56 protein-coding genes, 2 tRNA genes and 1 pseudogene (2 of these 59 running past the window's edge) are annotated in these 55,392 nt (G+C 58.5%); 33 read left to right on the top strand and 26 right to left on the bottom strand.

Annotation, left to right across the window (positions count from 1 at the left end; all coding sequences use genetic code 11):
* A protein-coding gene (locus ACTG1K_RS07525; RefSeq protein ID WP_101531219.1) for a protein-glutamate methylesterase/protein-glutamine glutaminase crosses the window boundary here: on the top strand, positions 1–926 show its 3' portion. Its footprint begins 142 nt before the window's first position; 926 of the gene's 1,068 nt are visible here — the last part of the coding sequence; the start codon falls outside the window, past its left edge; it ends in the stop codon at positions 924–926.
* A gap of 2 nt (positions 927–928) precedes the next feature.
* Here the strand turns inward: ACTG1K_RS07525 and ACTG1K_RS07520 are convergent.
* The 4 genes and pseudogenes from ACTG1K_RS07520 to ACTG1K_RS07505 form a co-directional block, all read right to left on the bottom strand.
* Positions 929–1,058: pseudogene (locus ACTG1K_RS07520) on the bottom strand (IS3 family transposase); the annotation flags it as partial.
* Positions 1,045–1,176: a hypothetical protein gene (locus ACTG1K_RS07515; RefSeq protein WP_259583982.1), complete on the bottom strand. Its 132-nt coding sequence runs from the start codon at positions 1,174–1,176 to the stop codon at positions 1,045–1,047. The gene ACTG1K_RS07515 and the pseudogene ACTG1K_RS07520, both read right to left, overlap by 14 nt.
* A gap of 157 nt (positions 1,177–1,333) precedes the next feature.
* A complete protein-coding gene (locus ACTG1K_RS07510) occupies positions 1,334–2,488 on the bottom strand; it encodes a 3-phenylpropionate MFS transporter (protein WP_376890146.1) in 1,155 nt (384 codons plus the stop codon).
* A gap of 289 nt (positions 2,489–2,777) precedes the next feature.
* Entirely contained in the window at positions 2,778–4,847 is a 2,070-nt protein-coding gene (locus ACTG1K_RS07505) for a TonB-dependent hemoglobin/transferrin/lactoferrin family receptor (RefSeq protein WP_376890145.1), read from the bottom strand.
* A gap of 192 nt (positions 4,848–5,039) precedes the next feature.
* On the opposite strand from ACTG1K_RS07505, the gene ACTG1K_RS07500 reads away from it, so the two are divergent.
* The 3 genes from ACTG1K_RS07500 to ACTG1K_RS07490 are packed head-to-tail and all read left to right on the top strand — an operon-like array spanning position 5,040 to position 7,012.
* A complete protein-coding gene (locus tag ACTG1K_RS07500; protein WP_440005031.1) occupies positions 5,040–6,011 on the top strand; it encodes a ChaN family lipoprotein in 972 nt (323 codons plus the stop codon).
* A 25-nt stretch (positions 6,012–6,036) separates the two neighbouring features.
* A complete protein-coding gene (locus tag ACTG1K_RS07495; protein ID WP_106842875.1) occupies positions 6,037–6,591 on the top strand; it encodes a cysteine hydrolase family protein in 555 nt (184 codons plus the stop codon).
* Between the two features lie 37 nt (positions 6,592–6,628).
* The gene (locus ACTG1K_RS07490; protein ID WP_005335256.1) at positions 6,629–7,012 is read left to right on the top strand and encodes a hypothetical protein; all 384 of its coding nucleotides are present in this window, start codon (positions 6,629–6,631) and stop codon (positions 7,010–7,012) included.
* Positions 7,013–7,099: 87 nt separating this feature from the next.
* Here the strand turns inward: ACTG1K_RS07490 and hutZ are convergent, their stop codons facing one another.
* Together hutZ and hutX are read right to left on the bottom strand one after the other, a co-directional pair.
* Positions 7,100–7,657 carry a heme utilization protein HutZ gene (gene hutZ, locus ACTG1K_RS07485; RefSeq protein WP_005335257.1) on the bottom strand — a complete coding sequence of 186 codons (558 nt, stop codon included), beginning with the start codon at positions 7,655–7,657 and terminating at the stop codon, positions 7,100–7,102.
* Positions 7,654–8,166: a heme utilization cystosolic carrier protein HutX gene (gene hutX / locus ACTG1K_RS07480; RefSeq protein WP_368152730.1), complete on the bottom strand. Its 513-nt coding sequence runs from the start codon at positions 8,164–8,166 to the stop codon at positions 7,654–7,656. Before hutX ends, hutZ begins: the two co-directional genes overlap by 4 nt.
* Positions 8,167–8,336: 170 nt before the next feature.
* Here hutX and ACTG1K_RS07475 point away from each other — a divergent pair, with 170 nt between their 5' ends.
* From ACTG1K_RS07475 to pepE, 8 genes are all read left to right on the top strand, one after another.
* Positions 8,337–9,188 (top strand): heme/hemin ABC transporter substrate-binding protein, encoded by an 852-nt coding sequence (locus tag ACTG1K_RS07475; protein ID WP_440005030.1) that lies wholly within the window; start codon positions 8,337–8,339, stop codon positions 9,186–9,188.
* Positions 9,185–10,216, top strand: coding sequence for a FecCD family ABC transporter permease (locus ACTG1K_RS07470; RefSeq protein ID WP_440005029.1), 1,032 nt, complete (start codon positions 9,185–9,187; stop codon positions 10,214–10,216). Before ACTG1K_RS07475 ends, ACTG1K_RS07470 begins: the two co-directional genes overlap by 4 nt.
* Before the next feature lie 11 nt (positions 10,217–10,227).
* On the top strand, positions 10,228–11,040 hold the full coding sequence (locus tag ACTG1K_RS07465; RefSeq protein ID WP_440005028.1) for a heme ABC transporter ATP-binding protein: 813 nt from the start codon (positions 10,228–10,230) through the stop codon (positions 11,038–11,040).
* 80 nt (positions 11,041–11,120) lie between these two features.
* On the top strand, positions 11,121–12,386 hold the full coding sequence (locus ACTG1K_RS07460; protein ID WP_440005027.1) for an endonuclease/exonuclease/phosphatase family protein: 1,266 nt from the start codon (positions 11,121–11,123) through the stop codon (positions 12,384–12,386).
* Between the two features lie 246 nt (positions 12,387–12,632).
* Entirely contained in the window at positions 12,633–14,327 is a 1,695-nt protein-coding gene (locus ACTG1K_RS07455) for a LytS/YhcK type 5TM receptor domain-containing protein (RefSeq protein ID WP_421299202.1), read from the top strand.
* Positions 14,321–15,058 (top strand): two-component system response regulator BtsR, encoded by a 738-nt coding sequence (gene btsR / locus ACTG1K_RS07450; protein WP_425857379.1) that lies wholly within the window; start codon positions 14,321–14,323, stop codon positions 15,056–15,058. The genes ACTG1K_RS07455 and btsR overlap by 7 nt, the downstream gene beginning before the upstream one ends.
* A 215-nt stretch (positions 15,059–15,273) precedes the next feature.
* The gene (locus tag ACTG1K_RS07445) at positions 15,274–17,082 is read left to right on the top strand and encodes a carbon starvation CstA family protein (protein WP_139411038.1); all 1,809 of its coding nucleotides are present in this window, start codon (positions 15,274–15,276) and stop codon (positions 17,080–17,082) included.
* Positions 17,083–17,342: 260 nt separating this feature from the next.
* Complete coding sequence (gene pepE, locus ACTG1K_RS07440) at positions 17,343–18,068, top strand: dipeptidase PepE (protein ID WP_440005026.1); 726 nt, start codon at positions 17,343–17,345, stop codon at positions 18,066–18,068.
* A 123-nt stretch (positions 18,069–18,191) separates the two neighbouring features.
* Here pepE and ACTG1K_RS07435 read toward each other — a convergent pair whose 3' ends face one another.
* The 3 genes from ACTG1K_RS07435 to dnaB all read right to left on the bottom strand — a co-directional run bounded on the left by ACTG1K_RS07435 (position 18,192) and on the right by dnaB (position 21,278).
* Positions 18,192–18,611 carry a secondary thiamine-phosphate synthase enzyme YjbQ gene (locus tag ACTG1K_RS07435; RefSeq protein WP_216950245.1) on the bottom strand — a complete coding sequence of 140 codons (420 nt, stop codon included), beginning with the start codon at positions 18,609–18,611 and terminating at the stop codon, positions 18,192–18,194.
* Positions 18,611–19,684, bottom strand: a complete 1,074-nt coding sequence (gene alr, locus ACTG1K_RS07430; RefSeq protein ID WP_136501453.1) for an alanine racemase — start codon at positions 19,682–19,684, stop codon at positions 18,611–18,613. Before alr ends, ACTG1K_RS07435 begins: the two co-directional genes overlap by 1 nt.
* A gap of 199 nt (positions 19,685–19,883) precedes the next feature.
* Complete coding sequence (gene dnaB / locus ACTG1K_RS07425) at positions 19,884–21,278, bottom strand: replicative DNA helicase (RefSeq protein WP_026035132.1); 1,395 nt, start codon at positions 21,276–21,278, stop codon at positions 19,884–19,886.
* Positions 21,279–21,641: 363 nt separating this feature from the next.
* On the opposite strand from dnaB, the gene ACTG1K_RS07420 reads away from it, so the two are divergent.
* The gene (locus ACTG1K_RS07420) at positions 21,642–22,502 is read left to right on the top strand and encodes a Tim44 domain-containing protein (RefSeq protein ID WP_088868600.1); all 861 of its coding nucleotides are present in this window, start codon (positions 21,642–21,644) and stop codon (positions 22,500–22,502) included.
* Positions 22,503–22,699: 197 nt separating this feature from the next.
* Here the strand turns inward: ACTG1K_RS07420 and ushA are convergent, their stop codons facing one another.
* Positions 22,700–24,436 carry a bifunctional UDP-sugar hydrolase/5'-nucleotidase UshA gene (gene ushA / locus ACTG1K_RS07415; RefSeq protein ID WP_440005025.1) on the bottom strand — a complete coding sequence of 579 codons (1,737 nt, stop codon included), beginning with the start codon at positions 24,434–24,436 and terminating at the stop codon, positions 22,700–22,702.
* A 259-nt stretch (positions 24,437–24,695) separates the two neighbouring features.
* On the opposite strand from ushA, the gene ACTG1K_RS07410 reads away from it, so the two are divergent.
* From ACTG1K_RS07410 to ACTG1K_RS07400, 3 genes are all read left to right on the top strand, one after another.
* Complete coding sequence (locus ACTG1K_RS07410) at positions 24,696–25,040, top strand: DUF2956 domain-containing protein (protein WP_202000135.1); 345 nt, start codon at positions 24,696–24,698, stop codon at positions 25,038–25,040.
* 143 nt (positions 25,041–25,183) lie between these two features.
* On the top strand, positions 25,184–25,519 hold the full coding sequence (locus tag ACTG1K_RS07405) for a hypothetical protein (RefSeq protein ID WP_005335280.1): 336 nt from the start codon (positions 25,184–25,186) through the stop codon (positions 25,517–25,519).
* Between the two features lie 113 nt (positions 25,520–25,632).
* A complete protein-coding gene (locus ACTG1K_RS07400) occupies positions 25,633–26,502 on the top strand; it encodes a hypothetical protein (protein ID WP_440005024.1) in 870 nt (289 codons plus the stop codon).
* Positions 26,503–26,556: 54 nt separating this feature from the next.
* Here the strand turns inward: ACTG1K_RS07400 and ACTG1K_RS07395 are convergent, their stop codons facing one another.
* Positions 26,557–27,963: a sigma-54-dependent transcriptional regulator gene (locus ACTG1K_RS07395; protein ID WP_111899894.1), complete on the bottom strand. Its 1,407-nt coding sequence runs from the start codon at positions 27,961–27,963 to the stop codon at positions 26,557–26,559.
* Positions 27,964–28,114: 151 nt separating this feature from the next.
* Positions 28,115–28,918, bottom strand: a complete 804-nt coding sequence (gene fkpA / locus ACTG1K_RS07390) for an FKBP-type peptidyl-prolyl cis-trans isomerase (RefSeq protein WP_005335283.1) — start codon at positions 28,916–28,918, stop codon at positions 28,115–28,117.
* A 118-nt stretch (positions 28,919–29,036) separates the two neighbouring features.
* On the opposite strand from fkpA, the gene ACTG1K_RS07385 reads away from it, so the two are divergent.
* Both ACTG1K_RS07385 and ACTG1K_RS07380 read left to right on the top strand, forming a co-directional pair.
* Complete coding sequence (locus ACTG1K_RS07385; RefSeq protein ID WP_005349516.1) at positions 29,037–30,005, top strand: hypothetical protein; 969 nt, start codon at positions 29,037–29,039, stop codon at positions 30,003–30,005.
* 14 nt (positions 30,006–30,019) lie between these two features.
* A complete protein-coding gene (locus ACTG1K_RS07380; RefSeq protein ID WP_005335285.1) occupies positions 30,020–30,235 on the top strand; it encodes a SlyX family protein in 216 nt (71 codons plus the stop codon).
* A gap of 100 nt (positions 30,236–30,335) precedes the next feature.
* Here the strand turns inward: ACTG1K_RS07380 and slyD are convergent, their stop codons facing one another.
* Together slyD and ACTG1K_RS07370 are read right to left on the bottom strand one after the other, a co-directional pair.
* Positions 30,336–31,007, bottom strand: a complete 672-nt coding sequence (gene slyD, locus ACTG1K_RS07375; RefSeq protein WP_440005023.1) for a peptidylprolyl isomerase — start codon at positions 31,005–31,007, stop codon at positions 30,336–30,338.
* Between the two features lie 143 nt (positions 31,008–31,150).
* Entirely contained in the window at positions 31,151–31,354 is a 204-nt protein-coding gene (locus ACTG1K_RS07370) for a YheV family putative zinc ribbon protein (RefSeq protein ID WP_005335287.1), read from the bottom strand.
* Positions 31,355–31,393: 39 nt separating this feature from the next.
* On the opposite strand from ACTG1K_RS07370, the gene ACTG1K_RS07365 reads away from it, so the two are divergent.
* The 3 genes from ACTG1K_RS07365 to ACTG1K_RS07355 all read left to right on the top strand — a co-directional run bounded on the left by ACTG1K_RS07365 (position 31,394) and on the right by ACTG1K_RS07355 (position 34,159).
* Positions 31,394–32,053 (top strand): hypothetical protein, encoded by a 660-nt coding sequence (locus ACTG1K_RS07365; RefSeq protein WP_204382141.1) that lies wholly within the window; start codon positions 31,394–31,396, stop codon positions 32,051–32,053.
* Positions 32,054–32,206: 153 nt separating this feature from the next.
* Entirely contained in the window at positions 32,207–33,106 is a 900-nt protein-coding gene (locus ACTG1K_RS07360) for a chemotaxis protein (RefSeq protein WP_005335289.1), read from the top strand.
* A 66-nt stretch (positions 33,107–33,172) separates the two neighbouring features.
* Positions 33,173–34,159, top strand: a complete 987-nt coding sequence (locus ACTG1K_RS07355) for a hydrolase (RefSeq protein WP_440005022.1) — start codon at positions 33,173–33,175, stop codon at positions 34,157–34,159.
* Here ACTG1K_RS07355 and ACTG1K_RS07350 read toward each other — a convergent pair.
* Positions 34,138–35,241 carry a GGDEF domain-containing protein gene (locus ACTG1K_RS07350; protein WP_440006807.1) on the bottom strand — a complete coding sequence of 368 codons (1,104 nt, stop codon included), beginning with the start codon at positions 35,239–35,241 and terminating at the stop codon, positions 34,138–34,140. The two genes, ACTG1K_RS07355 and ACTG1K_RS07350, sit on opposite strands and share 22 nt — an antisense overlap.
* 148 nt (positions 35,242–35,389) lie before the next feature.
* On the opposite strand from ACTG1K_RS07350, the gene ACTG1K_RS07345 reads away from it, so the two are divergent.
* Genes ACTG1K_RS07345 through ACTG1K_RS07335 form a run of 3 tightly spaced genes read left to right on the top strand, consistent with a single transcriptional unit; the run spans position 35,390 to position 37,086 of the window.
* On the top strand, positions 35,390–35,614 hold the full coding sequence (locus ACTG1K_RS07345) for a YheU family protein (protein WP_005335298.1): 225 nt from the start codon (positions 35,390–35,392) through the stop codon (positions 35,612–35,614).
* Positions 35,615–35,666: 52 nt separating this feature from the next.
* Positions 35,667–36,536: a phosphoribulokinase gene (locus ACTG1K_RS07340; protein ID WP_005335299.1), complete on the top strand. Its 870-nt coding sequence runs from the start codon at positions 35,667–35,669 to the stop codon at positions 36,534–36,536.
* Positions 36,537–36,552: 16 nt separating this feature from the next.
* A complete protein-coding gene (locus ACTG1K_RS07335; RefSeq protein ID WP_439964400.1) occupies positions 36,553–37,086 on the top strand; it encodes a DUF4136 domain-containing protein in 534 nt (177 codons plus the stop codon).
* A 141-nt stretch (positions 37,087–37,227) separates the two neighbouring features.
* On the opposite strand, the gene ACTG1K_RS07330 is transcribed toward ACTG1K_RS07335, so the two are convergent.
* Together ACTG1K_RS07330 and ACTG1K_RS07325 are read right to left on the bottom strand one after the other, a co-directional pair.
* Entirely contained in the window at positions 37,228–37,524 is a 297-nt protein-coding gene (locus tag ACTG1K_RS07330) for an MliC family protein (protein WP_040067985.1), read from the bottom strand.
* Between the two features lie 93 nt (positions 37,525–37,617).
* Positions 37,618–38,022 (bottom strand): OsmC family protein, encoded by a 405-nt coding sequence (locus tag ACTG1K_RS07325; RefSeq protein WP_005362569.1) that lies wholly within the window; start codon positions 38,020–38,022, stop codon positions 37,618–37,620.
* 300 nt (positions 38,023–38,322) lie between these two features.
* Between ACTG1K_RS07325 and crp the strand changes: the two genes are divergently transcribed.
* The 4 genes from crp (at position 38,323) to ACTG1K_RS07305 (ending at position 42,148) form a co-directional block, all read left to right on the top strand.
* Positions 38,323–38,961, top strand: a complete 639-nt coding sequence (gene crp, locus ACTG1K_RS07320; protein WP_005335304.1) for a cAMP-activated global transcriptional regulator CRP — start codon at positions 38,323–38,325, stop codon at positions 38,959–38,961.
* 125 nt (positions 38,962–39,086) lie between these two features.
* Positions 39,087–39,887: a putative RNA methyltransferase gene (locus ACTG1K_RS07315; protein ID WP_120415518.1), complete on the top strand. Its 801-nt coding sequence runs from the start codon at positions 39,087–39,089 to the stop codon at positions 39,885–39,887.
* A gap of 347 nt (positions 39,888–40,234) precedes the next feature.
* Positions 40,235–41,338 (top strand): porin, encoded by a 1,104-nt coding sequence (locus ACTG1K_RS07310; protein ID WP_440005021.1) that lies wholly within the window; start codon positions 40,235–40,237, stop codon positions 41,336–41,338.
* Between the two features lie 174 nt (positions 41,339–41,512).
* On the top strand, positions 41,513–42,148 hold the full coding sequence (locus tag ACTG1K_RS07305; protein ID WP_440005020.1) for a murein L,D-transpeptidase catalytic domain family protein: 636 nt from the start codon (positions 41,513–41,515) through the stop codon (positions 42,146–42,148).
* Between the two features lie 77 nt (positions 42,149–42,225).
* Here the strand turns inward: ACTG1K_RS07305 and ACTG1K_RS07300 are convergent, their stop codons facing one another.
* Positions 42,226–42,657 carry a universal stress protein gene (locus tag ACTG1K_RS07300; protein WP_042060878.1) on the bottom strand — a complete coding sequence of 144 codons (432 nt, stop codon included), beginning with the start codon at positions 42,655–42,657 and terminating at the stop codon, positions 42,226–42,228.
* Positions 42,658–42,847: 190 nt separating this feature from the next.
* Here ACTG1K_RS07300 and ACTG1K_RS07295 point away from each other — a divergent pair, with 190 nt between their 5' ends.
* A complete protein-coding gene (locus tag ACTG1K_RS07295) occupies positions 42,848–43,597 on the top strand; it encodes a substrate-binding periplasmic protein (RefSeq protein ID WP_440005019.1) in 750 nt (249 codons plus the stop codon).
* A gap of 14 nt (positions 43,598–43,611) precedes the next feature.
* Here the strand turns inward: ACTG1K_RS07295 and ACTG1K_RS07290 are convergent, their stop codons facing one another.
* Entirely contained in the window at positions 43,612–44,064 is a 453-nt protein-coding gene (locus ACTG1K_RS07290) for an RNA methyltransferase (RefSeq protein WP_440005018.1), read from the bottom strand.
* Between the two features lie 203 nt (positions 44,065–44,267).
* Here ACTG1K_RS07290 and ACTG1K_RS07285 point away from each other — a divergent pair, with 203 nt between their 5' ends.
* The gene (locus ACTG1K_RS07285; protein WP_440005017.1) at positions 44,268–45,359 is read left to right on the top strand and encodes a PfkB family carbohydrate kinase; all 1,092 of its coding nucleotides are present in this window, start codon (positions 44,268–44,270) and stop codon (positions 45,357–45,359) included.
* Positions 45,353–46,261, top strand: a complete 909-nt coding sequence (locus tag ACTG1K_RS07280) for a pseudouridine-5'-phosphate glycosidase (RefSeq protein ID WP_440005016.1) — start codon at positions 45,353–45,355, stop codon at positions 46,259–46,261. Before ACTG1K_RS07285 ends, ACTG1K_RS07280 begins: the two co-directional genes overlap by 7 nt.
* Before the next feature lie 86 nt (positions 46,262–46,347).
* Here ACTG1K_RS07280 and ACTG1K_RS07275 read toward each other — a convergent pair whose 3' ends face one another.
* The 4 genes from ACTG1K_RS07275 to ACTG1K_RS07260 all read right to left on the bottom strand — a co-directional run bounded on the left by ACTG1K_RS07275 (position 46,348) and on the right by ACTG1K_RS07260 (position 49,280).
* A complete protein-coding gene (locus tag ACTG1K_RS07275; protein ID WP_440005015.1) occupies positions 46,348–47,073 on the bottom strand; it encodes a carbonic anhydrase in 726 nt (241 codons plus the stop codon).
* Between the two features lie 350 nt (positions 47,074–47,423).
* The gene (locus tag ACTG1K_RS07270) at positions 47,424–48,698 is read right to left on the bottom strand and encodes an alpha/beta fold hydrolase (protein ID WP_440005014.1); all 1,275 of its coding nucleotides are present in this window, start codon (positions 48,696–48,698) and stop codon (positions 47,424–47,426) included.
* A 426-nt stretch (positions 48,699–49,124) separates the two neighbouring features.
* Positions 49,125–49,200 (bottom strand) — tRNA-Asn (locus tag ACTG1K_RS07265).
* A gap of 4 nt (positions 49,201–49,204) precedes the next feature.
* Positions 49,205–49,280 (bottom strand) — tRNA-Phe (locus tag ACTG1K_RS07260).
* Between the two features lie 264 nt (positions 49,281–49,544).
* On the opposite strand from ACTG1K_RS07260, the gene rraB reads away from it, so the two are divergent.
* The gene (gene rraB, locus ACTG1K_RS07255; RefSeq protein WP_026034893.1) at positions 49,545–49,880 is read left to right on the top strand and encodes a ribonuclease E inhibitor RraB; all 336 of its coding nucleotides are present in this window, start codon (positions 49,545–49,547) and stop codon (positions 49,878–49,880) included.
* Between the two features lie 63 nt (positions 49,881–49,943).
* Here rraB and ACTG1K_RS07250 read toward each other — a convergent pair whose 3' ends face one another.
* Complete coding sequence (locus tag ACTG1K_RS07250) at positions 49,944–51,899, bottom strand: sensor domain-containing protein (protein WP_440006805.1); 1,956 nt, start codon at positions 51,897–51,899, stop codon at positions 49,944–49,946.
* A gap of 185 nt (positions 51,900–52,084) precedes the next feature.
* On the opposite strand from ACTG1K_RS07250, the gene ACTG1K_RS07245 reads away from it, so the two are divergent.
* Positions 52,085–52,579: a hypothetical protein gene (locus tag ACTG1K_RS07245; protein WP_005335330.1), complete on the top strand. Its 495-nt coding sequence runs from the start codon at positions 52,085–52,087 to the stop codon at positions 52,577–52,579.
* A 73-nt stretch (positions 52,580–52,652) separates the two neighbouring features.
* Here ACTG1K_RS07245 and ACTG1K_RS07240 read toward each other — a convergent pair whose 3' ends face one another.
* Together ACTG1K_RS07240 and ACTG1K_RS07235 are read right to left on the bottom strand one after the other, a co-directional pair.
* The gene (locus ACTG1K_RS07240) at positions 52,653–53,330 is read right to left on the bottom strand and encodes a type I secretion C-terminal target domain-containing protein (protein WP_440005013.1); all 678 of its coding nucleotides are present in this window, start codon (positions 53,328–53,330) and stop codon (positions 52,653–52,655) included.
* Positions 53,263–55,392 carry the 3' portion of a retention module-containing protein gene (locus tag ACTG1K_RS07235; protein WP_440005012.1) on the bottom strand. Its footprint extends 2,394 nt past the window's final position, so only the last 2,130 of its 4,524 coding nucleotides appear in the window; its start codon lies beyond the right edge, outside the window; the stop codon is at positions 53,263–53,265. The genes ACTG1K_RS07240 and ACTG1K_RS07235 overlap by 68 nt, the downstream gene beginning before the upstream one ends.

Raw genomic sequence — 55,392 nt, 5'->3', positions numbered from 1 at the left:
AGTGGCCTGACGTCATCGTGCTCGATGTGGAGATGCCCCGTATGGATGGCATCACCTTTCTCACCAAGATCATGGCAGAGCATCCAACCCCGGTGGTGATCTGCTCCTCCCTCACCGAAAAGGGGGCCGAGACAACCTTGCAGGCAATGGCTGCCGGCGCGGTGGACATCATCACCAAGCCGACCATGGGGATAAAAAGCTTTCTGCAAGAATCTGCCCACGACCTGGCCATGGCGGTACGTGCCGCGGCCCAGGCCAACCTCAAGCGCGTGGGCAAGCCCTCCTCTGTACCAGTCAGCACCAAACTCAACGCGGATGCTATGCTGGCGCCCAACCAGCACGCCATGGCACAAACCACAGAGCGGCTCATCGCCATCGGCACCTCAACCGGCGGCACCCAGGCACTGGAAGCCGTGCTGACTGCCTTGCCCCGGGTCAGCCCCGGCATTGTCATCGTGCAGCACATGCCAGAGAAATTTACCGCTATGTTTGCCGAGCGGTTGAACGGGGTCTGCCAGATAGAAGTGCGGGAGGCGAGAAACAATGACCGGGTGATCCCTGGGCTGGCGCTGATTGCCCCCGGAGGCAAGCATATGCTGCTCAAACGCAGCGGTGCCTACTATCATGTCGAGGTGGTCGACGGGCCGCTTATCAACCGCCATCGCCCCTCGGTGGATGTGCTGTTTCGCTCTGTCGCCAAATATGCCGGCAAGAATGCCACCGGCATCATCATGACCGGCATGGGGGATGATGGTGCCCGGGGATTGCGCGAGATGCTGGATGCGGGTGCCAACACCTATGCCCAGGATGAGGCCTCCTGCGTGGTCTTCGGCATGCCCAAGGAGGCGATCAAGCTGGGAGCCGCCCGCCATGTGCTCCCCTTGCAAGAGATGCAGTACGCCATCCTCGGCAAGTTAGTATCATGACGCACCGCTGTCAGGTAATGCCAACGACCACCTGCACAGACATAGCTGATATCGCTACACCTGATTGGGTTGCGGAACATCAAATTCGCGGGCCAGCAGCTTGGGAATGTCCAGTCGTTCAGACTGTACCACCTAAAATGGTGTCCGGGATGATTAGACCACTACACTCGCCTTTTTCAATCTGCTCGACCAGCGCCAGTTTAAAAGTCAGCGAGTAATTGCGCTGCGTCCGTTTCACACCTTGTCCCATCGGGTTCTCCATTTATTGGGAGGAAAGGTGTAAACCATATTCAGGACGGGACAAATCAATCCAAAAAAGCGAACAACAATGTCATTAAGGCTTAACTGACTTACATTTGAGTCGAGAAGCTTCTTTTTGGCTGTGTTACGATTCGGACTGGTAAGTATCAGGCCGGAGCACTCTCCTGCGCAGACGGCGCAAAGGGGCGCAGCCGAAGGAAGAACACCGGCAAGACCACCAGCACCATCAGTAAGAAGATGCCGCCGCCGAGAGGCTCGAACAGCACGCCGCAAAGTGCCATCAGGGCCGCCACCGTCATGCCGAGGCCAAGGGCCGCATAGAGCGCCTGAGTCGGGATCAACTGCTCGGCCGGTAGCTGACGGGTCATAAAGCGCACCGCCCCCAGATGGCTCATACCGAACGTCACCGAGTGGAGCAATTGCCCCAGCACCAGCACCCACAACTCGGTCGAGGCACCCAGCAATACCCAGCGCACCACACAACCGATGGCACCGGCGATAAAGAGACTCTGCGCGCCAAAGCGCTGCAAGAAACGCTTGTCGGCGGCGAACATGCAGATCTCGGCCACCACCCCGATCGCCCATAGGTAACCGATGATGGTGCCGCTATACCCTTGCGCCTTCCAGTAGATGGCACTGAAACCGTAATAGGCGGCGTGGCTCCCCTGCAGCAGAGCGGTCAGCAGCAGGAAGCGACGCACCGGCGCGCTGCGCAGGGTTGCCAGCAAGGACGCCTTGGCGCGCTCGCCCTGACTATCCTGTGGCGCCGGATAGAGCGGCAGCCAGCTGAGCAGCAGCATCAGCGCCAGCCCCGCCACCATGGTGTGCAAAATCCAGTCACTACCGAAGTTGCCCACCAGCGCCCCCACCAGGGTAGAGGCAACGATAAAGGCAAAGGAGCCGCACAGCCGCACCTTGCCGTAATCGAGGTGCGCCTGCACCACCATGCGGGTCGCCAGCGCCTCTCCCACCGGCATCAGGGTCGGATAGATAAAGTTCGCCAGCAGGGTCAAGCCCACCAGCCACCAGAGGTTATGACTGAGATAGAAGCCGAGAAACGCCAGCAAACTGAGCAGGGAGAGCAACCGGGTAACCGACAACAGATGGCCCGCCCCCTTGATCTGCCCCATCACCATCAGGTTGCCGGCAAAGCGGATCGCCATCCCCGCCCCCAGCAGGAGACCAATCATCTCGGCGCTGACGCCCACCCCCTCCAGCCAGAGCGACCAGAACGGCAAGTAAGCACCGTAGACAAAATAGAAGGCGCCGAAAAAGAGCGCTAACCAGGAAAACGCGGGCATAGATCCTCTGCAACCGGATGACGGGAGCGGAATGATAACCCATCCACCCCGCAGATCCCGATGGAAACCCTGCGCAGAAAACGAAAAAACTTCAATAAAATTGAACTATTACCGAAGAGGTGGGGTCTACCTGGTAACACCTCCTCCTGGTTAGTGTTGCAATCCTTCCACCCGCCCATGGCGGGTTTTCTTTTTTAGGCAAACATTTGCTGTGCTCCATCGTCACAACATGGCGGCGACAAAAAAGGGGCCGAAGCCCCTTTGATCATCTGCGTCTGTTGTTTGCTCTTTAGAATACGTATTTGACCCGTGCACTCAGGTTGCGGCCCGGTTCAGTAAAGGTACTAATATCAGTTCTGACTTCTTTCCCTGCGAGACGATTATATGTGGCGTATTCCCGATCAAACAGATTGAAGACCCCAACGTTGAGTTGCAACTCAGGCAAAAGATTAAACTGAGCGTACATATCCACCGCCCCCCAACCCGCAGACTTAATAAGCTCCTTACCGTCCTTATCCTTACCGTCCTTACCGACCTTATCCATATCATCAGCAAAGCGAAGGGCGGTATTGAAATTCCAGAGTGCTTGTTCAAAACGTACACCGACATTCCCACTAAGAGGGTTCAGTGATTCAACATAGCTCCCATTTTGATCTTTTCCATTGATGTATGACAGAGCACCCCAAGTATATATATTATCATCGAACCAGTAACCAAGTTTCAACTCAGCCCCATTTGTATTGACTTTCTTCACGTTGACATACTTAGTCACCATTGTCATACCTGTGTGACCAAAGGATGATGTGTTTTCTTTATCAATAAAATCTTTATATTTTGTCCTGAACACAGAAATATCATAGTCAAAGGTATCTGACTGACCGCGAGCTCCGAGATCAATACCATCACTACTTTCTGGACGTAAATCAGGGTTAGGGATAAAGATATGAGTAAAACCTGGTGCACTATAACTACCAGATGCTAAAGACTCACTATATGTTGGAGCCCGGAAACCATGGCTATATTGAGAATATATATTCACCAGTTCATGGGCCTTATATACAAGGCCAAGCTTTGGAGATAGTTCACCTTCCTTGATCTCTCCAAATGATGATTTATCGTTACTGGAAGTAGCTTGCAGTTCATAATGATCATACCGCATGCCCGGAGTTAGCAGCCATTTATCATTAATCTGGATATTATCAAAGAACCACACCGCAGCACGCAGCGTATCGCTATCCGGAAAGAGACTTCGGTTCGCGATTGCACCACTCGGGTAACTGGTTTTTGTCTTTTCACGTTCTGTGGTTAATTTTTCATACTCAAGACCCCAAACAATATTGTTTGCCCCAAAATGCTTGTCAAACTGCAGCTGTGCGCCCAAGGCATTCTGTAAAAACGTACTATTCTCTGAACTTCCATTTGCTGTATTGCCAGTATTTTTATTATTGCCCTGGTCAAATTTACTGATGTAAACCTTCGAAGAAACTCGATCTGTTAGCATTGAGCTAATTTTAAGCTGGTGATCCAACATGATGCGATAGTTTTCACTTTTCTCATCTTTAAGTCTCAAATCTTTAGCGTTATCAAACGGATCAGATTCTTTATCCTGATCGTAATAATCAAATGTCAGCTGCGCCTGCTGTACTGCTGATATATGCCATTTGCTTTTGAGCAGAACGGAACGGTCAACAATATCAAAGTCATACAAACTTGATTTATAGTTCTGTTTGACGCCGCCATTACGCTCTGTATAGCGTAATAGATGCTCAAAATCACCGGTACGCAATGCGGTTGTAAAACCGCCCATCCATTGCCCATTTTCGGAGGCATAACCACTGGTCACATCAACATAGCTGTTTTTATTACGCAAAAAATCCGATGCATCTTTGGTCGTAATCGCAATAACCCCACCGATAGCATCTGAGCCATACGCAGTTGAAGCAGGTCCTTTAACAATTTCAACCTGCTTGATCATGTCAGTATCGAAGTAGTTCTGTCCTACACCACCTTCGCCATAAGCATCGTTTTGACGAACACCATCGCTCACCACTTTGACGCGATTTCCACCCATACCACGCAATGAGAAGGTCTGACCATCAGTCGCACTATGGCTACCGCCATTCACGGTCACACCGGGTTCGTAGCGGAACAAGTCGGCCACATTGGTGACGACCTGCTCTTCAATCTGCTTGGCGGTGATCACCGAGATGGGGCCGGAGACATCTTCCAGTTTTTGCTCCATCCGTGAGCCGCTGACGACCACGACTTCATCCGCCTTCTGGGTGGCAGCAAAGACCTGGGAAGAGAGACCGGCTGCCACGGCGAGGGCAACCAGAGAAAGTGCGTTATGATGGGTCACAGCGAATCCTTATTGAGAACTGTTATCAAACAGGCCGCATATTACCCGGCTCCCGACAAAGATCAACAAGAAACGAAATCATTCTCATTTGTTTTGAACCAAATTGGTTTTACACTGTCGCCCTGTGTTGCCCTTATTCTCTATTAGCCCCCGAGATGCACCGGCATCCGGGCATATCAGCCGTGAGATCCCATGATTAGACGACTTCCCCTGCTCGCCCTGCCGCTGCTGCTGGCAGCCTGTGCCACCCCCACCCAACCGACCCAGTCATCACAGTTGCAGACGCTCTATGACTACCGGCTAAGCAGCGAGGGAGACGCAGACCTGACGCTGGAGCAGGCAATCGCGCGCATTGCCGACGCAGACATCATTCTGGTGGGTGAGCTGCACAGCCATCCCGCCGTGCATCTGTTGCAATCGCGCCTGCTGAGCGGACTCTACACCGCAGGTCTGCAGCACGGTCGGCCATTGACCCTCTCCATGGAGCAGTTCAGCCGTGCCGATCAGAAGACGCTGGATGCCTATCTGACGAACCAGATTGGTGAAGCGGCCTTGATCCGCGAAGGCAACGCCTGGCCCAACTATCCAAGCGACTACCGCCCGCTGGTAGAGTTTGCTAAAGCGCACCAGATGCCGGTGATCGCCGCCAACGCCCCCAAGCCGCTGGTGAGCTGTGTCGGTCAGGAGGGGGCTGAGTGGCTAGACAAACTGCCCGCGTCGCGCCGCAGCCAGCTGGCCCGCCAACTGACGCTGGGGGATGATCCCTATCGCCAGAAATTTATGGCTTCCATGCACCACGGCGATGCCGACAGCAACGCCCTCCGCTTCGCCGCCCAGACCAGCTGGGATGACACCATGGCCGAGAGCATGGTGGATTATCTCGCCAAGCACCCGGGCCAGCAGATCATGCATATCGCCGGCAATTTCCACGTCGAGGGGGGGCTTGGACTCGCCAGTCGCATCGCCAGCCGCAATCCTGCCCTCAAGGTAGCGCTGGTCGTGCCCCGCACAGATGAGACCTCTGTTGCAGATCCCGCAGCCGATGTGCAGGTAACCATCATGCCGCTGCCTAAACGCTGGCAAAACAGTGACGAGATGAAGCAAGATATGGGCGCGCTGCATCAATCCCGCAGTCGTGACTGCAGCCAGTGGCTGCAACCCTAATCTTCCAGGAAACGGCGGGTAAAATATGGATGTGTTACTGATCATCGATGTGCAGCAAGGCTTGTTCAACGAGCCCCGTTACCGCCAGGAGCAGGTGCTGGCCAATATCAACCGGGCTGCGGCCCATGTCAGGCAGCAACAGGGACGGGTCATCTATATCCAGCATGACTCGCCCCCCGGTACTGAACTGGAACCGGGCACACCGGGTTGGCAGTTGCACAGTGCGCTGCAACCGGCCAAGGGAGAGAGCCGGGTGCGCAAAACGGCCTGTGACAGCTTTCTCGACACCGAGCTCGCCTTCCTGCTGGCCGAGCAGCCGGTCGATCGACTCATTCTCTGTGGCTGCGCCACCGATTTTTGCGTCGACACCACAGTGCGCAGTGCTGCCTCCCATGGGTACGAGGTGCTGGTGTTGAGCGATGGTCACACCACCGCCGATCGCCCCCACCTTAGCGCGGCCCACATCACCGAGCACCATCACTGGATGTGGCGCCACCTCAGCCTGCCGGAGGGGCGCAGTGTCACCCTGCTCACCACCGACGAGCTGCTGGCAGTAACACCCGCCCTGCAGCCGTGCTAATCTGCGAGCCTCGCCTCGTTTCTCACTGGAGTCTGTCGTGCGCCTGTTGTCTGCCACCCTGTTGTTGATTGTTCCCCTGCTGTCGGCCTGCTCCAGCTTGCCCGGCCAGAAGTATGACGGGCCGGAACCCCTGTTTCTGACCCACATCAACGAGGAGGGGAGTAAACGCTTCACCTTTGAAGCCGCGCCCAACGACACCTTGCCGCGCGGCCTCTCGGCGGCCCAGAGCCAGCGGCTGCTGGAACAGCGGGAGGCGTTACAGGAGAACCTGCTGACCGAGACCCTGGCGACCAAGCAGTATTGCCGCCAGGGCTACATAGTGCTGAGCCAGACCTCCTGGAAGGTGCGGGGAGAGTGCAACGAAACGGCCACCGACGCCGATCGTCGCGCTTTTCCCAACAAGGCCAGCTGGCAGGATTGATCAGGCCGGATGAGATAACGCAATAAAAACGGGCAGCCAATTGGCTGCCCGTTTTGTTATGACGGCTGTCGTGGTTGACAGAGATTATCAGACAGGCGCATCGGCCGGGCTGGTGAGCTCGGCACCGTTGTCGATGCGCTTGTGCCCTTCCACCAGATGGACGAAATCCACCAGCTCGTCACCGGAAACCGCGAACGCCTGTCCGAAGCCCTTGACGAACAGCCCCTGTTCCGGCTTGAGGCGGAACAGTTTGAAATCCTTGAGGTTGGAGAGACCCTTGATGATCTCGCCAAAACGCCCCTCCAGCGCAGCGACCGCCTTGCTCCAGCGGGCGTCGTCACGGGCCACCACTTCAGCCACCGCATCGAAGGTCAAGCGCTTGCGGGCAAACAGCTCGCGGGCACCGCTCTCATCCTCGATCAGCATCAAGGATACCCGGGGCACCTGTTGCAGGTTGCGGGCGTGGCGGGCGATCTCGGAGATCAGCACATAGTAGCCATCTTCCTGCAGCACAAACGGGGCATAGCTGGCGTTGGGATTGCCTTCGCCATCGACGGTGGCGAGCTGCAGGGTGCGGCAGCTGTCGCGAAATTCGCGGATCTCCGGTTGCAAGCGGTTCTGCAGACGCTCCTGACGTTCACTCATGCTTTGACTTCCTCTTGAGAGTTGTGGCGCAGCGCCATAAAACGGGTGACCTGATCGTCCAGCAACTGGCGTTTCTCGTCGCGACCCAGATAGACCTTGAAAATGCAGCGGCCGGAGTGACCGAAGAACTGGAAGGAGTGCCCCTCCTTGCCCATGAACAGCTTGCTGACCAGCGCAATCCCCGCCACGTTGTCGAGCTTGAGATGACCATGCAGCTCACCGTCGCGGCCCATCAGGTTGTAGTAGCCGCGTGCGTCCTTGCCTTTCGGGAAGGGGGCTTTTACCTCGAAGATGGAACCTTCTGATTCGACGATGGTGGTCACCGGGCCCCAGTCGGCCAGATCTTCCAGCAGACCTTGTGCGCGATCGGCGGGCAGCAGGGTCACCAGCTCGGCGGGCAGATGGCGAACCACCTCCCATTCGCTGATGGCAAGCTGGGCCGCCAGGGTGGACGGATGAACGCCGGGATCCTGCTCCAGCAGCGCGTGAATGCGTTGTGCAATGCTCATGTTTTCTCCCTCTGCGGGACCATACTGTCCCGCTGTTTATCATGGCGGCTACTCTAATAAAGCACCGAAACCAATGCAATTGATAATTGCTATCATTATCAGTGCATTTTTTCCAAAGCCTTGATATTCTCGGCGGCACACCCGTTTCATTCACCCCTTCGGAGGTTAGCATGGGCCGTCGTCTTGCCCTCGCCATCACCCTGCTCTGCAGTTCACTCTCTTCCTTCTCTGCCGTTGCCGCCGACGGACAGAAAGAGCGTATCGTCAGTATCGGCCCGGCCACTACAGAACTCATTCTGGCCCTTGGCGGTGAATCGAGCCTGATCGCCACCGATGTCAGCAGCCCCTTGCCAAAAGGGTTGCCCAAGGTGGGTTATCACCGGGCACTGGCCGCCGAAGGGATCCTGAGCCTATCCCCCACCCGACTGGTGGGCAGCGACGAGATGGGCCCGGCCCCGACCCTGGATCAGCTGCGTCGTGCCGGGGTCAAGGTGGAGGTGCTGGATACCGCGCCGACCCTCGCCAACCTCAATCAGCGTATCGACACCCTCTCCAGCCTGCTGGGCGATAAAGCCGCTGGCGATCGCCTGAAGGCAGAGATCCAGGCTCAGACCGATCAGCTGGCGGCGCAAGCCAAACAGAACAAACCGCTCAAGGTCGCCTTCCTGCTGCTGCACAAGGGGCAACCCACCAGCATCGCCGGGGGGGACACCACAGCCAGCGCGCTGATCTCGCTGGCAGGCGGCATCAATCCGGTCGCCGAGTTGCGCAACTACAAGCCGGTATCCGCCGAATCCCTCATCGAGATGCAGCCCGATCTGGTACTGGTCAGCGGTCGTGACTGGCAGCAATATGCCGATCCGGCCAAGGTGCTGGCAGAAGTGCCCGCCCTGGCCACCACCCCGGCTGGCAAGCGCAACGCCATTCACGCCATCGACGGCCACGCCCTGCAAGGGGGCCTGAGCCTCAACTCCTTGCAACAGGCGAACCAGATCGCCCAGTGGATCAAGCAGGGGTCATGATGCGGTTACCCCTCTCCTGGCTGCTGGCCTTTACCACGGCCGCACTGGCACTGTTGCTGCTCGGTTCGCTGGCAACCGGCCCCATGACCCTCACCCTGGGCGAGAGTCTGCGGGCGCTGTTTGCCGGGCAGGAGAGCGGGATTGAGTCGCACAAACTGCTGATCGTGCAGGAAATTCGCCTGCCGAGAACCCTGCTCTGCATCGCAGTGGGGGGGATTCTCGGGCTCTGTGGCGCCGTGATGCAGGGGCTGTTTCGCAACCCCCTGGCTGACCCCGGCATCATAGGTGTCTCCGGCGGTGCGGCGCTCGGCGCGGCGCTCGCCATCGTGCTGCTGGCCCCCCTCGGCCAGCAGCTGCAAGCCTCCATAGGGGTTGGTCTGCTGCCACTGCTCGCCTTTCTCGGCGGCGCGCTCACCACCACTCTGGTCTATCTGCTCGGCACCCGTGAGGGGGGTACCTCGGTCACCGTCATGCTACTGGCCGGGGTCGCCATCACTGCGCTCTCCGGTGCAGTGATCGGCCTGCTCACCTATCTGGCGGACGATCAGATGCTGCGCAACCTGAGCCTGTGGCAGATGGGAACGCTGGCGGCAGGCAAACCGGCCGATGTGGCACTGGCACTGCTCACCCTGGCGGCCCTGCTGTGGCTCTTTATGCGCGATGCCAATCCCCTCAATGCCCTGCTGCTGGGTGAAGGGGAGGCTCGTCATCTGGGGGTCAATGTGCAATCCCTCAAGCGCCGCCTGATTCTGCTCACCGCAGCGGGCGTCGGGGTGGCGGTGGCGGTATCGGGGATGATCGGCTTCGTCGGGCTGGTGGTGCCCCATCTGGTGCGCCTGCTGGCAGGCCCCAACCACGTCAGGTTGCTGCCGCTCTCGGCCCTGCTTGGCGCCGCCCTGCTGCTGGCAGCCGATATGCTGGCACGCACCCTGCTGGCCCCTGCCGAGCTGCCGGTGGGCATCATCACCGCCCTGCTCGGCGCCCCCTTCTTCATCTGGCTGCTGGTAAAAGGCCGCCGCGCCCTGTGATACGGACTGTTATGCAACCACTCTCATCCTCACTCTCCGCTCCCCTGTTAAGCTGCACCCGACTCAGCCTGCGCCGTGGCCAGCGCCAGATCCTGGATGGGCTCGATCTTAGTCTCGAGAGCGGCACCCTCACCGCGCTGCTCGGCCCCAACGGGGCGGGCAAGAGCTCGCTGCTCAAGTGCCTGACCGGCGAGCTGGAATATGAGGGCTCCATCACCCTGTTTGGCGCGGATCGCCAGCAGTGGGACAGCAGCCAGCTTGCCCACCGGCTCGGGGTATTGCCGCAAAGCTCCTCACTCAACTTCCCCTTTCTCTGCGAAGAAGTGGTCGCCATGGGGCGCTTGCCCCACAGTGAACCGGCGGCGCGGCGTGACGAGATTGTGGCGGCGGCCATGACCCATGCCGGGGTCGATCATCTGGCCAAACGGCTCTATCCCGGGCTCTCCGGCGGCGAGCGGCAGCGGGTGCAGTTTGCCCGGGTGCTGGCGCAGATCTGGCAGGCCCCCTCTCCGACCGAGCAAGCCGAGCAACCCCGCCTGCTGCTGCTCGACGAGCCTACCTCGGCACTGGATCTGAAATACCAGCATCAACTGCTCACCATGGCGCGCGCCCTAGCCAGCCGCAATACAGCTGTGCTGGTGGTGCTGCACGACCTCAATCTGGCGGCGCGCTATGCCGACCGGCTGGTGATGCTGGAGCGGGGCAAGCTGATGGCCGATGGCACGCCTGCCGAGGTGCTGACCCCCGAGCTGATCGCCCGGCTCTATGACTATCCGGCACAGGTGATCCACCACCCCGAGAGCGGCCTGCCGATGGTGGTGTAGTCATTCTTTCTGATGCGAGATGCTCGATCGAACCACTGCAACCCTATAATGGCAGCCTGTTAACCGACGCAGGTGTCACCATGATTCGCTTTGCCACGTTTAATGTCGCTTTTGATCGCTCTGCTGCCGGTATGCTGACCGGTGAGCTGGCGCTGACCCGCACCGAGCAGGATGCCCTGCTGGCCCGCCTCGCCGAAGGGAGCCTGAGCGGCGCCACGGAAACCAAAGCCAAGAACGTGCAGCAGATCCGCAACGTGGCGGAGATCATCCAGCGCACCCGTCCGGATGTGTTCCTGCTCAACGAGTTCGACAACGACGGCAAAGGCGAGAGCACCGCCGATCTGAAAGCCTTCAACGACAACTATCTGGCTCACGCCCAGCACGCAGAGGTGACGGCCATCAGCTATCCGGTGATGCAGAACTTCGCCACCAACACCGGCCTGATGAGCGGTTATGACCTCAATCTGGATGGCAAGGTCAACAGCGGCCCCGACGATGCCTGGGGCTTTGGCAACTACCACGGCCAGTACGCCTTTGCGGTGATGTCCAAATACCCCATCGACACCAAGCAGATCCGCACCTTCCAGCACTTCAAGTGGAAGGATATGCCGGGCGAGCAGAACCCCATCATCGATGACTGCAACAATCCCAAGGTCAAGATCCCGGCCAGCCGCCAGTGTGGCGATGCCTGGTATTCAGACGCAGCCTGGCAGCAGTACCCGCTCTCCTCCAAGAACCACGCCGATGTGCCGGTACGCATCAAGACCGAGAAGGGTGAAGAGGTGATCCACTTCCTGATCTCCCACCCGACCCCGCCAATCTTTGCCAACGCGGCACGCCACACCGTCAAACACAACCGCGCCGAGATCGCCTTCTGGAACGACTACGTCAAGGGTCTCAACTACATGACCGATGACAAGGGCACCAAGGGTGGGCTGGCCAAAAACGCCAAGTTCGTCATCGCCGGCGATCTCAACGCCGATCCGCTCACCGGTGACGGCGACCTGACCGCCATTCAGGATCTGCTAAACAACCCGCTGATGAATCAGGCCATCACCAATGGCACCCTGATCCCGGTCAGCGAAGGGGGACCGGAGTGTGTCAGCAAAGGGGCCGACTGCAAACGTAACCTCAATCGCCCCAACCCGGAACGGATCACCAACTCCAGCGTGCTACAGCTGGATCACGTCATCCCCTCCGCCAACCTCAACGCGGTCAAGAGCGGCGTCTTCTGGCCTGCCAGCTTCGAGGCCGGTTATCACCTGGTCTATGATGCGAAACTCGGCATCGCCAAGGGAGTCAGCTCGGATCACCGCATGGTGTGGGTCGATCTCAAACTCGATTGAGCCACCCACTGACTGCCAATTCGGGGGCCTCTTGGCCCCCTTTTTGTTGCCGCCATCTCGCCACTTCTGCCGCTGGCTCAAGCGCCATGCTGAGTAACCAGACAGTTACCGCCTGCCACGGCGGCAGACGATTCGGCAAATCGTGCGCTACGCCACCATTCCGATAACCCTGCCTTGCAAGGGGATATGGGGTTTGCTAATACTCCGCGTCCATTAAATGACCAATCATTACCGGGGCAACGAGCCGTGGCATTTGAACAATTCACTCTGGTGATCTCGCTGTTCCAGCAGCTCTGCGTCTATCTGGTGATCGCCTGGCTGCTCTCCAAGACACCGCTGTTCATGCCGCTGACTCAGGTGACCCTGAGCTGGCCCCACAAGATCCTCTGCTACCTCATCTTCTCCGGCTTCTGCGTCATGGGCACCTACTTTGGCCTGAGGGTCGAGGACTCTATCGCCAATACCCGCGCCATCGGCGCCGTGCTGGGCGGCATTGTCGGCGGCCCGGCCGTGGGACTGCTGGTGGGGCTGACCGGCGGCATTCACCGCTACTCACTGGGGGGCTTTACCGCGCTGGCCTGCACCTTCTCCACCATCGCCGAAGGGCTGCTCGGCGGGCTGGTGCACCGCCACTTCGTCGCCCGCCACCGGCTTGATCTGCTGTTCAGCCCCTGGGTGGTGGGCTCGGTGGCCCTGGTCGCCGAGCTGATGCAGATGGGGATCATATTGCTGGTGGCTCGCCCTCTCGATGACGCCATCCACCTCATCGAGAACATCATCGCCCCCATGCTGGTGGCCAATACGCTGGGGGCCGCCATGTTCATGAGGATGATCCTCGATCACCGCGCCATGCTGGAGAAGTACTCGGTTGCCTTCTCCGCCCGCGCCCTCAAGATCGCCGAGCGGGCGATGCGGGTGCTGGACAAGGGCTTCACTCAGGAGGCGTGCCAGCAGATGGCGCGCATTCTCTACGAGGAGACCGGGGTGGGCGCGGTGGCCATCACCGATCGGGAGAAGCTGCTCGCCTTTATCGGCATCGGCGAGGATCACCACCTGCCGGGCACCGCCATCAACTCCCGGCACACCTTCAAGGCGATCCAGCACAACGAGGTGGTCTATGCCGACGGCAACCTCATCCCCTACAGCTGCACTATCCATCCCGGCTGCAAACTCGGCTCCTCGCTGGTCATTCCGCTGCGGGGGGAAGAGGGCTCCGTGGTGGGCACCATCAAGCTCTACGAGCCCAAGCGCAAGTTCTTCTCCTCCATCAACCGCACCCTGGGAGAGGGGATCGCCCGGCTGCTCTCCGGCCAGATCCTGGCGGGCAAATACAACGAGCAGAAGCGGCTGCTGGCCCAGTCGGAGATAAAGCTGTTGCAGGCGCAGATCAACCCGCACTTCCTGTTCAACGCCCTCAACACCCTGTCGGCGGTGATCCGGCGCGATCCCGAAAGCGCCCGTACCCTGGTGCACAACCTCTCCACCTTCTTTCGCAAGAACCTCAAACGACAGGGGGACGAGGTGACCCTGGCCGACGAGCTGGAACACGTGAACGCCTACCTGCACATCGAGCAGGCCCGTTTCGCCGAGCACCTGAGCGTGCAGATCGACATTCCAGAGCCGCTGCTGGAGTACCGGCTGCCCACCTTCTCCCTGCAACCCATCGTCGAGAACGCGGTCAAGCACGGCATCTCCCAAATGTTTGAACCCGGCCTGCTGACCCTGACCGCCCGGGTTGAGGCCCAGCGGGTGGTGCTGGAGGTGTGCGACAACGCCGGGCTCTATCAGACGAAGCAGGAGGGGAGCGGCCTTGGCATGAACATAGTGGATCGGCGCATCAAGGCCCGTTACGGCGCCGAATACGGGGTCGCCATCGACTGTGTCCCCCATCAATCAACCCGGGTGAAGATCACCCTTCCCCTGCAGGAGAGCCCATGCTGACCGCCCTGATCGTTGACGATGAACCCCTCGCCCGCGAGGAGCTGCGCCTGCTGCTGGAGCAGGCAGGCAATATCCGCCTGCTGGGAGAGTGCGCCCACGCCATGGAGGCGCTGCCCGCCATCCATCGCCTCAAACCCGACCTGCTGTTTCTCGACATCCAGATGCCGCGCATCAACGGGCTGGAGCTGGTGAGCATGCTGGACCCGGACTTGCGCCCCCACATCGTCTTCATCACCGCCTACGACGAGTTTGCCCTGCGCGCGTTTGAAGAGAACGCCCTCGACTACCTGCTCAAGCCGGTCACGGCAGAGCGGATGAACAAGGCGCTGGAGCGCATCCAGCGGCTGCTTTCACCAAAAGGTGAGCTGGCGAGCCAACCGCTGCCGGATCCGTCCCGCATCGCCCAGCCCCTGCGCAGCATTCCTTGCACTGGTTACAACCGCATTCTGCTGTTGCCCCTTGGCGAGGTGGAGTTCATCCACAGCGATCTCACCGGCAACCGGGTGATCAGCGGCCAGCAGCAGGGCACTACCGAGCTGACCCTGCGCACCCTGGAGGAGAAGACCGGCTTCGTGCGCTGTCACCGCCAGTACCTGCTCAACCCGGGCCAGATCCGCGAAATCCTGCTGCTGGAGGGCGGACTGGCGGAGGTGGTGACCCAGGGCGGCCACAAGGTGCCGGTGAGCCGCCGCTACCTCAAACCCCTCAAGGAGCTGCTCGATATTCCCTGATGGGGCGGGGCGCTTCACCCCGCTCCTGCTCTGCCAGCTACAACTCACCCTTTTACCACGGCCGTCGGCCCCCGCCAAACCACTTGGGGTCGCTTTTCAGCCACTCGCGGGCAGAACCCGGCCACTGACCTTTTCTTCGCTCCCCTTTCCCCACCGCATGGGTAGAGTGCAGCCTGAGCCCGGCCAGACTGGCCACAGGAAAAGGAAACTCCCCCATGCAACACGCAATCACTTTTGTCATTGCGGCCCTCTGCATCCTCGCCATCGCATATCGCCTCTACGGCGTGTTCTTTGTGCGCAAGGTGCTGCAGGCTGACGACAAGCAAGTCACCCCCTCCCACCAGCTGGAAGATGGCAAGAACTATGTGCCGACCAACAAGTGGGTCAACTTCGGTCAACACTTTGCCGCCATCGCCGCCGCTGGCCCGCTGGTCGGCCCGGTTCTGGCGGCCCAGTACGGCTACCTGCCGAGCTTTCTCTGGCTGCTGATCGGCTGTGTCATCGGCGGCGCGGTACACGACACCGTGGTGCTGTTCGCCTCCATGAAGCATCAGGGCAAGTCCCTCTCCGAGGTGGCCAAGGCCGAACTCGGCCCCATCGCCGGCTGGTGTACGGGGCTCGCGATGCTGTTCATCATCACCATCACCATGGCGGGTCTCTCCATGGTGGTGGTACACGCACTGGAGCGTAACGCCTGGGGCGTGTTCGCGGTGTTCATGACCATCCCCATTTCCATGGTGGTGGGAATTTGGCACAAGCTGACCGGCAACCTGCAAGCCGCCTCCTGGGTCGGCTTTGCCGCCGTGCTGGCCTGCGTCTTCTTTGGCCCCTACGTGCAGGAGAGCGCCTTCGGTGCCTGGCTGACCCTGCGTGCCGAGACCATCAGTCTGGCGCTGCCCATCTACGCCTTCTTCGCTACCGCGCTGCCGGTCTGGCTGCTGCTCACCCCGCGCGGCTACATCTCCAGCTTTATGAAGATCGGCGTGTTCGGCGCGCTGGTGATCGGCGTTATCTGCATCAACCCGGAGATCCAGTTCCCCGCCATGACCCAGTTTGTCCACGGCGGCGGCCCGGTACTGGGTGGCCCGGTCTGGCCCTTTATCTCTATCACCATCGCCTGTGGCGCCATCTCAGGCTTCCACGCCTTTATCGGCTCAGGCACCACCCCGAAACTGGTGGACAAGTGGAATGACATTCTGCCGGTCGCCTTCGGTGCCATGCTGGCCGAGTGCGTGGTGGGCGTGATGGCGCTGATCGCCGCCACTGCCCTGCACCCGGCTGACTACTTCGCCATCAACGCCACCCCGGAGGCCTTCGCCAAACTGGGGATGCAGGTGGTGGATCTGCCGTTCCTCTCCCAGGAGATCGGTATGGATCTGAACGGCCGCACCGGCGGCGCCGTCACCCTGGCGGTGGGCATGTCCTACATCTTCACCAAGGTGCCCTGGTTCAGTAACCTCGCCTCCTACTTCTTCCAGTTCGTGGTGATGTTCGAAGCAGTCTTTATCTTAACCGCCGTCGACTCCGGCACCCGGGTCTCCCGTTACCTGATCCAGGACTTCTTCGGCGAGTTCTACCCGCCCCTCAAGCGCATCGACTGGATGCCGGGCGCCATCGGGGCCAGCGTGCTCGCCTGTGTGATGTGGGGGTATCTGCTGATGTCCGGTGATATTGGATCTGTGTGGGCGCTATTCGGGGTCTCAAACCAGCTGATGGCCTCGGTGGGCCTGATCATCGGTGCCACCATCATCTTGCGACTGGCCAGCAAGCGCCGCTACATGCTGACCTGCCTGATCCCGCTGGCCTATCTGTTCGTCACCGTCAACTACGCCGGTTACTGGATGATGAGCAACGTCTACTTCAACGCCGCGGCCAAGGGCTACAACCCGATGAACGGCATCATCTCCCTCATCATGCTGGTGCTGGGAATGCTGATCCTGCTCTCCGCCCTGCGCAAATGGAGCGAGCTGTGGAAGCTGCGCCAGCAGCCCTCCTACAAGGTGGTTGAAGCGACCGCCTCCTGATGGGCGAGTGGCTTTTCCCCTGACATGACCCCGCTGCGGCGGGGTCTTTTATTGGCGATGGCAGCGAGCGGAGCGCTGCTTATTAATCCACCAGCTGGCATTGAGTTATCCATCCATAACGCCTCCATAGCCGTTGAATGGGCCTCGCGATCACAGAACCACCGCGCCAATGGTGGTAGCATGCCCGCTCTTGCCATCCGGCCGCACGGCGGATCCGGTGGCCCTCCCTCCTCCGCTTTCACTTTTTGAGGAACGATTTGATGGAACTGCTTCTGCTTAGCAACGGTAAAGCCAACGAATGTCCGGGTCTGCTCGGCTGGGCCCGGGATCGGGTTCAAAGCCTGCTGGCCCTCAAACAGGTCAAACGCATCCTGCTCATCCCCTACGCGGTGATCCGCAGCGACTGGGATGCCCGTGCCAACGAACTTACCGAGAGCCTCGGGATCGAGGCCATCAGCATTCACCACTTCGATGATCCGGTCGCGGCCGTCAATCAGGCCGACGCCATCTTTATCAGTGGCGGCAACACCTGGCGCCTCAACCAGATGCTGCATGAAAACGGCCTGATCGTGCCGATCCAGCGTGCCGTGCGCGAACGAGGCATCCCCTATGTGGGCTGGAGCGCCGGTTGCAACGTGGCGACTCCGAGCATCCGCACCACCAACGATATGCCGGTTTGCAACGCCGCCGTGCTGCCCGCGCTGGGCCTGTTCCCGCTGCAAATCAACCCGCACTATCTGGATGCCAGCATCAGCGGACACATGGGCGAAACCCGCGACGAGCGTCTGGCCGAGTTCTGCGCCATCAACCCGAGCGAATATGTGGTGGCTCTGCGCGAAGCGAGCCTGCTGCAGATCAGCGGCGATACCGTTGAGTACTGGAGCGCCCGCGATCAGGACTTCAAGATCTTCAAACACGGTCAGGAGCCGCAAGCCTTTATGGATGCCGCCCCGCTGGCCGAGCTGACCCCCTTCAAGGTCGGCTGAGCCACGAAGAGCTCTTCACCACTGGCAGGCGGATAGCTCGCGAAACCGCAAAAACGAAAAAAGAGGGATGGCTCAATGCCATCCCTCTTTTTTATCGTCATCTTTCAGCTGGTTGCAGCCTGATTACTCACCCTGCAGGGTCACCAGCACCTTGCGGGCACCACCATCGACGCGATGCTCGCCAAGCCAGATCCCCTGCCAGGTGCCGAGCGCCAACTGACCATCGCGAACTGGCAGCAGCAGGCTCACCCCGAGCAGGGAGGATTTGATGTGGGCGGGCATGTCATCCGCCCCCTCATAGGTGTGGCGATAGTAGGGGGCATCTTCCGGCGCCAGCCGGTGCAGATGGGCCTCCATATCGCTGCGCACGCTGGGGTCGCAATTCTCGTTGAGGGTGAGCGAGGCGGAGGTGTGTTGCAGTAGCAGGTGGGCCATGCCGATCCGGTAATCCGCCAGCATCGGCAACTTGGCCACCAGCTCGTCCGTCACCAGATGAAAGCCCCGCGAACGGGGCTTCAACGTCAGCAGGCACTGCTGCCACATCAGACGTACTCCATAAAGACGCGGGAGGTGAGTTTGGTGATGAGTTCGTAGGGGATGGTGCCAATCTCGTCGGCCACCCGCTCTACCGGCAGCCCCTCGCCCCACAGTACCGCTTCGTCGCCGGGCTTGTCGGTGGCGCCGGGCCCAAGATCCACCGTGCTCATATCCATGGAGACACGCCCCACCAGCGGCACGATGCGGCCGTTGATCAGCACGGAAGTGCCATTGGGCGCCATGCGCGGATAACCGTCACCGTAGCCGATGGCGATCACCCCGAGTCGGGTATCGCGATCCGACACCCAGTTGGCGCCATAGCCCACCGGCTCGCCCGCCTTGTGATCCCGCACCGCAATCAGCTGGGTCTTCAAGGTCATCACCGGCTGCAGGTCGTAATCGGCCGCCACCGTGTTGGGGAAAGGCGACACGCCATAGAGGATGACACCGGGGCGAACCCAGTCGCAGTGGGAGTCTGGCCAGGCCAGAATGCCCGCCGAGTTGGCCATGGCCCGCTCGCCCGCCAACGGTGCGGTCAACTTGCTGAACAAGTCGATCTGCTCGCGGGTAGTGGGCTGCTCCAGCTCATCGGAACGGCTGAAGTGGGTCATGATGTTGAACGGCTGCACCACGTTCTTGCACTTGCCGAGTCGTTCGATAAAAGCGGGCATCTCGTCGGCACGCACCCCGAGGCGGTGCATGCCAGTGTCGAGCTTGAGCCAGGCCACCACGGGGGCTGGCAGCTCGACCTGCTCCAGCGCTTCGAGCTGCTCCCAGGTGTGAACCGCCGTCTGCAGATTGTTGGCCGCCAGCACCGGCAGGTCGTCGGCGGAGAAGAAGCCCTCCAGCAGCACGATGGGTTTGACCACGGCGCAGGAGCGCAGCATCAGCGCCTCTTCGATGCGGGCCACCGCGTAGGCATCCGCATCCACCAGGGTGCGGGCGACCGGCAGCAGTCCGTGGCCATAGGCGTTGGCCTTGACCACAGCGATGATCTTGCAAGCGGGAGCGTGGCGCTTGACCACAGCGAGGTTGTGGCGCAAGGCCGCAGTGTTGATTTGGGCAGTAGCCGCTTTCATGGTTTTCCCTTACGAGGGCACAAATGGTCTCCCCCTCATCGGGCCGAAGACCGCCACTCACTTATCGTCGTCGAAGGCCGGACCGGCATAATTGTCGAACCGGGAAAACAGGCTCTGACGGGCTGCCTTGCAGTGAATGGCAAGCGGGTCAGAGCGGTGGTGGCAATCCTGACCACAGGATTGCCATGATTGTTACTTATCAATAATCGTCGTCAAACGCCGGACCAGCGTAGTTGTCGAACCGGGAGAACTGACCCTGGAAGGTGAGGCGCACCCGGCCGATAGGGCCGTTACGCTGCTTGCCGATGATAATCTCGGCAATCCCCTTGTCCGGGCTGTCATCGTGATAAACCTCATCACGATAGATAAACATGATCAAATCCGCATCCTGCTCGATGGAGCCCGATTCACGAAGGTCCGAGTTGACCGGGCGCTTGTCGGCCCGCTGTTCCAGGCTTCGGTTCAGCTGGGAGAGCGCCACCACCGGGCACTGCAGCTCTTTCGCCAAGGCCTTGAGGGAGCGGGAGATCTCGCCGATCTCCAGGGTACGGTTGTCAGAGAGCGCCGGCACCCGCATCAGCTGCAGGTAGTCCACCATGATCATGGATAGGCCACCGTGCTCGCGCGCCACCCGACGGGCACGGGAGCGCACATCGGTCGGGGTGAGGCCGGAGGCGTCATCGATATACATCTTGCCCTTTTCCAGCAGCAATCCCATGGTGGAGGAGAGGCGTGCCCAATCCTCGTCGTCGAGCTGACCGGTACGCACCTTGGTCTGATCGATGCGACCGACCGAGGCGAGCATACGCATGATGATCTGCTCGGAGGGCATCTCCAGCGAGAAGATAAGCACCGGCTTGTCGGCGGTGAGGGCCGCATGCTCGCACAGGTTCATGGCAAAGGTGGTCTTGCCCATGGAGGGACGGGCCGCCACGATGATCAAGTCCGAACGCTGCAAACCGGCGGTCATCTTGTCGAGATCGTTGTAACCGCTCGATACCCCGGTCACCCCGTTGTGGGGGGTCTTGAACAGCTCTTCAATCTTGTCGACAGTCTGCTCGAGGATCAGCTTCAGGGGCTGGGGCCCCTCGTTGGCGCTAGTGCGCTGCTCGGCAATCTTGAATACCTTGCTCTCGGCAAGATCCAGCAGATCGCCGGAGGTACGGCCCTGTGGCTCGTAGCCTGCTTCGACTATCTCGTTGGCGACCGAGATCATCTCCCGCACCACCGCTCGCTCGCGCACGATTTCGGCGTAGGCGTTGATGTTGGCGGCACTCGGGGTGTTCTTGGCGATCTCCACCAGATAGGCGAAGCCACCCGCCTCTTCCAGCTGTTCGGAGCGTTCCAGCTCCTCCTGCAGGGTGATGAGGTCGATGGGGTTGCCCGCGTTGGAGAGGCGGGTCATGGCCTGGAAGATCAACCGGTGCGGACGGCTGTAGAAATCCTGATCGATCACCCGTTCGGCAACCCGATCCCAGGCATCGTTATCCAGCATCAGGCCGCCCAATACGGACTGTTCGGCCTCAAAAGAGTGGGGAGGAACTTTCAGCTGTTGTGTCTTGGCGTCTTTTTTCGCCGTCACTTGCTCTGCCATACACATAAAAACCGCAGCGGGAAGGGGACGGGAATTTTACAAAAGAAAGCCAACTACGGCGAGCCCTATCTGGCGGCTCATACCATCATAAAGGGCCAAACCAGAGTCTGCTCTACCTTGACCATTTTGATTTTGCTTCGCATTTTGCGCTCCTTGCGACTCAATCTTCTGCTTTTCATCCGGTTTACTCCTCTTGTTTGACGCCGCATCGCGGCAACCTCGTTCATGAATAATTCATGCCAGAGGTGATATTGATGAATACAAGCTGCGACACAATTAGGGACAGGCAGCCTGCCATGCGCCTTGCTGAGCTTGCCAAAGCGGAGCATGCCCCACCCACAGACGAGAGTGAAAAGAGTCAAAATGAAAAAGATGCTGACCCTGTTTGCCGTGATCCTGGCCATTGGCCTGGGGGCACCTCACGCCGAAGCCAAGAAGTTTGGCGGCGGCAAATCCTTTGGTAAAAGTTACAAAACTGCGCCGGCACAGCCTGCGGCCAAACCGGTCGACAACAAGAATCCGACACTGAATGCCCAGACTCCGCCGAAAAAGAGCGGCATGATGGGTGGCCTGCTGGGCGGCCTGCTGGCTGGCGGCCTGTTTGCCTACCTGCTGGGCAGCGGTGCCTTTGAAGGTCTGCAAGGAATGGACTTCCTGCTGATCGCCCTGCTGGCGCTGGGTGCCGTCTTCCTGATCCGTACCCTGCGCAAGGGCAAGGTCGCGACGCCACAGCCACAACAGGCGGCCTATGCGGGCTATCAGCCACCGCAATCCGCGGCCCCGCAGCAATTTGAGCAGAGCAACAGCGCCCCGCAAGCCACCGGCTTTGCCGACAGCGACGTGCCGTTCCGCCTGCCGCCGGGCTTTGACATGAACGGCTTCCTGGCCGGTGCCCGCGATCACTATCGCACCCTGCAAGAGGCGTGGAACAAGAACGATCTGGAAAAAGTGCGCGAATACGTCAGCCCCGAGCTGTTTGAACAGCTCAAAGCCGAGCGCGCCGAACTGACTGGCGACCAGCACACAGAAGTAATGTATGTCGACACCCAGCTGGTACGCGCCGACTACGGCAGCGACTGGGCTCAGGTGAGCGTGCGCTTCAGCGGCCGCTACATGGACCGTCAGGAGCAGGTCGAAGAAGACATCAAAGAGGTGTGGCACCTCGAGCGCGATCTGGCCAAGAACAATGCCCCCTGGCATATCGTCGGTATCGAGCAGCTGTAAGGTTTAGATTGTCACTACGCAAGAGGCGGCCAACGGGCCGCCTCTTTTCATTTCATCCCCTCACATGACCTGATACAGGCGAGTGCTATCGTTATTGATGATTGAAAAGTTGTAACCGCTCCCCAAACAACGACAAAGGGCAGCCACCGGCTGCCCTTTGGGATCATATCTGGGGGCTATGCGCCCCGCTGACGGAATCAGTTACACCCTTCGGTAGAGGCTGAGTTCAGGTAGCTCACCTCATTGCCTGGCTGATAATCGGCCACGTTGATGGTCTTCTTGATCTCGATGTACTCCTTCAGCACAGCAGCATCCACCAACCCGGCGTTGATGGTATCGATCTTCGGATAGCCGTCACCACCGGAGGCGCTGAAGCTCGGGATCGCGAAGCTGTAGGTTGCTGCCGGATCAAACGCCTTGCCACCGATACTGGTGATATTGACGCTCTTGGCCTGACAATCCACCGCCATGTTGATACCGCCAAACTGGGCATAACCACCGGTATTGCGGGTCTTGCTTGCCACCTGGCCCAGATAGGTCGCCAGCTCGCTTCCCTTCATGACCGCCTTGTTGACCGTGTTGCCAAACGGGTGCACCAGCAGCACGCTGCGGTAAGTGATATCACCGGCCGGGATGCTGTCACGCACGCCGCCTGAGTTGACGATACCAAAGTCGACACCCAGCTTGCTGCTGGTCGCCGTGGTGATGAGGCGACCCAGGTTGGTCTGCTTGTTGCGAACCGAGTTGCGATCACCAACCAGCAAGCCATCTGCCGAGCCAATGACGACATTCAGCTCTTGCTGACCTTTCTCCTGATAACCCAGCAGGGTGTTATACAGCTCGGGATCCTTGGTGATCTCGTCCTGTACGAACTGCATCTTGGTCGGGTCCTTGGTTACGGCGCCGTTAGCATCGATCGCCTCACCCTTGGCGTTGCGCTTGATGAGGTTAACCGGGATCAGGTCATAGCTGGTCAGGGTCAACTTGCCATTCTGGTACTCAAACTGGGCACGGCCCACATACTTGCCCCACTCGTGGGCCTGCATGATCCAGGTGCCGTTTTGCTGGTCCGGTTGGCAGTTATCACCCGGTTTGAAATTGGCGTACTTGTTGGTGGTGCCCGGTTCCATACAGACCGGATTCTGGGAGTGGCCACCAATGATGGCATCCAGAGTCCCTGCCGGCAGTGCACGAGCCATCTCTACATCGCCCGGCGCATTGCTGCCGTGCTGACCATTCTCGTAATGGCCCATGTGAGTGATGGCGAAGACCAGATTGGCCTCCTTGTTGCTGCGGATCTGCTGGCCCAGTTTGGCCGCCTCGCTGGTCGGATCGCGGAACTCCAGGGTCTGCACGTTGTTGGGATCAACCAGCTGGGCGGTATCCTCGGTGGTCAGACCCAGTACGGCGACCTTGAGACCGCTCTCCAGCTTGAACACCTTGTAGGGGTCAAAGTAGTGCTTACCGCTGGCCTTGTAATAGATGTTGGCCGAGAGCATGGGGAACTGGGCCCACTTGCGCTGCTTCTCCAGCACGCTGAGAGGGTTGTCGAATTCATGGTTGCCCACCGCCATGGCATCGTAGCGAATGTTGTTCATCGCCATGAAGTCAGGCTCGGCATCCTGCAGATCGGACTCCGGCACGCCGGTATTCACATCACCACCGGAGAGAACCAGTACGTCACTGCCAGCAGCCTTGGCATCCGCACGCAGCTGTTCGACCAGAGTCTTCTGAGCAGCCATACCGTACTCATTTTCAGCGTTGTGCCAGAAACGGCCGTGGGTATCGTTGGTGTGCAGGATGGTGAGTTTGCAGACATTTTCGGTGCAGGGTGCAACGCTGTCGTTTTTGGAGATATTGCAGCCTGTCAGTGCCGCCAGCACGGCCAGGGCCAGGGCCAGGGCCACGCTGCCTTTGATAACGTTATTATTCATTTCCATATCACCTTGATTGTTTTGTTATTTAGTGACCCTATCCAGCAGGTCGGGCCCAAATATAACAAACAACGAAGAAGAAATTTTCATCAGCGCCCCACAAATGTTGTTAATTGTGATCGATGGCCAAACTTACCCTTTGCTACTGATTTTTAAATGCTTTTATTGAGGTGTCTCTCATTTGTAGCCATGTCTGGCCAAGCCCCACGAAACACGGTTTTGTGGCATACTCCCTCCCCCATGCCCGAGGAGTGTGTTGATGACCAAGTACGACAAGATTTCCCCCGAGACCCAGCAGGAGGCGATGAAAATTGCCCGTGCCAACCAGAAGCCGGGGCAGACCAAGGAGCAGACCCAGCTTATCGCGCAAGGGATCCAGAAAGGCATCGACGAGTACAAGAAGCAGATGAAGGCGCGGGCCCGTGAAGCGAGCCGCCAGAAAAAATTGCAGGCCAAAGCCAGGCAGCCACAGGGCGCGCCCCAAACCGAAGAGCAAGACGCTCAGCTGGAGCTGGTTGAAGTAAGCCATCAGCATCCCCTGCCCTGGATCTTGCTGGTGCTGAGCTGGCTGGGATTTGCAGCAGCCTGGTTCTGGTTGCATTAAGACGCGCTAGCAAACCTTTATCCGGGATCCTCTTCACAGCCCGGGCCCGGGCTGCTGGTGATTACCTGCGAAGAGTGATTAAATTCCGCGCCTCTTGCACCGGACAACCGGTTTTTTGACGATCAGTTTTCAGGAAAGATGTTATGAACCCCGCTCCGCTCTATCTGCTGGCCCCTTTTGTTCTGTTCCTTGTGACCATGCTGCTCTATCGCATTTCGCCGCTGCGGGCGGTCGCCGCCGGTGGGGTACGCTGGTTTATCCTGCCGGCCTTCACCCTGTTTATTTTGCTGATCATCATCAATGGAGCCGCCGATCCCACCCTGCGCGATCCGGCATTCCACTGGTTGATGCCGGGCCTTGGCTTTGCCCTGAGCCTGTTTCCGGCCCTGCCCAAGGCGCTGGTGCCACGGCTCGCCATCAAGGAGGGGGCCTTTGCCGCCCTCGGTCTGATGCTGATGAGCCTGGCTATGGTCTACTAAGCAACTGGCCACAGCCGTTAACATGACTCAAGGGGCGCTCTGTGACGGGCGCCCCTTGTACAAACAATGGCCTGCAGGCATCTTGGTGACAGGATAACCAGCAAGGAGGCCAAATGGACAATCCGCCCGATTTCATGGCGCTGTGGGATTATCAGGATCCCGCCGCCAGCGCCCTGCGTTTTCACACCCTTCTTCCCGAAGCGCGCACCGCCGACGACCTGCAACTCGAACTGGAGTTGCTGACCCAAATTGCCCGTACCCATTCGCTACAGCGCCAGTTTGCCGAAGCCCACCAGCTGCTCGACGAGATAGCGCCTCGCCTCACCGACACAACCCCCAGAGCGCGGATCCGGGCTCTGCTGGAACGAGGCCGCACCTTTAACTCGGCGGGCGACAAAGCCAGTGCCAAACCGCTGTTTGAACAAGCCTGGCAATGGGGGCTCAAGGAGAAAGAAACCTATCTCGCCATCGACGCCGCTCACATGATCGCCATCGCCGCACCACTGGAAGAGCAGAGCCGCTGGCATCAACTGGCGATGGAGCTGGCGGAACGCAGCAGTGACGAGAAGGTGCGTGGCTGGCTGGCCCCCCTTTACAACAATCAGGGCTGGACCCTGTTCGAATTGGGCCGCTTTGATGAGGCGAAAATCCAGCAGCAGAAGTGTCTGGCCTGGCATCTGCAACATAACCAGCCGGCCAAGGCGTTTATCGCTCGCTGGAGTCTGGCTCGCCTGACCCGGGCCCAGGGTCAGCACCAGCAGGCGCAGGCAGAGCTGCACCAACTCAAGGCCGATATGGCCGAGGCAGGCGAACCTGAGGATGGTTATCTGTTCGAGGAGCTGGGGGAGAATGCCTTGGTGCTGGACGATCCGCTGGCCGCGGAATACTTCTCCCGAGCCTGGTTTCTGTTGTCGCAGGACCGCTGGTTCAGCGCCAACGAGGGGGAGCGATTGGCCCGCCTCAAGCGCCTCGCCAAACTCTGATCCCCAAAATAGCAAGGGCGGCACGCTAGCCGCCCTCTCTGCTGGCAAGATGGTTCAGGCCCGATTGGACTCCTCCCACCCCTGCTTTTTACGGTAAATGGTGGAGGGGCTGATCTCGAGCAGGGCCGCCGCCTTGGGAATATTGCCGTCACAGCTGGCGATGGCCTGTTCGATCACCTCTTTTTCCACCAGCCAGAGCGGACGAATTGGCCCGTTAGCCACGCCGGTGGCGGCCGGAGCCGATACCACCGCTGCCGCAATCGCAGCCGGCAACTGGGGACGAACTCCATTGAGTGGTGGCGGCAGAATATCCGGGCTCACCAGCTCCTTGTCATTGAGCACCACGATATTGCGCACCACGTTTTGCAGCTCGCGTACGTTGCCAGGCCAGGGGTAGTCAAGCAGCACTCGCGCCGCCTCGACATCAAAATCCTTGAAGCGTTTGTTCTCCTCCTTGGCGTAGCTCTGCAACAGGGTACGCGCCAGCAGCAGGATATCCTCACCCCGCTCCCGCAGTGGCGGCAGGGTAAGCGGAATGACGTGGAGCCGATAGTAGAGATCCTCGCGAAAACGGCCCGCTTTCACCTCCACCAGCGGATCCCGGTTGGTGGCGCAGATAAAGCGCACATCCACCGTCTCGAGCTTGCCGCTGCCGACCCGCTGCACTGTGCCGGTCTGGATGAAGCGCAGCAGCTTGCTCTGCAGATCCAGGTCCATCTCGCAGATCTCGTCGAGAAACAGGGTACCGCCATCGGCCAGACTGGCTGCCCCTTTGCGATCCCCCTGGGCGCCGGTAAAGGAGCCCTTCACATGACCAAAGATCTCGCTCTCCATCAAATCGTGGGGAATGGCGGCGCAGTTGAGGGCAATAAAGGGCTGTTCGCTGCGGGGACTGCACTGGTGAATCGCCTCGGCACACACCTCTTTGCCGGTGCCGCTCTCACCAGTGATAAAGACGGTCGCCTTGCTGGGCGCCGCGCTCTCGATGATGCGATAGACCGCCTGCATCGACATGGAGGCGCCGATAAAACCGAAGAAGGAGCTACGCTCGAAGTTTTCTCGATAGTGGGCAACCAGCGAGCTCAACTGCTGGTGTTTCAAGGCATTGCGAACGGTGGCGCAGAGCCGCTTGCTGTCAAACGGCTTGGTCAGAAAATCGAAGGCACCGAGGCGCATCGCCTCCACCGCCACATCCACCGAGCCATGGGCGGTGATCACTACCACAGAGCAAGGCAACTGCTGTTCGGTGATCATCTGCAGAATATCCATACCGGACATATCCGGCAGCTCCAGATCCAGCAGCACCACGGGGGGAGGACTTGCCAGCAACTGCGCCAACGCTTGCTGACCACAGTCGGCCAGCACCACCTCATACCCCTCTTGGCGCAGGTACTGTTCATAGACCACCGCCAGACTACGGGTATCTTCCACCAGCAGGACACGCGATTTATTTTCAGCCACTGGACTCATCCTTGTATTTGATTCTGCGATCTATTTTGCCTTATTTTCGCGCGCAAACCCAACGCCAAGACAGCTCTGTTATCCCGCGATTGCATGGAATACACAAGTAAAAACGGCTCCTTAAGGAGCCGTTTTTAACTACAAGAAGGGATTACTTCTTGGCATCGTCTGCGGTCGGCTTCTCGATAGCCAGCAGCTCAACGTCAAACACCAGCACGGCATTCGCCGGGATGGAGCCTGCACCGTGCTCGCCATAGGCCAGCTTGGACGGCAGGAAGAACTTGAACTTGGAGCCAACCGGCATCAGCTGCACACCTTCAGTCCAACCCGGGATAACCTGGTTGAGCGGGAAGGTAGCCGGCTCGCCGCGATCGACGGAGCTGTCGAACTTGGTGCCGTCGGTCAGGGTACCGGTGTAGTGAACCTTGACGATGTCGGTTGATTTCGGCTTGGCGCCAGTGCCCATCTTCTCGACCACGTATTGCAGGCCGGATTCAGTGCTCTTCACACCCTCTTTCTTGGCGTTGGCAGCCAGGAACTCTTCGCCCTTCTTCAGATTCTCAACGGCATCTTTCTCGGCCTTGGCCTTGGTCAGCTCGTTGATCTTGGCGTCGTAATCCTGCAGTACCTTCTGGATCTCTTCATCAGTCATCTTGGCTTCTTTGCCCAGACCGTCAGTCACCCCTTTCAGGATCACGGCGTTGTCCAGTTTGATGCCCAGTTCCTGCTGACGCTCCAGGGTATTGGCGATGTAACGACCCATGGAGAGGCCAATTGCGTAGCCAGATTGCTCTTCAAAGCTCTTGGCTTCAGCCTTGGTCGCCTCTGCCGGCTTGCTGGCTTCTGCCTTCACTTCGGCGGTATTGGCCGCAGCAGGCTTCTCGTCTTTTTGGCAAGCAGTCAGACCGACGGCAACGGCCGCCGCCAACAGGGACACCTTCAGAAATTTGTTCATCAGTTTCTCCAAACTCCAAATACCGCTCTCGGTTCCATCGTGAAATGAGAGGTTTATCGTGATAAGCGCCTTATACTAACGCCGTGATCGCAGGTAACAAAAGCGTGAGACCGCAAAAATGATAAAAAGTGCCATTTATCTGGTGAGCCTCTGTTTAATGCTCACCGGTTGCGAGCAGAGCTCCCAACCCAACCAGCAAATGACCCTCGCCAGCACGGGTCTGCTGACCGCAGATCTCTCCAGTGATGGCAAGCAAGCCATCGTCTCCAGCATAAGCCAGGGCATCATCGTCTGGGATCTGGAACAGAACCGTCAACGCTGGCGCTGGAAGCAATCCGACTCTGCGGAAGATCTGGTATTCATTACCCGCTTTTCCGAAGGCAACAGCCATGCCGTCACCGCCACCCCAGACACCTTTGCTACCTGGCGGCTGAACGACGGGCAATCACAAGGCTACTACTCACTTCCTGAATCCAGGCTGAGGGACATCGCGCTCTCTGCCGACGGTCGTTATGTGCTGATAGGTCGGGAAGATGGCAAGGCCGAGTGGCTCGATACCCGAAGCGGTCGTCGCCTGCAGTTTCTGGGGCACACCGAACAGGTCAATACGGTGGATCTCTCCGCCAACGGTCGCTACGCCCTGACCGGCGGCAACGACTACAGCGCCTATCTGTGGGATACCCGTAGCGGGCAGGTGATCTGGCGGTTCAACCATGGTGGCCGGGTGATCATGGCCAGACTGGAGCCGAGCGGCCGCTACGCCTTCACCGCCGACAGCAGCCGGGCCAGCATCTGGGATCTGAAAACCGGCAAGGAGGTGAGTCAGCTGCAATATGATCACCGCTTCGAGGTCTACACCAGCGCCCGCTTTGCCAACGATGGCAAGTGGCTCATCACCGGCGCCCCTTCCCGTCAGCTCTCCCTGTGGCAAGTGAGCGATGGTGCCCTGCTGCAGAGCTGGCGCGTCTCGCCGCAACCCAAGGTGAAACCGCCCAGCGCAGTGGTCTACGGCGTCGCTTTGCGCGACAATAGCCACCTTGTCAGTGCCAGCTCCAGTGGTCTGGCCGAAATCTGGACAATCAAGTAAGGACCCGAAGGCCCATGAGTCAGCAACTTAACGATCGCATCGAAACCCTGGAAACCCGTCTCGCCTATGCGGAGTACACCATAGAGCAGCTCAACGACGAGGTAACCACCCAGGGCCGTGAACTCGATCGGCTCAAATACCAGATCCAGCTGCTGATCGACAAACTGCAAAGCGTACAACCCAGCCAGATTGCCAGCATGGCCGAAGAGACCCCGCCGCCGCACTACTGATCCGGCGCCATCTCTGGTCAGGCAACATGGCTTGGCATCACTTTCAGCCAATAAAAAACCCGCGATAATCGCGGGTTTTTTATTATCGGCATGGCCGTGATCAGTGGTGATGGCCCTTGCCACCACAACCGCCGCCACCGCAGCAGCCGCCGTGACCATGGTCGTCACCGTGGTCGTGGCCATGCTCGTGACCGTGGCCAGCACCGCCGCAGCAACCGCCGTGGCCGTGATCCTCATCGTGGTCGTGACCATGACCGCCACAGCAGCCGCCGTGATCGTGGTCATGACCGTGATCGTGACCGCAACCACCGGCACCGTGAACGTGGCCGTGAGCCAGCTCTTCGGCAGTGGCGGCACGCACATCCTTGATCTCGACCTTGAAGCCCAGAGTCACGCCAGCCAGCGGATGGTTGCCATCCACCTTGACGAACTCTTCGGACACTTCAACCACGGTCACAGGACGGTGACCATCGTCGGTTTCAGCCACAAAAGTATCCCCTTCGGAAACTTCCATGCCGTCGAACAGCTCGCCCGGTACTTCTTGTACCAGGGTCTCATCATATTCGCCGTAGGCCTGGCTCGGTGCCAGAGTCACTTCGAAGGCTTCACCTACCGCGCGACCTTCCAGCTCGGCTTCCAGGCCTGAGACCAGGTAACGGGTGCCGTGCAGATAGACCAGCGGCTCTTTGCCGACAGTGCTGTCGATGACTTCACCGTGCTCGTCGGTGACTGTGTATTCCAGCGTAACCACGCTCAGAGGAGCTACTTTCATGTCAGGATCCTGCGGATAGAAAAAAACGGGCTCAGAATACCCTAAAAAGCGGGCCGCGCATATGGCGTGCGGCGCCACGGAGTGACGAAAAAAACGGCAACAGCGTCAGCAAAGAGACCCTCATTCCATCCGCCGTTCCCTTATCAGGGGCGAAACACCCCGATCACCTCTTCCGCTTCGCGAGTCTGCTTGTCGACCTCGGCAGGCGTTTGTACCTGGGTATCGCCACAGGCGACGCAGGTCACCTTCTCGACTCCATGCTCCAGATACAGCATCATGTTGTCCAATTTGCCGCACGCCGGGCAGACCGCACCGGCAATGAAGCGTTTTTTACGTCTGGTTTCCATATTTGTTACCTCCAGGCAGCATCATATCAGGGTTTTTACATGCATCACGCCATCGAGTATCACCATTTTTCCTGCCATGGCCTGCACGCCGGCAACCGCAAACGAACTCCGGTCGGGCAGTTGTTGCGGATCACCCGGGGCGCCGCGCTGCTGAGACTGGGCCAACATGAGCTGTTGCTGCCGGCAGGCAGCAGCTTCTGGCTCTGCGCCGATGCCCTCGCGGCCTTCAGCCCCCTCAGCGGTTGCGAGTACGATCAGCTGAATGTCTCTTTGCGCGTGGCTCAGCCGCAGCAGGCTGGCTGGCTGCAAGCCACTCCGCTGCTCGATGCCCTGCTCGACTCTCTGGCTCTGTGGCAACGTCCGAAAGAGTGGCAAGGGGCCTACGGTCAGCGACTGCAGGTGATCCTGGATGAGCTGCAACAGTGTGCCATCAGCCAGCAGGGTCACGGTGAGCTGCAAGCCTGCTGGCAAGCACTGGCCAATGGCCAACAGGAGTCTCTGCAACAGTGGGCACAACAAGCCGATGCGCCGGTGGAAGGGACTGCATTGCAACAACAGTGGCAACTGCTGCAGGCGCTCAGATTGCTCAAGGGCGGCAGCAAGCCCGCGCAGGTGGCCAGCAAGCTGGGTTATGCCGATGAGGCCGCATTGCAAGCGGCCTGCCAGCAGTGGGGCGTTGGCGAGGATGGAGATCAATAACCGGACGCCGGTGTGAATGCGCGAACTAAATTGGCTGAATGAGTCCAGTTTTTTGCCAGATGGTCGTTAACAAGGAAGGGCCATTCACCCCGTAATCCTTTATGCTAGAGGCCTGAAGTGACTGCCAACGTTTCGACCAACAGGACATCTGCCATGACGAGCAAAGCCAATCAATCCCAGGGCATGTTGCTGTTTCACCTTTCAGCCAAACAATCCTTTGCCATCGGTACCCTCAAGGTGAAGGAGATAGTGCCCTACACCCAGCTGACGGCAATGCCCCACTCGCACCCGACCGTGTTGGGGGCCGCCAATATGCGCGGCTCCACCATTCCGGTGATCGACATGGCGATGGCGGTGGGCTATCGCCCCATTAGCAAGGAGGAGATGCCCCACTGCTTCATCATCATTACCGACTGCCGCCGCACCCTGGTGGGCTTTCTGGTACGGGGCATCGATAAAATCACCGAGTGCAACTGGCGCGATATCGAATCGCCCCCCGCCTCCCTCGGCCACAATGTCTTCGTAACCGGTGTGACCCGGGTCAATGACCAGCTGATCCAGCTGCTGGATGTTGAGCTGATCCTCTCCCGGGTCTATCCGGACGATCCGAGCCACCTCTATCCGGTACTGACCGATGTGCAGCGGGAACGGATCAAGCCGATGCGGATCCTGCTGGTCGATGACTCTTCGGTCGCTCGCCGTCAGCTGATGGCCGCGCTGGACTACATCAATATCCCCTATGAGGTCTGCACCAATGGCAAGGATGCACTGACCCTGATGCAGACGCGGGCGAGCCAGAAGACCCCGATCGACATTCTGGTGAGCGATATCGAGATGCCGGGACTTGATGGCTACGAGCTGGCCTTCGAGGTGCAGAGCGATAGCAAACTGGCGGGGGCCTACATCATCCTGCACACTTCGCTCTCCAGCGAGATCAGTGTGGAGCGGGCCCATCAGGTGGGAGCCCATGAGGCGCTGACCAAGTTCGAGGCCAACGAGCTGATCCAGGCCATGCTGCGCGGCGCCGAACATCACGATCGCCTGCTGAAATAAGCCAATGACTGGCGGGAGGAACACGCCTCCCGTCCTCCTTATCTTCGACCCAGACCGACTGACCCCATGCTGACCGAGAGCCACTTCCACGCCCCCTGGTGGGCACGCAATCCTCATCTGCAGACCATATTGCCCAAATGGCTGCGCCGCACCCCTGCCCGTTTTGTGGCGGAGCGGTTTGAACTGCAGGATGGGGACTTTGTCGACCTCGCCTGGAGCGGGGAAGTCAGCCTTGATGAACGGCCGCTGATAGTGGTGTTTCACGGGCTGGAGGGAAGCATTCACTCCCACTATGCCAAGGGATTGTTCGCCCACCTGCAGCAAGAGGGCAGAGAGGCTGTGCTGATGCACTTTCGCGGTTGCAGCGGTGAGCCCAATCGCCACCTGCAGGCCTATCACTCCGGCGCCATCGGTGATGCGCAGGAGCTGATTGCCGAGCTGAGCCAGCGCTTCCCGGGCAAACCACTGATCGCCATCGGCTTTTCACTGGGTGGCAATATGCTGGTCAATCTGCTGGCGCGGGGCTGTCCTGCGGCATTGAAAGCGGCGGTGGTGGTCTCGGCCCCGCTGCAACTGGCGAGCTGCGCCGAGCGGGTCAATCAGGGCTTCTCGAAGGTCTATCAGAACTATCTGCTGCGCACCATGCGCCGCAACCTGCTCAGCAAAATCAGCCAGCAGCAGAAAGCGAGTGAACGCTGGCAACCTCGACAAGTGGAGCAGATTGCCACCCTGCGCGATTTTGACGAGCTGGTTACCGCGCCGCTGCACGGCTTTCACAGCGCCAGCCACTACTACCAGAGCTGCTCCGGACTACCGCTGCTGGCTCAGATTCCAATCCCTACCCTTATCCTGCACGCCGCCGACGATCCCTTTATGTCACACGCGGTCATTCCCCGGCCGGAGCAACTCTCGCCCACGGTGCGCTATGAGTTGAGCCAGCGTGGCGGCCATGTCGGCTTTCTGCACGGCACGCCCTGGCGGCCACGGTTTTGGCTGGATGAGCGGATCAGTCACTGGATTACCGAACAGAGTCACTCCGCAACACAGAACTGATTGCGTCCCGACTCCTTGGCCCGATAGAGCGCCTGATCGGCCCGCTCCAGCAACTGGCTCGCCCCTTCGCCGGAGACATTGCTGGCAATCCCCTGACTCACCGTCACCCAGGGGGCAACATCGGACGCCAGATGCTCCAGCCGCAGGCTGGCCAAGCCATCTTGCAGCCGCTGCGCCACGCTGGCCGCCGCCTGACGGTCGGTATTGGGCAGCAGCAGCACAAACTCCTCTCCGCCATAGCGGGCAACCAGATCAGATGGCGTGCGTACCGCACGGTTGAGCGCTTGTGCCACCTCCTTGAGACACATATCCCCCACCTGATGGCCGTAGTGGTCGTTGAAGCGCTTGAAATAGTCCACATCGATCAGAATGAGCGATAGCGGAGCGCCGCTCTCCTGGCTATGGGCCAACGCGCGATCCAGCTCGATATTGAAATGCCGCCGGTTGGCGACACCGGTCAGAGGATCTTGCTTGGCGAGCTGATCAAGTTGGCGCAGCAGCGTCAGATTTTCATGCTCCCGCATGATCGCCAACTCAAACCAGCGGTGCAGCATGCGGCGGCCGACCTCCAGCGCAATCACGCCAAACAACACGCCAAGCAGGTAGATCTGGGGAAAATCGACGCGTAAAAAGAGTTCCAACCCCACTCCCACCGTCATCGGGCCCAAGAGATAGCCATAAAACACCTTGCGATCGGGATAAAACGCGATGAGCGCAGCCAGCAGGTTGAGCCGCATGATCCCGTTGGCATAGCTGACCCCTCCCCGCAGCTCCACCTGACCAATCGTATAGATATGCAGCGTCCAGAGTCCGCCCCATAACACCATCACCAGCGCAGCCATCCGTAACCAGAGGCGATCCTGCAGATGGTCACAAAACAGGCTGACAACAGGTAGCAGCAATAGCACCACCATGACCAGGGCCAACTCACTCTGAAAGCGCCAGGGCAAGCTGTCATCACTGGCGAGCCCGACCTGGCTGTAAACCTCGTAGCGTATCGAAAGAAACAATACCACCAGCCAGTTCAACAACCAGAACCACACCATGCCTCGGGCAATCGCCTCTCGACGTGCGCTGTCCAGATGCTCAGTCAGGGTTAACGGCGCGCTGCGCTGCGCTGCGCTTCAGACAACATCTCTCAGACTCCGGTGAAAAGGTAAAAAGTGATTGCATTCGCGGGATTCAACACAACAATAGCCTGACGATCACCTCTTTTGCTGTGAGACCTTTATGATCATTCCCTGGCAAGAACTGGACGGCGACACCCTGACCAACCTGATCGAACACTTTGTGTTGCAGGAGGGAACCGAATATGGAGAGCAGGATGTACCGCTTGGCGTCAAAGTCGATGCAGTGAGAGAACAATTACAGCAAGGCAAAGCTGTCATCGTCTATAGCGAGCTGCACGAATCGGTGAATATCGTGATGAAAGACCGCTTCATCGAGCAGTCTTGACCCAACCGCAATCCGGACCTTATAACGGAATTCCCAAGGAAGAGAGAATCCCATGTCGGCCAAGCACCCCATTATTGCTGTTACCGGTTCGTCCGGTGCCGGCACCTCCACCTCCACCAACGCCTTTCGCTCCATGTTCCATCAACTGGGATATACCGCGGCTGTGGTGGAAGGTGACAGTTTTCACCGCTACACCCGACCGGAAATGGATGTAGCGATCCGCAAGGCGCGCGAGCAGGGGCGTCATATCAGCTATTTTGGCCCTGAGGCCAATGACTTCGGCCTGCTGGAGAGCTTTTTTCAGGGCTATGGGCAGGATGGCAATGGCCAGTATCGCCGCTACCTGCACAGCTTTGACGAGGCGGTGCCCTTCAACCAGATGCCCGGCACCTTCACCCCCTGGCAGCATCTGCCCAGCAATACAGATCTGCTGTTTTATGAAGGGCTGCACGGCGGTGTGGTCACCGAGGATCACAATGTGGCGCGCCACGTGGATTTTCTGATCGGCGTAGTGCCCATCGTCAACCTGGAGTGGATCCAGAAGCTCATTCGCGATACTTCGGAGCGAGGGCATTCCCGCGAGGCGGTGACCGACTCCATCGTTCGCTCCATGGATGACTACATCAACTTCATCACCCCGCAGTTCTCGCGCACCCATATCAACTTCCAACGGGTGCCGACGGTGGATACCTCCAACCCCTTCAGCGCCAAGGTGATCCCGAGTCTGGACGAGAGTATGCTGGTGATCCGGTTTCGCGGTATCAAGCAGGTGGATTTCCCCTACCTGCTGTCGATGATCGACGGCTCATTCATGTCGCGGATGAACACCATAGTGGTGCCGGGCGGCAAGATGGGCTTTGCGATGGAGCTGATCCTGCGCCCGCTCATCCAGCAATTGATCGAAACCGGCAAAATAACCTGATTCAAAGGAGTTCACGATGCGGCTTGCTTATCTCTCTGTGGCACTGCTCGCCCAGCTTGGCGGTTGCAGCAGCGGGCCGGCGGCCCCCACGCTGGAGTCCGGCACCATGCTGGTTCGTCCGATGGGCAACTGGACCTATGGTGCAACCCCGCGCTACGCCCTGGCCGAACAGTATCAATTTGCCGGTGAGTTGGCGGAAGGGTGGCTGGAGCCGATGCAGCAGGCGGTAAGCCGGGAGCTCAATGGCAAGGGGTGGCAGAGTGCACCGCTTGACGAGGCGGATCTGTGGGTCGCCATCGGCGTCGCGGGCGGCAAGGATATGAGTGACGGCGAGATTTTCGCCCGTCTTGGCATGACGCCCGGGGTATATGCCTCGGCCAACCAGCGCAAAGGGTCGCTGGCCATCGTGCTGCTCGATCGCAAAACCCAGAAAGCGGTCTGGAGCAGCATCATCCAGCTGACCAGCGATGTAAGCATTGCAGACAGCCAGCGTCAGGCTCTCAGCCAGCAGCTCGCGGCCGAGCTACTCAATCGCGTCCCCACCAACTAGCGCTTGTTTAGTGATAACGGATGGATAGAAAAACGGCTTGCCTCCCGGTAAGCCGTTTTTTGTGGTCTCAACCTCTTGACCCAATCCGGCCTAGGCCAGACCCGGGTATAAAGCCGCACACCTTCAGCTATCTGTGGTCACTTATTTAAGTGTACAGGTCAGCAGTGTGACCCCTTTCTGAGTGAGGAGGGCCTGTTTGTCCTGATTCCAGAAGGTGGTGACGCTGTCGGAATATTTGGCGCCAGATTCAGACTCAACGCGCGCCAGCTTGTGGTAAACCCCGGCATAGGGGAACTGCACCATGTCAGCCTGGGCATCATAGGTAACGGCCAGCATCTCTTCGCCACACTGGTATTGGCTGTATTGATACTGGGTAGGTTGCGGGCTGCTGCACGCCGCTAGGCCCAAAAGGGGAAGCAGAGCGATCAATTTTTTCATTGCACTTTCCTTATGTAATGGCTTTATGTCATGGCCTTGTGCAGTGGCCTTACGTAACGGCCTTATGCCAGGGTACCAACGAAACTGTCGTTATCAAGCTTCAACAATTTGATAACTATGGGTAATTTGTACCGCTTTTTCCAACATCAGGGAAACAGAACAGTATTTTTCCATCGACAGATCGACCGCTCTGGCCACCTGCTTCTCCGCCAATCCCTTGCCCGTCACCACGAAGTGCAGATTAATCTTCTCGAAAACCCGGGGCACGCTATCGACTCGTTCGCCACTGACATCGACATGGCATGCGGTCACCGACTGGCGCGCTTTTTCGAGGATGGAGACCACATCAATGGAGCTGCAGCCACCGACCGCCAGCAGGATCATCTCCATCGGGCTGGCCCCCTCACCGGGGTTGGCACCATCCAGGATCACCTTGTGACCGGATTCACTCTCACCCACAAACTTCATCCCTTCCACCCAGCTGACCTTGGCTTTCATCTCGCACTCTCTCCTGTTAATCATGATGATGGATCCCTAGCATAACCCAGTCGCTTATCTCTGCCGAACAGGGGGAGTTGGGATGGAAATAGATCAAAATCAACATCTCCGACCTCTATCTTCCCTAGAATGGCCGAAGCGGCGCAGCAGGCATTACTCAAAGGGCTCTGTCAAAAGCCCGCAAAGCCTTGTCAGCACAGGCAAAGGCTCTTATCCTACTGCGACCAATACAAGGAATGGCAAGATTGGCAGCTTGCCCGGACGCACAAGTCCATAAAAAGACACTACAGAGGAATTCTCATGGTCATTGGCAAACCGCAAAGCGATCCCACCCTGGAATGGTTCTTGTCGCACTGCCACATTCATAAGTATCCCGCCAAGAGCACCCTGATCCATGCGGGTGAAAAAGCGGAGACCCTCTACTACATCGTCAAGGGCACTGTGGCCGTCTTGATCAAGGACGATGAGGGCAAAGAGATGATCCTCTCCTATCTGAACCAGGGTGATTTCCTGGGCGAGATGGGGATGTTCGAGGAGAACGAGAACCCCGAGCGCTCCGCCTGGGTTCGCGCGAAAGGCTCTTGCGAAGTGGCAGAGATCTCCTACAAGAAGTTCCGCCAGCTGATCCAGGTCAACCCGGACATTCTGATGCGTCTCTCTGGCCAGATGGCCAAGCGCCTGCAACACACCAGCCAGAAAGTGGGTAACCTCGCCTTCCTGGATGTGACCGGCCGGATCGCCCAGACCCTGCTCAACCTGGCCAAACAGCCGGATGCCATGACCCACCCGGATGGCATGCAGATCAAGATCACCCGTCAGGAGATCGGCCAGATCGTCGGCTGCTCTCGTGAAACCGTGGGCCGCATCCTGAAGATGCTGGAAGAGCAGGAGCTCATCTCTGCCCACGGCAAGACCATTGTGGTATTTGGCACTCGCTGATGACCCGTCCGCAGGCCTGACTGAGGCCTTGGGATAAAAAAGGCTGCTACGGCAGCCTTTTTTGATCCTCTCCCCTATAATCCCGAACGCCCTTCACTGTTCCGGCATTCGCCCAGAGAGTTACTATGCACCTTCAATGTCCCCGCTGCCGCAGTCCGCTCCATCTTCATGAAGCCTCCCAGGGGCGCTATTGCGACAACAAGCATCACTTCGATCCGGCACCGGAAGGTTATCTGGATCTCATCCCCGGCAAGAAAAACCCCAAAGACAGCGACAGCCGTGCCCTGATGCGCGCCAAGCACCATTTCCTGGAAGCCGGCCACCAATTGCCGCTGGTTGAGGCCATGGCCGGCCTGCTCGCTCCGCTGGCCCCACAAGAGCTGATCCATCTTGGGTGCGGTGAAGGCTACTACTGCCGCGCGCTGGCAGAGCGCCTGCCCGGCTGGCAGTTTGCCGGGGTTGATATCGCCAAGAACACCATCTTTGCCGCCAAAAAAGCGCAGCCGGACGGCCAGTTTGTCATTGCCGATCCCGCTCGCGCGCCGTTGCAACCGGGTTCTGCTCAGGTGCTGCTGGTCAACGATCTCAAGGTCAAGACCGAGCAGCTGGTCAGCTGGCTGGCCCCCGGTGGCTATCTGCTCTATCTGCAGCCAGGCCCGCGCCATCAGTGGCAATTGCGGGTCAGCCTCAATCCGGTGAGCATGGAACACCCCCTCAGCTGGCCAACCCTCGGCGGTCTCAATCCGATGGCTCAACAGCGCTGCCAGTTCAGCCTCACCATGGATCAGGCCATGCGCAGCTTTATTCTGGAGACCAGCCGTCTTGGCTGGCGGGCAACCGGTGAGCAGCGTCACGCTTTCGCTCAACAGGGCCCGAATGAACTGGAACAGGATCTGCTGCTGACCCTGTGGCAAAAGCCCCTCTGATCACTGGGGGGAGCCTTGCAAGGCTCCCCCCCCCCCCCCGTTTTTCCCGCCCCGCCCCATTCTCCCCTGCGTGATCTAGCTCACAACTTGAGCCATCGACCTTGTTGCTCAGAACAGCCTTGATGTCAAAAAAGTCACTAGAAAATAATTCATTGAATTTAATCTCTTTTTATCTTGTCAAAAACCGTCACACCCAGTCTTGATAACGACCTCGTCACCTCAATTAAACAACGATGGATTCAGGCCCAGTCAAGGTTGGGACGCCTACCGTGTGGCTATCGGACCATTTCCGATTTCACAGAACCGACAACAAGTTCGGAAGTGTTTACATCAGAGGAATAACGCATATGAAGAAGTCTGCACTGACTATTGCCATCTCCAGCCTGCTGCTGGCGAGCGGCGCCCATGCTGCTACCGTTTACAACCAGAACGATACCAAGCTGGAAATCGGCGGCCGTGCACAAGGTGCTTACTACGGCACTGACAACAACGGTGCCGAAGGTGACCAGAGCTACTTCCGTCTGCACGTTGCTGGCGAGACCAAGATTGCTCCCGAGATGAAGGCGTTCGGCTTTGCCGAGTACAACCTGCCGACTTCCGGTTCTGACAACGACGAGCTGCGTTATGCCTATGCCGGCATCAAGCACGACCGTTTCGGCGCATTCAGCTATGGTCGTCAGGATGGTCTGTTCACCAAGGCCGTCAACAACTATACCGACGTGCTGCCCGAGTGGGGCGGTGACGGCCTGGGTAAAGGTACCGAAGTATTTGGTACCGGTCGTACCAATTCCGTGGCCAAATACATGTTCAATCAGGATGGTCTGACCCTGGGTGCTCAGTTCACCGGCAAAAATGACCCGCAGAACTCCGGTCGTTCCGACACCACCGTCGAACTGGCTAATGGCGATAAAGACACCTGGAACAAGAAAGGTTCCGATGAAGGCTTTGCTGTCGCGGCCTCCTATGACTTCGATATGGGTCTGGGCCTGTCCGCTGCCTACAACCAGGCTGGCAAGACCGATGGTCAAGGCAAATATGCCGCCTTCGGTGGCGACAACGATGCCAAACTGTACGGCTTCGGTGTCAAATATTCCGCCGGTGACCTCTACCTGGCCGCCACCTATGCACACAGTGAAGATCATATCTTCGTGAAGGGCGGTTACGCCGAGAAGAGCGATGGTTACGAAGCCGTAGCCCAGTACACCATCGGCAAGTTCAAGCCGTCTCTGGCTTACGTGCGTAATGACGTGAAGAACGACACCAACGGCGTCAAGTTCGATGACACCCTGACCGAGTACGTCTCTATCGGTGCTTGGTACAACATCACCAAGAACTTCAATGCCTATGTGGATTACCAGCTGAACCTGTTGGACGATGATACTAACAGCACCAGCAAGCTGGGTCGCAACACTGACGACACTGTCGCTGTTGCTCTGCAGTACAACTTCTAAGTAATTGGAAGTCAGTTATACCCTGTGAAACCAATGTCTACTGTTTGAATTACTTCCGGCCGCTCTGCGGCCGGTTTTTTTATTGCGCCTTTTCAGCACCTTGCATATAACTATCGAGCGAATTGATGGCAATCTCCGCGCCATTGGCAGGGAGTGACAAGGAGATATTCACGGATGAGACAAGTACGCGGACAGATAGAGTGGCAATGCGGGTGGCTGCTGTTGCCACTGCTGTTGATATCGCTCATCTGGAGCAGCTCGGCAGATGCCAGCGGGGATCAGAACCTTTATCGCCAGCTGGGCCTGGCAGGCAAGCTGGATAAACAGACATTTCGTCAGGCACTCAACAGTTATCAAACCGTGCGCCACAAACGCAAAGCCATTCTCACCATCATCGATTACAGCAAGCCATCCACCCAGCGCAGGCTGTTTGTCATCGACTTGAAACGTCACAAGCTGCTCTATCACACCTGGGTCAGCCATGGCCGCAACTCCGGCGAACTGGCCGCAGAGCGTTTCTCCAACCAGCTCAACTCCCGCCAAAGCTCCCTCGGTGTCTACCGCACCGCTGAAACCTATCTGGGCAAGCATGGCTACTCCCTGCGGCTGGACGGACTCAGCCTCGGCAAGAACAGCAATGCCCGCAAACGCGCCATTGTGATGCATGGCGCCACTTATGCCAGCCCGACCCATCTGCGCAAATATGACAAGCTGGGCCGCAGCTGGGGTTGCCCGGCCCTGCCCAAGGAGCAGGCCAGAGCCATCATAGATACCATCAAGGGGGGCAGCGTCATCTATGCCCACGGCTAGCGGGCACAGCAGCAGAAAACGCAAGGCCAGCAATCGCTGGCCTTGTTTGTTACGCTTTTCACGCTAAACGGGGCGCGTTATTGGCGCACCACCAGTACCGGGCAGGGTGCATGACGCACCACAGACTCGGCGACACTGCCTACCAGCAGATGGCTGATGCCGGAGCGGCCGTGACTGCCCATCACGATCAGCTCCACCTCATCATCCTTGGCTTGAATCACGATCTCGTCAGCAGCGCGGCCAAAGCGAATATCAAAGGTGGCAGGGATCGGCAGCGTCGCCACCAGCTCTTTGAGCTGGGCTTTGGCCTGACGCTCCATCTCGTGGGTGATCTCGACTGCCGTCATATGCAGGATTTTGTAGCTGTCAAAACCGTGCAGTTGATCGACCACGTGGATCAGCTTGAGCTGGGCCTGATGGCTCTGCGCCATGAATACGGCATAGTCGAGTACCGCACGGGACATTTGGGAAAAATCGACCGGACAGAGCAGAGTCTTGATCGATGGCATAATGCAGTCTCCTCTCCTGATTGGGGTACTATTGAATCTTTTCATCATCATAACAACCCGACCGAAAATAACCCTCGACCCTGTCGCAAAATGGAGATGCGAGATTTTTTCTACGTCCTGTCACGATCAATGCCATGGTATAAAGTAGGGTATCCGTTTTCCCTTTGCTCCAACGAGACCAGCGCTGACCATGTTACGCATCTGTCTGTTACTCTGTTGTTTGTGCACGGTGGTTAATTGCCGGGCAGATTCTATTGAGGTTTATTGCGATGACTGGCCAGGCTTTTGCCAACAAGATGGCAAAGGCATTTATCTCGATCTGGTTCGCGCCATCTACCAACCCCACGGTTATCAGGTAACCCCCCATATCGTGCCCTATAAACGCGCTCTCGCTGTGATTGCCAAAAAAGGAGGCGATATGGCGATGGGGGTATACCGCGATGAAGTCACCGGTGTCCGACAACCTCGCTATCCCGCATCAGCAGATGACCTGACCGTGTTCATGCTCAAAAAATGGCAGCTTCAGTGGCAGGGGGAAAAAAGCCTGGAAGGGCAAAAAGTGATATGGCGGCGAGGCTGGGCATTCGACAAGTACATTCACGTCACCATGCAGTGGCATGAGATTGACAGCGATGAGATGGCCTTGCAACTGCTAGATAAAGAGCGCTATCGCTATTACCTGACTGCCGGCGTGCTCTATGCGAGTGAGGTTCCCTCCAACCTGCATCGCACCTTCCTGCGCTGGATCCGAACCTATCCGATCTTTGCCGACACCCCCCAGGGCAACCGGATGTTGCAGCTCTGGGATAAGGGAATGATTGAGCTGATCCGCAGTGGCGATCTGGCAGAGATCTATAAACGCTATCAGCTCTATGACTACTATCAGGGTTTTATCAAAGAGCTGGAGCAGAAAGTAGCTGCCAGCCCTGCAGCTGGATGATAGCGTTTCGCTAATTACGCTCCCCTCATTGCCTTGGCCAAGCGGTCATAGAGGATCACATTGACCGAGGCGGCCAGATTCATGCAGCCCTGAGTCGGCACATAGACCACATCTTTCACCGCCCCGTAGAGGGCGGGATCGAGCGTGCCATCCTCCGGCCCGAAGATATAAAAAGCGCGTTCCGGATGGACATAGTCGGGAAGCGGCGTCGCGCCATCGATCAGATCGACCACCACGGGCACGCATCCCTGCGGGATAAACGCCATCAGGTCATCAACCCCGAGCAACGGGATCTTCTCCACCATCTGCTTGGTATCGGTGGCAAAACGGCGCGCCAGCTCGAAACGGTTGCCGGTGTAGTAAACCTCATCCACCCCGTAGCAACCCGCAGCCCGCATCACGGAGCCGACATTTTCCGGAGACTTGGGATTGACCAGCCCCACACAGCAGAATGCACTCTTTTCCATCATCTCTCCTCATCTTGCAGCGGCCATTATAAGCCGTTGCAGGGCCACCGACCCGTTAAAAGTCCCCTCCCCGGATTAACCGCTTACCAACCCATCTTCAATGTCGATTTTTTGTGCGCAAGCCGACAAATTTTGTACAAGCCGATAGCCAGCAAACGTTTCCCAGCAATAATAGACAAACGTTTGCAAATGGATGTTTGTCTATGACTGAGCGTGAACAAGAGATCCTCGCCCTGCTGCGTCAGGATCCCATGATTGCCCAGCAGGAGCTGGCCGATTGCCTCGGCATTAGCCGCTCCGCGCTGGCCAGCCACATCTCAAGCCTGATCCGGCAGGGGTATGTGCAAGGCAGAGGTTATGTACTGCGAGAGGGTCCCTACGTGGTGGTGATCGGCGGGGCCAATATGGATATCTGCGGCACCAGCCACGACAACCTGCTGCTCGGCGACTCCAATCCTGGCAAGGTGCGCACCTCGGCCGGTGGTGTTGGCCGCAATATCGCCGAGAATCTGGCGCGGCTCGGCAGTGATACCCGGCTGCTGACCGCAGTCGGCAACGACCAGTATGGCCACCATCTATTGGAAGTGAGCCAGCGGGCTGGCGTCGATGTGCGCCAGACTCTGGTGCTCGATGGCCACACTACCTCCTGTTATCTCAGCCTGCATGATGGTAGCGGCGAAATGAGCTGTGCCATCAACGACATGGCAATCATAGAGCAGCTCACGCCTGCCCGCCTGACACCCCTCACAGGCTTTCTCGGCGGTGCCCAGCTTTGGGTGCTCGACACCAATCTGGCCATCCACACCCTCGACTGGCTGTTTGAACGGCAAGGTGATCACGCCATCTTTGTCGATACCGTTTCGGTGGCCAAGGTGGAGAAGATCCGCCCCTGGCTCGGCAAGATCCACACCCTCAAACCCAATCGCAGCGAAGCCGAGCAGCTGTGCGGCATGACCATCGCCGGGCCCGAAACCTGGCCCATGGTGGCTGCCTGGTTCCACCGCGCCGGGGTCAAGCGACTGTTCCTCAGTCTGGGTGAACAGGGGATCTTCTACAGCGACGGCGAGCAGCAGGGCCACCTGCCGGTGCTGGGCAGTCCGGTGCTCAACGTCACCGGCGGCGGGGACGCATTTATGGCTGGTCTCGCCCACGCCTGGCTGCAACAGCTCGACATTGCCCAAACCACCCGCTTTGCCCTGGGCTGCGCCGCCCTCACCGTCAATTGTTCCGATACCGTTTTTTCCGGTCTCTGCAAGACCGCCGTTGACCGCATACTGGAGGAGTACTCATGCTGAACGCTTACCTCGATATCCAACCGGAAGTGGCTGCCGCACTGGCCGCTGGCAAACCGGTGGTCGCCCTCGAATCCACCATCATCTCCCACGGCATGCCCTATCCGCAGAACGTGGAGACGGCCCGTCAGGTTGAACAGGTGGTGCGTGATAACGGCGCAATTCCGGCCACCATCGCCATCCTCGACGGCCGCCTCAAGGTGGGTCTGGATGCCGGTGCGCTGGAAGCGCTCGGCCGGGCAGGCCACAGCGTGACCAAGTGCAGCCGCCGCGACATTCCGTTCGTACTGGCGCGCAAGGGAATGGGAGCCACCACGGTCGCCTCCACCATGATCATCGCCGCCATGGCGAGGATCCGGGTCTTTGCCACCGGTGGCATTGGCGGGGTACATCGCGGCGCGCAGGAGACCTTCGATATCTCAGCCGATCTGCAGGAGCTGGCACAAACGCCGGTGGCCGTAGTCTGTGCGGGGGCCAAGTCGATCCTCGATATCGGGCTGACGCTGGAATATCTGGAGACGCAAGGAGTGCCGGTGATCGGCTATCAGACCGAAGAGCTGCCCGCCTTCTACACCCGCGAGAGCGGCTTCAAGGTCGATTATCGCCTCGATACTCCGGCGGCCATCGCCGAGGCGCTTAGCCTCAAGTGGGAGCTGGGACTGGCAGGCGGCGCCGTGGTGGCCAACCCCATCCCGACCGCACACGCCATGCCGAAAGCCGATATCGACGCAGCCATTGCCCAAGCGCTCCATGAAGCGGACGAGCAGGGGATCAAGGGCAAGGCGTCTACCCCCTTCCTGCTGGCCCGCGTCTGCGAGCTGACCGGTGGCAACTCGCTCGCCGCCAACATCCAGCTGGTGCTGAACAACGCGGCGCTCGGCGCCCGCATCGCCGCCAGCCTGTGATCGCTCGCCGATACCTCGCTATGTAAAAGAGGGCCTCGCGGCCCTCTTGTTGTTTTTGCTATCTGCAGCGCTATTGCAACTCTGTGTTATTGCAGCACCACGCGCCCATTGAGCGGTTGCACCGGCCGGTTGTTGGGGTGGTGCATCACCACCTTGAAGGCGTCGATCTGGGCCTGACTGACCTCGACCGGCTGCTTCATCACCAGCCAGCGCACTCCTTCCGAGCAGGGAGGCGTAGTAAGGGAACCGCTGAAGCGATAGTAGTCACGATTCTCGGGCAGCAGTTGCTCAGCAGAGAGCGGCGCATTGAGGGCCTGGGTCTCCCCCACCTTGGCAGGTAGTTCACCCCAGGCAGCCGCCAGCGCCGGATTGGCCTTGCCAGCCTCGAACATCACCGCCACCACGGCGATCTCTCCCTTGTCACTGACGTGCACCAGATGCCCTTCCAGCGGATAGGATTTACCCTCGATGAGGTTTTCGCTCGGGGCGTGGAAGTGGAACTGCTTGAGCTCAAACCTGGTGCCATCGAGTTGCAAAGTGCTGCCCGGGGCATAACCGACCTGCACGGTATGACCGTTGTTGACCACTGTGTTGCCACCCGCCTGATAGTGGAGTACCAGCGGGGCCAGTTTGGCCTCGACCAATCCGCTCAGGTCAACCGGCGACTGATTGCTGCCCGCACACTGGCCAAACTCAGGGGTCAGCTTGGCCCAGTGGGCAGGCCCCGCCTCACCGCTATATTCCCAATGGGGGGTGGCAGCAAACACGACAGGGCACAGCAACAGGGAGCAGGCCAACAGAGACTTTCTCATCATACATCCTTATCTTGATTGAAAAGCACGACCATCGCCTCCCCCGGATTGCGGGGCATGCAGAGATGGCATATCTGATACGCGGGATACAGAACATCAGAGCGACTTTCTAATGGTAACGAGCACGGGTTGGTCAATCGGTTTGACCGCGGCTCAATACAGAGTCGTTTGGCAAGTATATGGTGAGGGATCGACAGAGACAGTGAAAGAGGGGGAAATTAATCAGCCTGCTATCCACTCATCGTCTGGCGGATACGGGTCAAGGTTCAGGGTGTCACGCTTTCATAACAACCATCCATCACAACCATCGCGGGAGTCCGGGCTCTCGCGATGGTTGACGATAACGGCAATTAACGGTCGCGATTCAACGCGATCAGACGATCAAGAATCGCTTCACCATCGGCACGCAAACCGTTGTGCTCATACTCATTGGTGATCCAGGCGCGACTGTTGCCAAGGCCACGCAGGGTTTCGCGACTGTAGTCAAACTCCACATACATATCCTCGGCATAGACGGCGCAGGCTACCGGCACCTGGTTGCGGGCCAGCTGGGCCGGGTCATAGAGCGCCCCCCAGTCCGCCTTGTTGGCCAGCAGATGGGCCGCCTCTTTCAGGGGCAGTAACTCGCGGAACTGCTCGAACATCCAGGGGTAAACCATCTCGCCGGTGAAGGCGAAATCCTTGCCGGGTGCCCAGTTCACCGCCGGGAATTCCACTCTGACCCGATCCGCCGCCCAGCGAGTCGCCTTCCCTTCGGCGTAGATAGCCTCGTGCAGGATGGCAAACAGCGGGTTGGTGTTGAATGGCTGCATGCTCTGCACCTGATAGAGAAAGGCCGGGCTCAGCTTGTCGCCGATAAAGGCCTCTTCCAGCAGATAGTAGAGCTCCTCGAAGGCACCCGTGGCGCCGAGATCCAGCCCTTGCTGCTGGAACTGCTCCACCGTCAGGCGCTGGCCGTTGGGCAGCCGCACATCGTGCTGGTACAGATGGTTGGCCAGCCGGTTGGCAATCCCCTGAGCGTGGGGGAAGCGGGCGAAGAAGGCGCGGTTCTTGTCAGCAACCCGCTGATAGGTGGCGTGGTAAACCTCCTCGGCACTGCGGCCGATCGGCGCGATGCCGCCGGTAATATAGACCTCCCGCAGACTGTCGGGGAAAAGCGAGAGATAGGTCAGACAACAAAAACCGCCAAAACTTTGCCCCAGCAGGCTCCAGCGATGCTTGGGGCTCAGCTCCTGCCGGATGAACTCGGCATCTTGTACTATGCTGTCGGCGCGAAAATGGCTGAGATAATCCGCCTGCTCGGCGGGCGTCATGTTGGCCAGACTATGCCCGTGGATGGGGCTCGACATCCCGGTGCCACGCTGATCCAGCAACAGCACTCTGTACTCCTGCAAGGCCCGCTTGAGCCAACCACTGTTAGCCGTCGGGCGCGGCGCCCCGAATCCCGGCCCCCCTTGCAGAAACAGCAGCCAGGGCAGCTCCTCATCGAGCTTTTCTTTGCGGCAGAGGGTTCGGGCAAACAGGGTAATGCTGTCACCATCCGGCTCATCATGATCGAGGGGAACGGTAAAAAAGTGCGGCTCGCAATGAATGCCGTCCAGTACATAGCTCAAGGGGCTGTTCATCTGGGATCTCTCCGTCAGGATGGGAACATCATTGACCCCATCATATCCCCGCCCTGCCCCGGGGTCACTCCGGTCTTCCAAAATGTTAACAATGGCTTAAAGGTCGAAACATCACCAGACAAGGAGCTCTTCAACGGTGCTGAATTAATTGTTTTGCGGGGGAGATTGACGACATGGCCCCATTCAACAAAGATGGCTCGCCTGCACAGGAGTGCAGCCATTCAGGCCGACAAAATGGATAAGGGAATGTGATGAAACCGAAGTGGATCAGGGCCAGAAAAAGAGAGAAGAAGCCATGCCCTGGCAGCATGTTGCAGACCGGAATGCTGCTGTTCAGTGCCACCTGTGGCGCGACGCTCTTTCTGGCCGCATGCAACAGCAACTAGAAATGAAAAAGCCCGCTCGATTGAGCGGGCTTTTCGAATTTGGCTCCTCCTACTGGACTTGAACCAGTGACATACGGATTAACAGTCCGCCGTTCTACCGACTGAACTAAGGAGGAATTGTGGTGCCCAGAGACGGAATCGAACCGCCGACACGGGGATTTTCAATCCCCTGCTCTACCGACTGAGCTATCTGGGCAACGGCGCGCATTAAACCCTTTCCAGCGCAGAGTGTCAACCATGATGGCACGATAAAAAGCGCGTTCGCTCAACAACCGAACGAAGCGGCCATTTATTATCCATTTCAGTCCTGTTTGTCGTACTTGCTGGCCTCTAACCCCCTGCAGGCTGCGCCAACATGATGGAAATTCGAGGTTCAGTGGGTCCGCCGCATTGAGCCGAATCCACTCTGCGAGTATGCTTTGCCGCAATGATACCGCCTGGAGGCAACATGAGTCTGAATATGCAAGAGTGGCGTGATGAGACCACCGAGATCGTCAACGAACTGCTGGCCGATGGCAGCAATCCCGATGCGGATTACGACATCGAGCACCACTTCGCCTGCCAGGATTTCGACCGTCTGGAAAAAGCAGCGGTTGACCTGTTCAAGGCCGGTTTTGAAGTGACCGATGCCGAAGAGATGGAGCTGGATGACGGCGCCACCATCTTCTGCTTCGATGCCACCATCGAGTGCAAACTGAATGTCGAAGCGATCGTCGCCGATATCGCCAAGATGCTACCCATCCTGGAAAAATACGGGGTGGATTACGATGGCTGGGGCACCTACTTCCAGGATTGATCCTGCCTCCATCGTAAAACAACAAGGCCACCTTGCGGTGGCCTTGTTGTTTCTGACGATCTTTCACGCCAGATAGCTGGCAGCAAACTCCGCCGGCGGCAGTGGGCGACTGAACAGATAGCCCTGTAGCCGATCACACCCCGCCTCGGTCAGCCACAGCTGCTGCTCGGGCGTTTCCACCCCTTCGGCAGTGATCCGGATCCCGAGCTCATGGCCCAACCCGATGACTGAACGCACGATAGCGGTGGTCGCGCTATTGCTGGCCAACCCCTGAGTGAAGCTGCGATCCAGCTTGAGGGTCGCCACCTGCAAACGCGGCAGATAGGCCAGCGAACAGTAACCGGTACCAAAGTCGTCGATGGCCAGCTGAAAACCGGCGGCAATCAGGTTGTCGAGGTTGGTCTCAATCTCGTCGGCGTTCTCCATCAGTACCCCTTCGGTGATCTCCAGCTCCAGTTGACTGGCCTTGAGACCATGGCGAGCGATGCAGGCTGAGACCCGCTCACAGAGCGCCGGATCACGGAACTGCAGCGGCGAGAGGTTGATGGAGAGCACCATATCCGGCTGCGCAGTTTGCCACTGCGCCAGCTGGGCACAGCCCTGCTCCAGCATCAACTGACCCAGTTGACCGATGATCCCCATCTCTTCCGCCAACGGAATGAATTCGTCGGGGGAGATCATCCCAAGCTCGGGATGGGGCCAGCGACAGAGCAGCTCGGCGCCATGCAGCCGGTGAGTGCGGGTACAGATGATGGGCTGATAGACGGCAACCAGCTGGGCGGACTTGATAGCGAGCGGCAACTGGGCGGCGATCAGCTGACGCCGCTTGAGCCGAGCATGCAGCTCGGGATCAAACAGGGTGCAGTACTGTTGCTGCCGTTTGCCCTGCGCCAGCGCAGCCTCGGCATGACTGAGCAACCGCTCGGCATCGCTTGCCCGCCCCTGGGCCAGCCCCAGAAACACCGGGATCTGGATGCGATGATCTTCCACCTGATAGTGCTCCATCAACTGCTGCTGCAGATGCTGGCTCCACCCCTGCAATGGCTCGTTGAAGTCGGGTAACAACAGGCTGAAGTCATCGGCAGCGACCCGACAGAGCAGGGAACGCGGCGGTACCAACTGCTGCAACCGCTTGGCCACCTGGCTCAGCAAGCGGTCGGCAATCCGGATCCCGAAGCGATCGTTGATCTCACGAAAATGGTGCAGATCGACCAGCACCAATGTGGCACTGCGTCCCCCAAGATGGCGGCTGGTCTGCAAGAACCGGGAGAGTTTGAGCAGTCCGGTCAGACTGTCGTAGTGCTGCTCCTGCTGCAACTGCGCCTGAGTGGTGCGCAGGCCGGTGATGTCACGCCCCAGCGTCAGGATCCCGAGAGAATGACCATCACCATCGGGGACATCGACCCGGGTGATCTCCATGTGTCGCCCCTGCCCGCTGGCATCCAGCAGACAACACTCGCCGTGGCCCATCCCCTGCGGTGCCGCCAACCGGAACGGTAGCTGCTGACCCAGCACCTCATCCGCCCCCAGGCCGATAAAGTCGAGAAACGCCTGATTGCACTCCAGCAACACCCCGTTGTGATCATCGAAACGGATCAGATCAGGAATGGCATCGAGCAGAAAACGCTGCAACAACTGCTGCTTTTTGACCGTCTGTTCCAGGCTTTTGCGCTGGGCAATCTCGTTAACCACGCCGAACACTGCGCAAGCTTCCCCCTGCGGAGTGTAAAGAGGCACCTTGTGCACCTCCATCCAGCAGGTATTCCCGCCCCGGTTGCAATGAAGCTGCTGATACAGCATCGGCACGCCTCCGGCAAGCAGCTGCTCATCCTCACTGCGAAAGAGATCGCCCCATGGCATCTCTGCATCTATCTTGCCGACTACCTCGGCAGGCGACTCCAGCTTGGCTTCACGGGCGAACTCACGATTGGCGAACAGGTAACGCCCATGACTATCTCGACAGAAGATACTCATTGGCAATTGGTCGATGATCTGCTGCAGCAGATCCGGGGTGAGCATGTTGGTCACAGGGGCGCTTATGGAGGAATTTCGAGCAAATCTATGATAGCAAACCAATTTTGTAAAGCACCCCGATCACCTCCCCATAACACCGAACACTGGATGGTTGCTGACAGAGATTGTCGCTCCGGCGATAATAGGCGCCGGTTGGCCAATGGCCTGGTGATATGGACGAGAGAAACAAGATGAAAAAGATTATGGGGAGCGCATTGGCGCTGCTGCTGGTTGGTTGTGCTGGTGACAATAACGGCGGTGAGGAGTATCGCTACAACCCGCCAATTGCCAAGGCAACCAACAACACTCAGGAAATGGCGATCCCGGTGGATCTGGTGTGGGCTCGCGCCGAGAAGTGGTTCACCGATCACGGCCTCACCATCGAAAACAGCCAGCGTGGCTCCGGCCTGATGACCGCCAACGTCAACCAGTCAGCCGACGGGCTGGAGTGGCTGGACTGCGGCACCATGGGTTCCAAAGTTGCACTGGGCAACCCGAACCTGCAGATCAACCTGATCATCACCCAGAGCGGCAACAGCAGCGTGGCCACCGTCAACGTCAAGGGCAACACCGAACTGTTCTTCGTTGAATCCTCAGGCGAGCGCGTACCGGCCCCGTCCATCAAGCCGGTCTGTGTCTCCCGCGGTACCCTGGAGCAGAGCCTGTTCGCCACCCTCGGCAACTGATTTCGCTTCCCTGCAAAGATAAAAAAAGCGGCAGATTGCTCTGCCGCTTTTGCTTTTCTACTGTTTGCTCGTTTTAGCCATGAGGCTTGTCGATCTCCAGCATATTGTTCAACAACATATAGTCGATGACCTGGCTGGCTTGGCTCTTATCCGTATATGTATTGCCTGTCAGTGAGGCAAAAGAGTGCCCTTCCAATACAATTGTTTGCATCAAATTATGTTGAGAAGTGTCGTCTCTTACTTCCAAACGAACCTTACCGCTCTCTTCAAAGATGGAGAGCAGCCCTTTCAGAGATGCCTCGCTCTTGCTTCCATCAGAATCAAGCAGGTCACTCAGGTCAATGACATCCTTCTGATTCAAGTCGACGGTATTATTGGCCGTCTTGTTAAAATCAGTAATGACATCAGTGGCTGGATTGTTGGCACTGGCATCCCCTTTGTTCCACACGAAGATATCGGTCCCTTCCCCACCAGTCAGGATATCGTTACCCAAACCGCCGCTCAGAATATCGTTCCCGGCACCACCATCCAGCTTGTCGCTGCCAGTTCCGCCATAAAGGATATCCTTGCCATCATTCCCATAGAGCTCATCGTTGCCACCTTGGCCGAACAGGATATCGTCACCAAGACCACCGTACAGCTTGTCGTTACCACCTCGGGTGTCTTGTGGTTGAACCAGCTCTTCATGATGAGTCACAATATAGTTGTAAATCGCCACCTCGCTGGGCGCACTGCCTTCCTTGAGCGTCAAGAACGCCTTGAGACCATCCAGACCTTGTCCATCGACCCAATCCGCAGGCTTGGCCGGATACCATCGCCCCCCATGGCAGGTGATCGGTGTTGATGCTGTCGCCAAACAGGATGTCATTACCCTCACCACCGAGCACGTTATCACTCCCCACCTCTGCAGGTGTATTGGTCACCGATCCCTTGGTTAACACGGCTTCCAGCTGATGAGCCTGGGTGATGATGTCTACCTCGCCGATCGGGAAATAAAGGGTCTTGGTGGCTTGGTCTCTCACATAGATAAGTGTGTCACGGTCAGACCCACTCTCCTTAAGTGAGAATGCAATACGATACATCCCCTCACCTAACAGAGGACTATTGATATCCCCCTTGACCTCCGACACATCACTCGCCCGCACCCAGCTCCCATTATCCCAGCGCTCAAACCAATAGCTGGCCTTGTCTCCCCAATTGATCCGGGAGTCGACACCCAGTTTGAAACTCGCCTGTTCACCTTCGAGCACCTGTAGCGTCGGCGTGTAGTGGACCGTCTCTTTCTGACCTCTTGGGTCTTTGTTGTCGGTCAATTTGAACCAACCTGGCATGTAATCGCGGCCACCATTGCCGTTCATGTCCCAACCATAGAATAAATCGGCTGTTACCGATTCTTTGCTGCCCCCAAGGCCCAGCGTTCCTGTGTTATCGAAGAACTCCAGCGTATCCTGCTTGACGGCGGTGCCGATGCCGATAGCCCTGACACTGCTCTGGTCAGACAGGGTCGCAAACTCTCTCAGTGCATCACTCATGCTGCTCGTCGGCTCCCCGTCGGTAAGGAAGAAAGTCTGATTCTCGAACACCTTCCCCGAACCAGCGCCAGGCGACGTATTAAACCATTTGGATGCCTCGCGGAAGGCATCGTCATAATCGGTACCACCGCCGGCCACCAATTTGCCAATCTCATTCTGCAAGCTGGTCAATTTGGCCAGATTGAGATCGGGGATCTCCAGTAGGCTAGTGGCATCGCTGTTGAACCCTATCAACTTGATGTTCACAGTCCCATCATGCACGGCCAGCTGAGCAACCAGCTTTTGCAGGGCCTCGATTACTAGCGACATCTTCGATGGGTTGCCACTCATCGCCGTACGGCCATCCAGCCCTTCTGACATGCTGCCGGAGGTATCGATAACCAATGCAATGTTGTAGTTCTTGCCAGGAGTCACATTGCTCTTCATTCCACCAATGTCCCCCACGAGAACGTCATCACCGGCCCCTCCCTCGACCCGGTTATCACTATTGGGGTTGTCCGCAGCCTTACCGAAGAAGCCAAGTTCCAGCGTGGTGCTGACTGGTTCTCCCACTGTGTGACCACTGCTGCTGTACTCCTGCGAGCCAGCAATCACAGTCAACTTCAATGTTGGGGAGCCCACCGGCAGTTCGAGTTGCAGCGAGGCCTTACCCTCTGCGTCAAGCGCCGACGCTGGCAGAACCCAGCTACCATCGGCCTGCTTGCTACCTTGTGACAGGGTGGCGCCATCCGGCAGCCCCTTAATCAACACATTGGTGAATCGCTCACTACCATCTGAGTCAATCAGATCAACGTCGATGTTCAGCTTGACGAGGTCCGCCGACTTCACCAGCGTACCGTTCTCAAACTGGTACTTGCCATCGCTCAGGTAGACAGTTTCCACGCTGTAGAAATCATGCATAGCAGGCTTACCCGTCACGGGATCCCGATATTCCAGTCGGAAATCAAACGAATCCGAGGGGCCAGGTGTAACCAACTTGAGCTGGCCCATGCTTCCCGGCAAATAGGCGGTATCTTGCCCTGCATCACCGTAGTAGGCGGTTGTTGCCTTCAGGCTTTGAGAGATCAGCTTGTCATTGCCGTCCCCGCCGATCAGAGTGATAGAGGCACTGGAAATCTTCCCGCCCATCAACACATCGTTGCCGGCTCCCCCCATGAGATAATCCTGCACACTCGCGCCACCAATGATGGTGTCATCACCCTCACCGCCATTAGCCAAGAAGGCAGTTCCGCTCCCAAACTTGATGATATCGTTACCACCATTGCCATCCACCCACTGCCC

Origin of the sequence: Aeromonas sp. 102P, from assembly GCF_051920345.1 — a bacterium.
Classification (GTDB): domain Bacteria; phylum Pseudomonadota; class Gammaproteobacteria; order Enterobacterales; family Aeromonadaceae; genus Aeromonas; species Aeromonas veronii.
The sequence above is the reverse complement of the archived record's forward strand: the minus strand, read 5'-3'. Positions and strand labels throughout refer to the sequence as shown.

Excerpts from the sequence above, each read along its gene's own strand:
- alr (WP_136501453.1), bottom strand. The coding sequence starts at position 19,684 with ATGAAAGCGGCTACTGCCCAAATCAACACTGCGGCCTTGCGCCACAAC.
- ACTG1K_RS07380 (WP_005335285.1), top strand. The coding sequence starts at position 30,020 with ATGAGTCAGCAACTTAACGATCGCATCGAAACCCTGGAAACCCGTCTC.
- ACTG1K_RS07445 (WP_139411038.1), top strand. The coding sequence starts at position 15,274 with ATGCAACACGCAATCACTTTTGTCATTGCGGCCCTCTGCATCCTCGCC.
- ACTG1K_RS07465 (WP_440005028.1), top strand. The coding sequence starts at position 10,228 with ATGCAACCACTCTCATCCTCACTCTCCGCTCCCCTGTTAAGCTGCACC.
- ushA (WP_440005025.1), bottom strand. The coding sequence starts at position 24,436 with ATGAATAATAACGTTATCAAAGGCAGCGTGGCCCTGGCCCTGGCCCTG.
- crp (WP_005335304.1), top strand. The coding sequence starts at position 38,323 with ATGGTCATTGGCAAACCGCAAAGCGATCCCACCCTGGAATGGTTCTTG.
- hutZ (WP_005335257.1), bottom strand. The coding sequence starts at position 7,657 with ATGAGTGAACGTCAGGAGCGTCTGCAGAACCGCTTGCAACCGGAGATC.
- ACTG1K_RS07460 (WP_440005027.1), top strand. The coding sequence starts at position 11,121 with ATGATTCGCTTTGCCACGTTTAATGTCGCTTTTGATCGCTCTGCTGCC.
- ACTG1K_RS07360 (WP_005335289.1), top strand. The coding sequence starts at position 32,207 with ATGACGAGCAAAGCCAATCAATCCCAGGGCATGTTGCTGTTTCACCTT.
- rraB (WP_026034893.1), top strand. The coding sequence starts at position 49,545 with ATGCAAGAGTGGCGTGATGAGACCACCGAGATCGTCAACGAACTGCTG.
- ACTG1K_RS07515 (WP_259583982.1), bottom strand. The coding sequence starts at position 1,176 with ATGGGACAAGGTGTGAAACGGACGCAGCGCAATTACTCGCTGACTTTT.
- ACTG1K_RS07310 (WP_440005021.1), top strand. The coding sequence starts at position 40,235 with ATGAAGAAGTCTGCACTGACTATTGCCATCTCCAGCCTGCTGCTGGCG.
- ACTG1K_RS07270 (WP_440005014.1), bottom strand. The coding sequence starts at position 48,698 with ATGAACAGCCCCTTGAGCTATGTACTGGACGGCATTCATTGCGAGCCG.
- ACTG1K_RS07435 (WP_216950245.1), bottom strand. The coding sequence starts at position 18,611 with ATGTGGCAGCAGTGCCTGCTGACGTTGAAGCCCCGTTCGCGGGGCTTT.
- ACTG1K_RS07405 (WP_005335280.1), top strand. The coding sequence starts at position 25,184 with ATGAACCCCGCTCCGCTCTATCTGCTGGCCCCTTTTGTTCTGTTCCTT.
- ACTG1K_RS07335 (WP_439964400.1), top strand. The coding sequence starts at position 36,553 with ATGCGGCTTGCTTATCTCTCTGTGGCACTGCTCGCCCAGCTTGGCGGT.
- ACTG1K_RS07330 (WP_040067985.1), bottom strand. The coding sequence starts at position 37,524 with ATGAAAAAATTGATCGCTCTGCTTCCCCTTTTGGGCCTAGCGGCGTGC.
- ACTG1K_RS07400 (WP_440005024.1), top strand. The coding sequence starts at position 25,633 with ATGGACAATCCGCCCGATTTCATGGCGCTGTGGGATTATCAGGATCCC.
- ACTG1K_RS07385 (WP_005349516.1), top strand. The coding sequence starts at position 29,037 with ATGATAAAAAGTGCCATTTATCTGGTGAGCCTCTGTTTAATGCTCACC.
- ACTG1K_RS07510 (WP_376890146.1), bottom strand. The coding sequence starts at position 2,488 with ATGCCCGCGTTTTCCTGGTTAGCGCTCTTTTTCGGCGCCTTCTATTTT.
- ACTG1K_RS07475 (WP_440005030.1), top strand. The coding sequence starts at position 8,337 with ATGGGCCGTCGTCTTGCCCTCGCCATCACCCTGCTCTGCAGTTCACTC.
- ACTG1K_RS07275 (WP_440005015.1), bottom strand. The coding sequence starts at position 47,073 with ATGAGAAAGTCTCTGTTGGCCTGCTCCCTGTTGCTGTGCCCTGTCGTG.
- ACTG1K_RS07370 (WP_005335287.1), bottom strand. The coding sequence starts at position 31,354 with ATGGAAACCAGACGTAAAAAACGCTTCATTGCCGGTGCGGTCTGCCCG.
- pepE (WP_440005026.1), top strand. The coding sequence starts at position 17,343 with ATGGAACTGCTTCTGCTTAGCAACGGTAAAGCCAACGAATGTCCGGGT.
- ACTG1K_RS07250 (WP_440006805.1), bottom strand. The coding sequence starts at position 51,899 with ATGCTCACCCCGGATCTGCTGCAGCAGATCATCGACCAATTGCCAATG.
- ACTG1K_RS07420 (WP_088868600.1), top strand. The coding sequence starts at position 21,642 with ATGAAAAAGATGCTGACCCTGTTTGCCGTGATCCTGGCCATTGGCCTG.
- slyD (WP_440005023.1), bottom strand. The coding sequence starts at position 31,007 with ATGAAAGTAGCTCCTCTGAGCGTGGTTACGCTGGAATACACAGTCACC.
- btsR (WP_425857379.1), top strand. The coding sequence starts at position 14,321 with ATGCTGACCGCCCTGATCGTTGACGATGAACCCCTCGCCCGCGAGGAG.
- ACTG1K_RS07290 (WP_440005018.1), bottom strand. The coding sequence starts at position 44,064 with ATGGAAAAGAGTGCATTCTGCTGTGTGGGGCTGGTCAATCCCAAGTCT.
- ACTG1K_RS07305 (WP_440005020.1), top strand. The coding sequence starts at position 41,513 with ATGAGACAAGTACGCGGACAGATAGAGTGGCAATGCGGGTGGCTGCTG.
- ACTG1K_RS07315 (WP_120415518.1), top strand. The coding sequence starts at position 39,087 with ATGCACCTTCAATGTCCCCGCTGCCGCAGTCCGCTCCATCTTCATGAA.
- ACTG1K_RS07500 (WP_440005031.1), top strand. The coding sequence starts at position 5,040 with ATGATTAGACGACTTCCCCTGCTCGCCCTGCCGCTGCTGCTGGCAGCC.
- ACTG1K_RS07365 (WP_204382141.1), top strand. The coding sequence starts at position 31,394 with ATGCATCACGCCATCGAGTATCACCATTTTTCCTGCCATGGCCTGCAC.
- ACTG1K_RS07470 (WP_440005029.1), top strand. The coding sequence starts at position 9,185 with ATGATGCGGTTACCCCTCTCCTGGCTGCTGGCCTTTACCACGGCCGCA.
- dnaB (WP_026035132.1), bottom strand. The coding sequence starts at position 21,278 with ATGGCAGAGCAAGTGACGGCGAAAAAAGACGCCAAGACACAACAGCTG.
- ACTG1K_RS07285 (WP_440005017.1), top strand. The coding sequence starts at position 44,268 with ATGACTGAGCGTGAACAAGAGATCCTCGCCCTGCTGCGTCAGGATCCC.
- ACTG1K_RS07495 (WP_106842875.1), top strand. The coding sequence starts at position 6,037 with ATGGATGTGTTACTGATCATCGATGTGCAGCAAGGCTTGTTCAACGAG.
- ACTG1K_RS07340 (WP_005335299.1), top strand. The coding sequence starts at position 35,667 with ATGTCGGCCAAGCACCCCATTATTGCTGTTACCGGTTCGTCCGGTGCC.
- ACTG1K_RS07245 (WP_005335330.1), top strand. The coding sequence starts at position 52,085 with ATGAAAAAGATTATGGGGAGCGCATTGGCGCTGCTGCTGGTTGGTTGT.
- ACTG1K_RS07300 (WP_042060878.1), bottom strand. The coding sequence starts at position 42,657 with ATGCCATCGATCAAGACTCTGCTCTGTCCGGTCGATTTTTCCCAAATG.
- ACTG1K_RS07355 (WP_440005022.1), top strand. The coding sequence starts at position 33,173 with ATGCTGACCGAGAGCCACTTCCACGCCCCCTGGTGGGCACGCAATCCT.
- ACTG1K_RS07345 (WP_005335298.1), top strand. The coding sequence starts at position 35,390 with ATGATCATTCCCTGGCAAGAACTGGACGGCGACACCCTGACCAACCTG.
- ACTG1K_RS07295 (WP_440005019.1), top strand. The coding sequence starts at position 42,848 with ATGTTACGCATCTGTCTGTTACTCTGTTGTTTGTGCACGGTGGTTAAT.
- ACTG1K_RS07410 (WP_202000135.1), top strand. The coding sequence starts at position 24,696 with ATGACCAAGTACGACAAGATTTCCCCCGAGACCCAGCAGGAGGCGATG.
- ACTG1K_RS07280 (WP_440005016.1), top strand. The coding sequence starts at position 45,353 with ATGCTGAACGCTTACCTCGATATCCAACCGGAAGTGGCTGCCGCACTG.
- fkpA (WP_005335283.1), bottom strand. The coding sequence starts at position 28,918 with ATGAACAAATTTCTGAAGGTGTCCCTGTTGGCGGCGGCCGTTGCCGTC.
- hutX (WP_368152730.1), bottom strand. The coding sequence starts at position 8,166 with ATGAGCATTGCACAACGCATTCACGCGCTGCTGGAGCAGGATCCCGGC.
- ACTG1K_RS07325 (WP_005362569.1), bottom strand. The coding sequence starts at position 38,022 with ATGAAAGCCAAGGTCAGCTGGGTGGAAGGGATGAAGTTTGTGGGTGAG.